General features: G+C 54.4%; 56 protein-coding genes (2 of these 56 only partly in view). 37 read left to right on the forward strand and 19 right to left on the reverse strand.

The annotated features are described in order from the left end of the window. From EQV93_RS01055 to pdeM, 6 genes are all read left to right on the forward strand, one after another. On the forward strand, positions 1-499 hold the 3' portion of the coding sequence (locus EQV93_RS01055; protein ID WP_122784761.1) for an ABC transporter permease. 230 nt of this gene lie to the left of the window's left edge; the window shows 499 of its 729 coding nt (coding positions 231-729); the start codon falls outside the window, past its left edge; its stop codon occupies positions 497-499. Next, on the forward strand, positions 496-1,206 hold the full coding sequence (locus tag EQV93_RS01060; RefSeq protein WP_146384081.1) for an ABC transporter permease: 711 nt from the start codon (positions 496-498) through the stop codon (positions 1,204-1,206). The genes EQV93_RS01055 and EQV93_RS01060 overlap by 4 nt, the downstream gene beginning before the upstream one ends. A 9-nt stretch (positions 1,207-1,215) precedes the next feature. Then, the gene (locus EQV93_RS01065) at positions 1,216-2,337 is read left to right on the forward strand and encodes a succinylglutamate desuccinylase/aspartoacylase family protein (protein ID WP_146384083.1); all 1,122 of its coding nucleotides are present in this window, start codon (positions 1,216-1,218) and stop codon (positions 2,335-2,337) included. 7 nt (positions 2,338-2,344) lie between these two features. Beyond that, positions 2,345-3,109, forward strand: coding sequence for an ABC transporter ATP-binding protein (locus tag EQV93_RS01070; RefSeq protein ID WP_122784764.1), 765 nt, complete (start codon positions 2,345-2,347; stop codon positions 3,107-3,109). 79 nt (positions 3,110-3,188) lie between these two features. After that, entirely contained in the window at positions 3,189-5,684 is a 2,496-nt protein-coding gene (locus tag EQV93_RS01075; protein WP_240890730.1) for a ligase-associated DNA damage response DEXH box helicase, read from the forward strand. Then, entirely contained in the window at positions 5,684-6,352 is a 669-nt protein-coding gene (pdeM, locus tag EQV93_RS01080) for a ligase-associated DNA damage response endonuclease PdeM (protein WP_240890731.1), read from the forward strand. The genes EQV93_RS01075 and pdeM overlap by 1 nt, the downstream gene beginning before the upstream one ends. Here pdeM and EQV93_RS01085 read toward each other — a convergent pair whose 3' ends face one another. Then, on the reverse strand, positions 6,353-6,553 hold the full coding sequence (locus tag EQV93_RS01085; RefSeq protein WP_122784766.1) for a hypothetical protein: 201 nt from the start codon (positions 6,551-6,553) through the stop codon (positions 6,353-6,355). It lies immediately after the preceding gene. A gap of 93 nt (positions 6,554-6,646) precedes the next feature. After that, a complete protein-coding gene (gene dcd / locus EQV93_RS01090; RefSeq protein ID WP_016779707.1) occupies positions 6,647-7,213 on the reverse strand; it encodes a dCTP deaminase in 567 nt (188 codons plus the stop codon). Positions 7,214-7,566: 353 nt separating this feature from the next. Here dcd and EQV93_RS01095 point away from each other — a divergent pair, with 353 nt between their 5' ends. Continuing rightward, entirely contained in the window at positions 7,567-7,776 is a 210-nt protein-coding gene (locus tag EQV93_RS01095) for a cold-shock protein (RefSeq protein WP_002554837.1), read from the forward strand. A 147-nt stretch (positions 7,777-7,923) separates the two neighbouring features. Here EQV93_RS01095 and apbC read toward each other — a convergent pair whose 3' ends face one another. After that, complete coding sequence (gene apbC / locus EQV93_RS01100) at positions 7,924-9,018, reverse strand: iron-sulfur cluster carrier protein ApbC (protein ID WP_122784767.1); 1,095 nt, start codon at positions 9,016-9,018, stop codon at positions 7,924-7,926. Between the two features lie 170 nt (positions 9,019-9,188). Between apbC and metG the strand changes: the two genes are divergently transcribed. The 4 genes from metG (at position 9,189) to EQV93_RS01120 (ending at position 13,436) form a co-directional block, all read left to right on the forward strand. After that, entirely contained in the window at positions 9,189-11,240 is a 2,052-nt protein-coding gene (gene metG / locus EQV93_RS01105; protein WP_240890732.1) for a methionine--tRNA ligase, read from the forward strand. A gap of 209 nt (positions 11,241-11,449) precedes the next feature. After that, positions 11,450-12,445, forward strand: a complete 996-nt coding sequence (rsxB, locus tag EQV93_RS01110; protein WP_146424974.1) for an electron transport complex subunit RsxB — start codon at positions 11,450-11,452, stop codon at positions 12,443-12,445. A 63-nt stretch (positions 12,446-12,508) separates the two neighbouring features. Next, positions 12,509-13,147 carry an endonuclease III gene (gene nth / locus EQV93_RS01115; RefSeq protein ID WP_146424976.1) on the forward strand — a complete coding sequence of 213 codons (639 nt, stop codon included), beginning with the start codon at positions 12,509-12,511 and terminating at the stop codon, positions 13,145-13,147. 106 nt (positions 13,148-13,253) lie between these two features. Then, positions 13,254-13,436 (forward strand): PA3496 family putative envelope integrity protein, encoded by a 183-nt coding sequence (locus tag EQV93_RS01120; RefSeq protein ID WP_122784771.1) that lies wholly within the window; start codon positions 13,254-13,256, stop codon positions 13,434-13,436. Between the two features lie 87 nt (positions 13,437-13,523). Here EQV93_RS01120 and EQV93_RS01125 read toward each other — a convergent pair whose 3' ends face one another. Continuing rightward, the gene (locus EQV93_RS01125) at positions 13,524-14,150 is read right to left on the reverse strand and encodes a response regulator transcription factor (protein WP_122784772.1); all 627 of its coding nucleotides are present in this window, start codon (positions 14,148-14,150) and stop codon (positions 13,524-13,526) included. Between the two features lie 1,061 nt (positions 14,151-15,211). On the opposite strand from EQV93_RS01125, the gene EQV93_RS01130 reads away from it, so the two are divergent. Further along, positions 15,212-15,991 (forward strand): hypothetical protein, encoded by a 780-nt coding sequence (locus tag EQV93_RS01130; RefSeq protein WP_240890733.1) that lies wholly within the window; start codon positions 15,212-15,214, stop codon positions 15,989-15,991. 82 nt (positions 15,992-16,073) lie between these two features. On the opposite strand, the gene EQV93_RS01135 is transcribed toward EQV93_RS01130, so the two are convergent. Both EQV93_RS01135 and EQV93_RS01140 read right to left on the reverse strand, forming a co-directional pair. Next, entirely contained in the window at positions 16,074-17,291 is a 1,218-nt protein-coding gene (locus tag EQV93_RS01135) for an argininosuccinate synthase (RefSeq protein WP_122784775.1), read from the reverse strand. Between the two features lie 126 nt (positions 17,292-17,417). After that, complete coding sequence (locus tag EQV93_RS01140) at positions 17,418-18,323, reverse strand: flagellar protein MotY (protein WP_146384095.1); 906 nt, start codon at positions 18,321-18,323, stop codon at positions 17,418-17,420. 155 nt (positions 18,324-18,478) lie between these two features. Here EQV93_RS01140 and pyrC point away from each other — a divergent pair, with 155 nt between their 5' ends. Continuing rightward, positions 18,479-19,525, forward strand: a complete 1,047-nt coding sequence (gene pyrC, locus EQV93_RS01145; RefSeq protein ID WP_240890734.1) for a dihydroorotase — start codon at positions 18,479-18,481, stop codon at positions 19,523-19,525. Then, on the forward strand, positions 19,522-20,193 hold the full coding sequence (gene rnt, locus EQV93_RS01150) for a ribonuclease T (protein WP_146384099.1): 672 nt from the start codon (positions 19,522-19,524) through the stop codon (positions 20,191-20,193). The genes pyrC and rnt overlap by 4 nt, the downstream gene beginning before the upstream one ends. A 76-nt stretch (positions 20,194-20,269) precedes the next feature. Here the strand turns inward: rnt and EQV93_RS01155 are convergent, their stop codons facing one another. Next, positions 20,270-20,872 carry a peroxiredoxin gene (locus EQV93_RS01155; protein ID WP_019411008.1) on the reverse strand — a complete coding sequence of 201 codons (603 nt, stop codon included), beginning with the start codon at positions 20,870-20,872 and terminating at the stop codon, positions 20,270-20,272. A 279-nt stretch (positions 20,873-21,151) separates the two neighbouring features. On the opposite strand from EQV93_RS01155, the gene EQV93_RS01160 reads away from it, so the two are divergent. Then, positions 21,152-21,370, forward strand: a complete 219-nt coding sequence (locus EQV93_RS01160) for a bacterioferritin-associated ferredoxin (RefSeq protein WP_122784779.1) — start codon at positions 21,152-21,154, stop codon at positions 21,368-21,370. 198 nt (positions 21,371-21,568) lie between these two features. Further along, a complete protein-coding gene (bfr, locus tag EQV93_RS01165) occupies positions 21,569-22,039 on the forward strand; it encodes a bacterioferritin (RefSeq protein ID WP_122784780.1) in 471 nt (156 codons plus the stop codon). Between the two features lie 90 nt (positions 22,040-22,129). Here the strand turns inward: bfr and grxD are convergent, their stop codons facing one another. Next, complete coding sequence (grxD, locus tag EQV93_RS01170; protein WP_122784781.1) at positions 22,130-22,471, reverse strand: Grx4 family monothiol glutaredoxin; 342 nt, start codon at positions 22,469-22,471, stop codon at positions 22,130-22,132. Positions 22,472-22,854: 383 nt separating this feature from the next. On the opposite strand from grxD, the gene argF reads away from it, so the two are divergent. Both argF and EQV93_RS01180 read left to right on the forward strand, forming a co-directional pair. After that, positions 22,855-23,775, forward strand: coding sequence for an ornithine carbamoyltransferase (gene argF, locus EQV93_RS01175; RefSeq protein ID WP_122784782.1), 921 nt, complete (start codon positions 22,855-22,857; stop codon positions 23,773-23,775). After that, positions 23,772-24,881 (forward strand): ABC transporter ATP-binding protein, encoded by a 1,110-nt coding sequence (locus EQV93_RS01180; protein ID WP_240890735.1) that lies wholly within the window; start codon positions 23,772-23,774, stop codon positions 24,879-24,881. The genes argF and EQV93_RS01180 overlap by 4 nt, the downstream gene beginning before the upstream one ends. 11 nt (positions 24,882-24,892) lie before the next feature. On the opposite strand, the gene ybaK is transcribed toward EQV93_RS01180, so the two are convergent. Then, entirely contained in the window at positions 24,893-25,363 is a 471-nt protein-coding gene (gene ybaK / locus EQV93_RS01185; protein WP_146384103.1) for a Cys-tRNA(Pro) deacylase, read from the reverse strand. A 380-nt stretch (positions 25,364-25,743) separates the two neighbouring features. Between ybaK and EQV93_RS01190 the strand changes: the two genes are divergently transcribed. The 11 genes from EQV93_RS01190 (at position 25,744) to EQV93_RS01240 (ending at position 38,131) form a co-directional block, all read left to right on the forward strand. Then, positions 25,744-26,595 (forward strand): MIP/aquaporin family protein, encoded by an 852-nt coding sequence (locus tag EQV93_RS01190; RefSeq protein ID WP_122784785.1) that lies wholly within the window; start codon positions 25,744-25,746, stop codon positions 26,593-26,595. Between the two features lie 88 nt (positions 26,596-26,683). Beyond that, entirely contained in the window at positions 26,684-28,189 is a 1,506-nt protein-coding gene (gene glpK, locus EQV93_RS01195) for a glycerol kinase GlpK (protein ID WP_122784786.1), read from the forward strand. A 136-nt stretch (positions 28,190-28,325) separates the two neighbouring features. Next, positions 28,326-29,081 (forward strand): DeoR family transcriptional regulator, encoded by a 756-nt coding sequence (locus tag EQV93_RS01200; RefSeq protein ID WP_122784787.1) that lies wholly within the window; start codon positions 28,326-28,328, stop codon positions 29,079-29,081. A 262-nt stretch (positions 29,082-29,343) separates the two neighbouring features. Continuing rightward, positions 29,344-30,882, forward strand: coding sequence for a glycerol-3-phosphate dehydrogenase (glpD, locus tag EQV93_RS01205; RefSeq protein WP_122784788.1), 1,539 nt, complete (start codon positions 29,344-29,346; stop codon positions 30,880-30,882). Between the two features lie 311 nt (positions 30,883-31,193). Further along, entirely contained in the window at positions 31,194-32,108 is a 915-nt protein-coding gene (locus EQV93_RS01210; protein ID WP_167654227.1) for a glutamate/aspartate ABC transporter substrate-binding protein, read from the forward strand. 201 nt (positions 32,109-32,309) lie between these two features. Then, positions 32,310-33,056 (forward strand): amino acid ABC transporter permease, encoded by a 747-nt coding sequence (locus tag EQV93_RS01215; RefSeq protein WP_240890736.1) that lies wholly within the window; start codon positions 32,310-32,312, stop codon positions 33,054-33,056. Continuing rightward, the gene (locus EQV93_RS01220; RefSeq protein ID WP_122784791.1) at positions 33,056-33,730 is read left to right on the forward strand and encodes an amino acid ABC transporter permease; all 675 of its coding nucleotides are present in this window, start codon (positions 33,056-33,058) and stop codon (positions 33,728-33,730) included. The genes EQV93_RS01215 and EQV93_RS01220 overlap by 1 nt, the downstream gene beginning before the upstream one ends. Continuing rightward, positions 33,727-34,461: an amino acid ABC transporter ATP-binding protein gene (locus tag EQV93_RS01225; protein WP_240890737.1), complete on the forward strand. Its 735-nt coding sequence runs from the start codon at positions 33,727-33,729 to the stop codon at positions 34,459-34,461. The genes EQV93_RS01220 and EQV93_RS01225 overlap by 4 nt, the downstream gene beginning before the upstream one ends. 96 nt (positions 34,462-34,557) lie before the next feature. Further along, positions 34,558-36,462 carry a sensor histidine kinase gene (locus tag EQV93_RS01230; protein ID WP_240890738.1) on the forward strand — a complete coding sequence of 635 codons (1,905 nt, stop codon included), beginning with the start codon at positions 34,558-34,560 and terminating at the stop codon, positions 36,460-36,462. Then, on the forward strand, positions 36,459-37,784 hold the full coding sequence (locus EQV93_RS01235) for a sigma-54-dependent transcriptional regulator (RefSeq protein WP_122784794.1): 1,326 nt from the start codon (positions 36,459-36,461) through the stop codon (positions 37,782-37,784). The genes EQV93_RS01230 and EQV93_RS01235 overlap by 4 nt, the downstream gene beginning before the upstream one ends. A 20-nt stretch (positions 37,785-37,804) precedes the next feature. After that, on the forward strand, positions 37,805-38,131 hold the full coding sequence (locus EQV93_RS01240; RefSeq protein ID WP_240890891.1) for a GlpM family protein: 327 nt from the start codon (positions 37,805-37,807) through the stop codon (positions 38,129-38,131). Between the two features lie 25 nt (positions 38,132-38,156). Here EQV93_RS01240 and EQV93_RS01245 read toward each other — a convergent pair whose 3' ends face one another. Then, positions 38,157-38,921, reverse strand: a complete 765-nt coding sequence (locus EQV93_RS01245; protein ID WP_240890739.1) for a MipA/OmpV family protein — start codon at positions 38,919-38,921, stop codon at positions 38,157-38,159. 229 nt (positions 38,922-39,150) lie between these two features. Here EQV93_RS01245 and EQV93_RS01250 point away from each other — a divergent pair, with 229 nt between their 5' ends. The 6 genes from EQV93_RS01250 (at position 39,151) to metR (ending at position 46,369) form a co-directional block, all read left to right on the forward strand. Beyond that, on the forward strand, positions 39,151-39,846 hold the full coding sequence (locus EQV93_RS01250) for an HAD-IB family phosphatase (RefSeq protein WP_240890740.1): 696 nt from the start codon (positions 39,151-39,153) through the stop codon (positions 39,844-39,846). Further along, positions 39,839-41,233: an aspartate aminotransferase family protein gene (locus EQV93_RS01255; RefSeq protein ID WP_122784798.1), complete on the forward strand. Its 1,395-nt coding sequence runs from the start codon at positions 39,839-39,841 to the stop codon at positions 41,231-41,233. Before EQV93_RS01250 ends, EQV93_RS01255 begins: the two co-directional genes overlap by 8 nt. Further along, the gene (locus tag EQV93_RS01260) at positions 41,230-42,123 is read left to right on the forward strand and encodes an alpha/beta hydrolase (protein WP_240890741.1); all 894 of its coding nucleotides are present in this window, start codon (positions 41,230-41,232) and stop codon (positions 42,121-42,123) included. Before EQV93_RS01255 ends, EQV93_RS01260 begins: the two co-directional genes overlap by 4 nt. A 78-nt stretch (positions 42,124-42,201) precedes the next feature. Continuing rightward, positions 42,202-43,950: a sensor histidine kinase gene (locus EQV93_RS01265; RefSeq protein ID WP_146384117.1), complete on the forward strand. Its 1,749-nt coding sequence runs from the start codon at positions 42,202-42,204 to the stop codon at positions 43,948-43,950. Beyond that, positions 43,947-45,368: a sigma-54-dependent transcriptional regulator gene (locus tag EQV93_RS01270; protein WP_240890742.1), complete on the forward strand. Its 1,422-nt coding sequence runs from the start codon at positions 43,947-43,949 to the stop codon at positions 45,366-45,368. The genes EQV93_RS01265 and EQV93_RS01270 overlap by 4 nt, the downstream gene beginning before the upstream one ends. A gap of 83 nt (positions 45,369-45,451) precedes the next feature. Beyond that, positions 45,452-46,369: a transcriptional regulator MetR gene (metR, locus tag EQV93_RS01275; RefSeq protein ID WP_122784802.1), complete on the forward strand. Its 918-nt coding sequence runs from the start codon at positions 45,452-45,454 to the stop codon at positions 46,367-46,369. Between the two features lie 25 nt (positions 46,370-46,394). On the opposite strand, the gene EQV93_RS01280 is transcribed toward metR, so the two are convergent. Together EQV93_RS01280 and EQV93_RS01285 are read right to left on the reverse strand one after the other, a co-directional pair. Continuing rightward, a complete protein-coding gene (locus EQV93_RS01280; RefSeq protein WP_240890743.1) occupies positions 46,395-46,922 on the reverse strand; it encodes a GNAT family N-acetyltransferase in 528 nt (175 codons plus the stop codon). A 41-nt stretch (positions 46,923-46,963) separates the two neighbouring features. After that, on the reverse strand, positions 46,964-47,395 hold the full coding sequence (locus tag EQV93_RS01285) for an NUDIX hydrolase (RefSeq protein ID WP_240890744.1): 432 nt from the start codon (positions 47,393-47,395) through the stop codon (positions 46,964-46,966). Positions 47,396-47,735: 340 nt separating this feature from the next. Between EQV93_RS01285 and EQV93_RS01290 the strand changes: the two genes are divergently transcribed. After that, the gene (locus EQV93_RS01290) at positions 47,736-49,355 is read left to right on the forward strand and encodes an FMN-binding glutamate synthase family protein (protein ID WP_122784805.1); all 1,620 of its coding nucleotides are present in this window, start codon (positions 47,736-47,738) and stop codon (positions 49,353-49,355) included. Between the two features lie 184 nt (positions 49,356-49,539). Continuing rightward, positions 49,540-50,661 (forward strand): OpgC family protein, encoded by a 1,122-nt coding sequence (locus EQV93_RS01295; RefSeq protein WP_146384127.1) that lies wholly within the window; start codon positions 49,540-49,542, stop codon positions 50,659-50,661. A 258-nt stretch (positions 50,662-50,919) separates the two neighbouring features. Here EQV93_RS01295 and EQV93_RS01300 read toward each other — a convergent pair whose 3' ends face one another. From EQV93_RS01300 to EQV93_RS01330, 7 genes are all read right to left on the reverse strand, one after another. Further along, a complete protein-coding gene (locus tag EQV93_RS01300) occupies positions 50,920-51,630 on the reverse strand; it encodes a hypothetical protein (protein WP_240890745.1) in 711 nt (236 codons plus the stop codon). Positions 51,631-51,639: 9 nt separating this feature from the next. Beyond that, a complete protein-coding gene (locus EQV93_RS01305) occupies positions 51,640-53,247 on the reverse strand; it encodes a hypothetical protein (RefSeq protein WP_240890746.1) in 1,608 nt (535 codons plus the stop codon). 23 nt (positions 53,248-53,270) lie between these two features. Further along, positions 53,271-54,335 carry a polyprenyl synthetase family protein gene (locus EQV93_RS01310; protein WP_240890747.1) on the reverse strand — a complete coding sequence of 355 codons (1,065 nt, stop codon included), beginning with the start codon at positions 54,333-54,335 and terminating at the stop codon, positions 53,271-53,273. Continuing rightward, positions 54,335-55,270 carry a hypothetical protein gene (locus EQV93_RS01315; protein WP_240890748.1) on the reverse strand — a complete coding sequence of 312 codons (936 nt, stop codon included), beginning with the start codon at positions 55,268-55,270 and terminating at the stop codon, positions 54,335-54,337. The genes EQV93_RS01310 and EQV93_RS01315 overlap by 1 nt, the downstream gene beginning before the upstream one ends. Positions 55,271-55,633: 363 nt before the next feature. Beyond that, positions 55,634-56,008, reverse strand: coding sequence for a hypothetical protein (locus tag EQV93_RS01320; protein WP_240890749.1), 375 nt, complete (start codon positions 56,006-56,008; stop codon positions 55,634-55,636). A gap of 38 nt (positions 56,009-56,046) precedes the next feature. Next, on the reverse strand, positions 56,047-57,018 hold the full coding sequence (locus EQV93_RS01325) for a hypothetical protein (protein ID WP_122784812.1): 972 nt from the start codon (positions 57,016-57,018) through the stop codon (positions 56,047-56,049). 254 nt (positions 57,019-57,272) lie between these two features. After that, a protein-coding gene (locus tag EQV93_RS01330) for an amino acid permease (RefSeq protein ID WP_240890750.1) crosses the window boundary here: on the reverse strand, positions 57,273-57,671 show its 3' portion. Its footprint extends 1,023 nt past the window's final position; 399 of the gene's 1,422 nt are visible here — the last part of the coding sequence; its start codon lies off the right edge, out of view; the stop codon is at positions 57,273-57,275.

Genomic DNA, 57,671 nt, shown 5'->3' on the forward strand with positions numbered 1-57,671 from the left:
GCTGATGCTGCTGATTTTCTATAGCCTGCAAACCTGGTTAACGAGCCTTACGGACGCGATGGAATGGGAGTACATCGAAATCAACCCGTTCAGTGCCGGGGTCATCACCTTGGGGTTTATCTACGGGGCGTACTTCACCGAAACCTTTCGCGGGGCAATCCTCTCTGTGCCCCGTGGTCAGGTTGAGGCCGCAACCGCTTATGGGCTCAAACGCGGGCAACGGTTTCGTTATGTGGTGTTCCCGCAAATGATGCGCTTCGCCCTGCCGGGCATCGGCAACAACTGGATGGTGATGCTCAAGGCCACCGCACTGGTGTCAATCATTGGCCTGGCCGATCTGGTCAAGGCGGCGCAGGATGCAGGCAAAAGCACCTATCAACTGTTTTATTTTCTGGTCATCGCCGCGCTGATCTATCTAGCCATTACCAGTGCCTCCAACTTCGTCATCCGCCGGCTGGAACGCCACTACGGCGCAGGCGTGCGGGAGGCGGTGCGATGATTGAGCTACTGCAAGAATACTGGCGCCCGTTTCTCTACAGCGACGGCTATCATCTGACCGGCCTGGCAATGACGTTGTGGCTATTGAGTGCCGCCCTGGTGATCGGCTTTGTGGTGTCGATCCCGCTATCGATTGCGCGGGTCTCCGCCAACCCCTGGGTACGCTGGCCGGTACAGTTCTACACCTACCTGTTTCGCGGCACGCCCCTGTATATCCAACTGCTGATTTGCTACACAGGGATTTACAGCATCGCAGCCGTTCGCGCCCAACCCCAACTGGATGCGTTCTTTCGCGATGCCATGAATTGCACGATTCTGGCCTTTGCCCTGAACACCTGCGCCTACACCACCGAAATTTTTGCCGGGGCCATTCGCAGCATGGCTCACGGGGAAGTCGAAGCGGCCAAAGCCTACGGCCTGAGCGGCTGGAAACTTTATGCTTATGTGATCATGCCTTCGGCCTTGAGGCGCTCGTTGCCGTTTTACAGCAATGAAGTGATCTTGATGCTGCACTCGACCACCGTGGCCTTTACCGCAACCATCCCCGATGTTTTGAAGGTGGCCCGGGACGCGAACTCAGCGACGTTTCTGACCTTTCAATCATTCGGTATCGCAGCCGTCATTTACCTGAGCATTACCTTTATGTTGGTCGGTTTGTTTCGTTTGGCAGAACGCCGCTGGTTAGCCTTCCTTGGGCCTGCTCACTAGGATTTTCACATGCAGCGACATCAGTCCCATCCCTTGCTGGCACCTGTTCCCGGCACAGAACGGCATATCCACAGCTTCCACTACGGCCCTGCCGCTCCACAGGGCAAGGTCTACATACAAGCCTCCCTGCATGCCGATGAGCTACCTGGCATGTTGGTGGCCTGGCACCTCAAGCAGCGGCTGGCCGAACTGGAAAGCGCCGGCCTGTTACGCAGTGAAATCGTGCTGGTGCCCGTCGCTAACCCGGTGGGCCTTGACCAAGTGCTGATGGACATTCCGTTGGGGCGTTATGAGCTTGAAAGCGGGCAAAACTTCAATCGGAACTTCCTCGACCTCAGCACGCAAATCGGTGACGAGCTAGAAGGCCAGTTAAACCAGGACCCTGCGCATAATCTGCAACTGATTCGCCATCATCTGCGTCAGGCCATGTCGGCGCAAACACCGACGACGCAACTGCACTCACAACGCCTGACCCTGCAAACGCTGGCTTGCGACGCCGATCTGATCGTGGATTTGCACTGCGACTTTGAGGCCGTGGCCCACCTCTACACCACGCCGCAAGCCTGGCCGCAGGTTGAGCCGTTGGCGCGCTATCTGGGCGCTCAAGCCAGCCTGCTGGCAACGGACTCGGGCGGCCAGTCATTTGACGAATGCCTGCCCTTGCTGTGGTGGCAATTGCAACAACGCTTTGAGCATTGCTATGCCATCCCGCAGGGCTGTTTTGCCGTCACCGTTGAGCTGCGCGGCCAGGGCGATGTCAGCCATGCCTACGCCGAGCAAGATTGCCAGGCATTGATTGATTACTTGATCGACTTTGGCGCGATTTCAGGAGCCGCCAACCCCTTGCCGCCGCTGCTTTACCCCGCCACCCCATTGGCCGGGGTAGAGCCTGTTGCAACGCCGGTGGGCGGGTTACTGGTTTTTAGCGCAAAACCTGGCGACTGGATCGAGGTCGGCCAGATGATTGCCGAAATCATTGATCCTGTCAGTGACCGCCTGACACCGGTGCATGCCACCCGCGCCGGCCTGCTCTTCGCCCGCTCGTTAAGGCGGATGGCAACTGCGGGCATGGTGATCGCCCACGTGGCCAGCCGTGACGCTTATCGAAGCGGCTACCTTCTTTCTGCTTGAGGTGTGCATGTACAAACTGACCGTTGAAGGCCTGCATAAACGCTATGGCGACAATGAGGTGCTCAAAGGGGTGTCGCTCAAGGCCAAAACCGGGGATGTCATTTGTCTGATCGGCGCCAGCGGCTCAGGCAAAAGCACCTTTTTGCGCTGCATCAACTTTCTCGAAACACCCAACGACGGCGCAATGACACTGGATGGACAGTTGATTCGCATGGTGACCGACAAAAACGGCATGCGGGTTGCCAGCGACGATGAGCTGCAGCGTTTGCGCACCCACCTGGCCATGGTCTTTCAGCACTTCAACCTGTGGAGCCATATGACTGTGCTGGAGAACATCACCCTGGCACCGCGCCGGGTGCTGGGCGTCAGCAAAAAGGAGGCTGAAGAACGCGCCCGACGCTACCTCGACAAAGTAGGGCTGGCGTCCCGCGTCGCGGATCAATACCCGGCTTTCCTGTCAGGCGGCCAGCAGCAACGCGTAGCGATCGCACGGGCACTGGCGATGGAACCCGAAGTCATGCTGTTCGATGAGCCGACCTCAGCGCTTGACCCAGAACTGGTGGGTGAAGTGTTACGGGTCATTCAAGGGCTGGCCGAAGAAGGCCGCACCATGATCATGGTGACCCACGAAATGAACTTTGCGCGCAAAGTCGCAAGTCAGGTGATGTTCTTGCACCAAGGTCTGGTCGAAGAACAAGGCCCCCCTCAAGAGGTACTCGACCACCCCAAGAGCGAGCGCTTGCGCCAGTTTCTCAGTGGCAATCTGAAATAGCCCAGGATGGTTTTATTCGGCACTAATGCCGGTCGCGTGCGGTCTCTGAAACAAGCCCACTCAGAGTGTCGCACTCGCCATGGCACGTTCATCCCGCTACGCAACCCAGTGGTTCAGCAGCCGCCAGTGGAAGCCTTTCAGCTTTCAACGCCAGGTGTGGGCCGCCATTCAACAGGGGCAATCGGGCTTGCTGCATGCGTCGACAGGCGCGGGCAAGACCTATGCCGTGTGGTTTGGCGCTCTGAATCGCTTTGCAACCTCAACGCCACCCGCCCCAAGCGCACCCCCTCGCGCGCGTAAACCTGCATTCGCGCCCCTCACCGTGCTGTGGATCACCCCGATGCGGGCGCTGGCGGCAGACACGGCCCGCGCCCTTGAGGCGCCGCTGGCAGAGCTGAACATCCCCTGGAGCGTGGGTTTACGCACCGGCGATACCAGCAGCAGCGAACGTGCCCGCCAAGGCCGACGTCTGCCCAGCGCCTTGGTGACCACGCCCGAGAGCCTGACCCTCTTGCTCACCCGAGCCGATGCCCAGACACAAATGAGTCATCTGCGCATGGTTGTGGTGGACGAATGGCACGAATTGATCGGCAACAAGCGCGGCGTGCAATTACAACTGGCCCTCGCTCGCCTGCGGCACTGGAATCCTGCACTGATCGTGTGGGGAGTTTCTGCCACGCTGGGCAATCAGGCACACGCCCAGCAAGTGTTGCTCCCTCAAGGCGACGGGGTGAGCGTGGAGGGCAAAGTCATCAAGGACTTGCACATCGACACCTTGCTGCCACCCACGCTTGAACGCTTCCCCTGGGCCGGGCATATCGGCCTGCGCATGCTGCCTGCGGTGATTGCCGAGGTTGAGAGCAGTTCCAGTTGCCTGATTTTCACCAATACCCGAGCGCAGTCAGAGCTGTGGTATCAAGCCATACTGGAGGCTCGCCCCGACTGGGCCGGGCTCATCGCCTTACATCATGGTTCATTGGCCCGCGAGGTACGCGACTGGGTGGAACGAAGCCTTAAGGAGGGGCGGCTCAAAGCTGTGGTGTGCACCTCCAGCCTGGACCTGGGAGTAGACTTTCTGCCCGTTGAGCGCGTTTTACAGATCGGCTCAGTCAAAGGCATTGCCCGCCTCATGCAGCGCGCAGGCCGCTCGGGGCATGCACCGGGCCGGGCCTCGCGGCTGACCCTGGTGCCCACCCATAGTCTGGAACTCGTTGAGGCGGCGGCCGCCAAAGCGGCCGTGGCCGCACGCATGATCGAACCGCGCGAATCCCCGCGCAACCCGTTGGACGTGCTGGTCCAGCATTTAGTGAGCATGGCACTGGCTGGTGGTTTCAGACCTGACGAACTGCTCACCGAAGTGCGCAGTACGTGGGCCTATCAGGACTTGAGTGACGAACAGTGGCGCTGGGCCTTGGCGTTTGTCCGCCACGGCGGCCACTCTTTGACGGCCTACCCCGACTATCAGCGGGTAGAGCCGGATGCAGAGGGCCGCTGGCAAGTGCCCAATGCCCGGCTGGCACGACGCCATCGCATGAGCATCGGCACTATCGTCAGCGATGCCAGTATTCAGCTCAAATACTGGAGTAAAGGTGGTGGCGGCAAGGCGCTGGGCAGCGTGGAGGAAGGCTTTATCGCCCGCCTCAAACCCGGCGATGGATTTTTGTTTGGCGGACGTTTGCTGGAGCTGGTGCGGGTTGAAAATATGACCGCCTATGTAAAACGCACTACGGGCAAAAAAGCGGCCGTGCCACGCTGGAACGGAGGCCGCATGCCGCTGTCCAGCGAACTGGCAGAGGCTGTTGTGGCCGAACTGGACGCGGCTCGTCACGGGCACTTCGAGGGCCCCGAAATGCAAGCGGTAAGGCCTTTGTTAGAAGTCCAACAGCAATGGTCAGCGCTGCCCGGCAGCCAAACACTTCTGGCCGAAGCCCTTAAGTCTCGTGAAGGCTGGCACGTGTTTATTTACCCGTTCGCCGGGCGTCAGGTGCACCTGGGGCTGGCCAGCCTGCTGGCATGGCGCATCAGCCGACAACAACCGTTGAGCTTTTCAATCGCAGTCAACGACTATGGTTTCGAGCTACTGTGTGCGACCGAAGTGAATTGGTCAGCGCTATTGCGACCCGAATTATTCAGCGAAGAACATCTGTTGGCCGATGTTATGGCCAGTCTCAATGCCGGAGAGCTGGCTTTGCGACGCTTTCGCGAAATTGCACGCATTTCCGGTCTGGTGTTTGGTGGCTACCCCGGCGCGCAAAAAAGCACGCGGCAAGTGCAAGCTTCAAGCGGATTATTCTACGAGGTGTTCAAAAACTACGACCCTGACAACCTCCTGCTCACACAAGCTGAAGAGGAAGTCTTGCGTCAGGAGCTGGATATTACGCGCCTTGAACTCACGCTGAAGGACATTCGTGCGCGTACGCTGGATCTGCAACTCATCAAGCGCGCCACGCCTTTTGCCTTCCCCCTGCTGGTGGAACGCTTTCGTGAAAGTCTGAGCACCGAAAAACTCGCCGACCGCGTGGCCCGAATGGTCAAGGATCTTGAAGCGGCGGTGACAAAAGGCTCGAAAAAATGATGAAACGCGCACTTACCGTCACTCTCGCGGACGAAGACATTTGCTTGCTGGCAGAAAAAGCCCTGTACTGGCCGCGTCACAGGGCACTGCTGATCGCCGACGCACACTTCGGCAAGGCGGCCGCTTATCGACGTTTTGGTCAACCGGTCCCTGTCGGTACCACTCAAACCAACTTAGACGTACTTGATCAGCTTCTGGCCGAGTATGACTGCCAGCAGATCATCTTTTTGGGGGATTTCTTACACGCCAAAGAGTCTCACGCGCCTCGCACACTGGCTTTGCTTGAACAATGGCGAGCACGACACGCTGAATTGAAGTTGACACTGATTCGCGGCAATCACGATTTACGCGCCGGCGATCCACCTGCGCAACTGCGCATAGAAGTCGTGGCAGAACCGTTACTGATGGCGCCTTTTGCCTTGCAACACGAGCCGGTGCCGCACCCGACCCATCACGTGCTGGCCGGGCATGTACACCCTACTTATCGACTGCAGGGCAGAGGCCGGCAAAGTGTGCGCGCCCCCTGCTTCTGCCTGGGTGAGCGCATTAGCTTGTTACCGGCTTTTGGTGCTTTCACAGGCGGGATGAATATCGACGCTGGCGCCAGCAACCATTGTATTTATCTGGTTGCAGACGGGGCCGTATGGCCACTGACCACATTCGTCTGATTACGCCACGGGAGCGGGTGGTGGCTCGTCAGGAATGGTCGGTACGCCGGGCTCAGTGGGCTGCGGGGTGTCCGGATCAGGCTGGCCGGGAATACCACCGGCTTGCAGATGAGGCTGGGCGAGGAGTGACCACGCCAACAGCCCAACCTGATTGGGCTCAAGGCTTGCCAATTGGGCTTGGATACTCGGATCAATCTTCATAGGGCACTCCTGAGCGATAATCCGGCCCGCGGGGTGCGCAACCGGGAATACACTCAATAGAGTGCAAAATCGCTCAAGAATTCCCTAAGGTCATCAGGTACGCGGCAAGGTGACGCCGCGCTGACCCTGATATTTGCCGCCGCGATCCTTGTAAGACACTTCACATTCTTCGTCGGATTCAAAGAACAGCATCTGCGCGACACCTTCATTGGCGTAGATCTTGGCCGGCAGCGTGGTCGTGTTGGAAAACTCCAGTGTTACGTGACCTTCCCATTCAGGCTCAAGCGGCGTGACGTTAACGATGATGCCGCACCGTGCATAGGTGCTTTTACCCAGACAGATGGTGAGCACGTTACGCGGGATGCGGAAGTACTCAACCGTGCGCGCCAGCGCAAAAGAGTTGGGCGGGATGATGCACACATCGCTCGTGACATCCACAAAGCTGCCGGCATCGAAGTTCTTCGGATCAACGGTTGCCGAATTGATGTTGGTGAACACCTTGAATTCATTCGCGCAACGCACATCGTAGCCATAGCTCGATACGCCGTAGGAGATAAGACGGTTCTCACCCTCTTCACGCACCTGCCGCTCGACGAAAGGTTCGATCATGCCGTGCTCTTGCGCCATGCGGCGAATCCACTTGTCTGGTTTGATGCTCATGGCGGGTGTCCTGAATAGCGAGGTAGAAAAATTCTGATCGGCATCTTACCGCCCCATAAGGCCCGGTTCAAAAATCTGGAAGAAAAATATTGAAAATAGCTTAAGAAGCCGTGAATACAGGGTGCAAGGGCAACCGCCAGTCACGTTTTTAGAGAAACCTTCGCAAAGACCCTTTGCACGTTTGGAAAAAAGCGTTAAGGTGGCGCCACTGTGTTGCTTGTGTCACTGAGAATCTCTACACGATATGTTGAATTTCGATCCAACCATCTCCAAGAATTTTTCCTGCTCTTTGCACTCAGTCTCGGCCAGGGCTTTTCCTGCGTCGCAGTTATCTTTGTTCAAGGAGTTACACCATGTCTAATCGCCAAACTGGTACCGTTAAGTGGTTCAACGATGAAAAAGGCTTCGGCTTCATCACTCCACAATCCGGTGACGACCTGTTTGTTCACTTCAAAGCAATCCAATCCGACGGCTTCAAAAGCCTGAAAGAAGGCCAACAGGTTTCTTTCATCGCTACTCGCGGTCAGAAAGGCATGCAAGCTGAGGAAGTTCAAGTTATCTAACTTGTACTGATCCAGTAAAAAACCCCGCCCTCAAAAGCGGGGTTTTTTTATGCCTGCAGAAAATGAAACCGCGGGCTACAGGTGGCATCGGGAGCAAGCCCGCTCCTACAAGGTCCTATTAGAACCCTGTAGGAGCTGACAAACAGATCAGTCGTCGCTGGCGGTAATCGTCGGCATCGCTTGCGAAGTCGCTTCGCTCAGAACGATGCGAGCACCCACGTGGCGAGCCAGTTCCTGATAGATCAGAGCGATCGGGCTCTCCGGATCGGCGATGGCCGTTGGCTTGCCACGGTCGGCCTGTTCGCGAATGTCCATGGACAACGGCAGCGACGCCAGCACTTCAACACCGTACTGAGTCGCCAGCTTCTCGCCACCACCCTCACCAAACAAATGCTCGGCATGACCGCAATTAGAGCAAATATGCACAGCCATATTTTCCACTACGCCCAATACCGGAATGTTCACCTTGCGGAACATCTCGACACCTTTGCGCGCGTCCAGCAACGCCAGATCCTGCGGCGTGGTCACAATGACCGACCCCGTCACCGGAACTTTCTGCGCCAGCGTCAGCTGAATGTCACCCGTGCCGGGGGGCATATCGATAACCAGATAGTCCAGATCATTCCAGGCCGTCTGCGTCACTAATTGCAACAGTGCACCGGACACCATCGGGCCACGCCACACCATCGGGGTGTTGTCGTCGGTCAGAAATGCCATGGACATCACTTCAACACCGTGAGCTTCAATGGGCACAAACCACTTTTGATCACGAATCTGAGGGCGCGTGCCTTCTGGGATACCAAACATCACACCCTGACTCGGCCCGTAGATATCTGCATCCAGTATCCCGACCCGGGCCCCTTCACGCGCCAATGCCAACGCCAGGTTGGCGGCTGTGGTCGATTTTCCTACTCCGCCTTTGCCGGAAGCGACAGCCACAATGTTCTTCACATTGGCCAGGCCGGGAATCTGTGCTTGCGCCTTATGCGCGGCAATCACACAGCTAACCTCGACCTTGGCAGAGGAAACACCGTCAAGATTACTGATGGCCATTTGCAGCATTTGCGCCCAACCGTTCTTGAACAGGCCTGCGGCATAGCCCAGCTCAAGCTGAACACTGACGTGCTCGCCCTGAACCTCGATGTTGCGCACGCAGCCCGCACTGACGGGGTCCTGATTCAAATAAGGGTCGGTGTATTGGCGAAGGACGGCTTCCACCGCCGCGCGATTCACTGCGCTCATGGGCAACTCCCGAAAGACTGAGTAAAAACAGGCCGCTATCGTACCTGTAAAAAAGCACCCTAAACACAATCTAAAACACCGTAATCACCCAGATAGTCGCCCACGGGGTGAAATAAATTGCCCGGCGCTTTATAGTGGCCGACCACCGTCTCATCAAGTAGCCGAGCCCCATGTCCGAGCCACGCAAGATCCTCGTCACCAGCGCCCTGCCCTATGCCAATGGTTCAATCCATCTTGGCCATATGCTTGAGTACATCCAGACCGATATGTGGGTGCGCTTCCAGAAGCATCGCGGTAATCAATGCACCTATGTCTGCGCAGACGACGCCCACGGCTCGGCAATCATGTTGCGAGCCGAGAAAGAAGGCATCACCCCCGAGCAACTGATCGCCAACGTGCAGGCTGAACATAGCGCCGACTTTGCAGAGTTCCTCGTCGACTTCGATAATTTCCATTCGACCCACGCCGAAGAAAACCGTGAGCTGTCGAGTGCGATTTACATCAAATTGCGTGAGGCTGGCCATATCGCCACCCGTTCGATCACCCAGTATTTCGACCCGGAAAAGAAAATGTTCCTGGCCGATCGCTTCATCAAGGGCACTTGCCCCAAATGCGGCGCGGAAGATCAGTACGGCGACAACTGTGAAAAATGTGGTGCCACCTACGCCCCGACTGACCTGAAGAATCCCAAGTCAGCGATTTCGGGTGCCACGCCAGTCCTTAAAGACTCCGAACACTTCTTCTTCAAGCTGCCTGACTTCGACGCCATGCTGAAAAGCTGGACCCGCAGCGGCGCTTTGCAAGATGCCGTGGCCAACAAGATCGCCGAATGGCTGGATGCAGGCTTGCAGCAGTGGGATATTTCCCGCGATGCACCCTACTTCGGCTTCGAGATCCCGGACGCGCCTGGCAAGTATTTCTATGTCTGGCTAGACGCTCCGATCGGCTACATGGCCAGCTTCAAAAACCTCTGCGCCCGCCGTCCGGAGCTGAACTTCGACGCCTACTGGGCCAAGGATTCCACCGCCGAGCTGTACCATTTCATCGGCAAGGACATCGTAAACTTCCACGCGCTGTTCTGGCCCGCCATGCTTGAAGGCGCAGGCTATCGCAAGCCAACTGCAATCAACGTGCACGGCTACCTGACCGTCAACGGTCAGAAGATGTCCAAATCACGCGGCACCTTCATCAAGGCCCGCACGTATCTGGACCACCTGTCGCCGGAATACCTGCGTTACTACTACGCCTCCAAACTGGGTCGTGGCGTCGATGACCTTGACCTGAACCTTGAAGACTTCGTACAGAAGGTCAACTCGGATCTGGTCGGCAAAGTAGTCAACATTGCCAGTCGTTGTGCAGGCTTCATTCAAAAAGGTAACGCCGGCATCCTGATTGAAGGCAATGCAGCTCCTGAGCTGACCGACGCTTTTCTAGAGGCAGCACCGAGCATTGCCGAAGCCTATGAAGCTCGCGATTTTGCCCGCGCCATGCGTGAAATCATGGGCCTGGCCGATCGCGCCAACGCCTGGATTGCTGACAAGGCACCGTGGGCAATGGCCAAGGTGGAAGGCAAGCAGGATGAAGTTCAAGCCGTGTGCGCGCTGGGCATCAACCTGTTCCGCCAACTCATCATCTTCCTCAAGCCGGTCTTGCCAGTGCTTGCCGCCGATGCCGAAGCCTTCCTGAACGTCGAACCGCTGACGTGGGATGATCACCGCGTCTTGCTGACCAACCATCAGTTGAATGCATTCAAACCATTGATGACCCGTATTGACCCGGTAAAAGTACAAGCCATGACCGACGCCTCCAAAGAAGACCTGGCAGCCAGCCAGACGGATACTGGCGCTCAACCACCGCAAGGCAACGGCGAGCTGGTTAAAGAGCCGTTGGCAGCTGAAATCGACTTCGATGCTTTTGCCGCTGTCGACCTGCGTGTCGCCTTGATTGTTAAAGCCGAAGCGGTAGAGGGCGCTGACAAATTGCTGCGCCTGACGCTGGATATCGGTGACGAGCAACGCAACGTATTCTCTGGTATCAAAAGCGCTTACCCGAATCCGGCTGAGCTGGAAGGCCGTCTCACCATGATGATTGCCAACTTGAAGCCGCGTAAAATGCGTTTTGGTATTTCAGAGGGCATGGTGATGGCTGCCGGCCCAGGCGGTGAAGAAATTTACCTGCTAAGCCCGGACAGCGGCGCCAAGCCGGGTCAACGAATCAAGTAAAGCTTCAAAATCCGCTAACAGCTCACCAGCTGTTAGCGGACATTCATCCTTTATCTGCTTATGATCTTCCCGCCTGCTCAGTTCTGCTCGTTCGCCTTTACCGACCATGACAGACCTGACATTGATATTTGATCACCCCACCCTAATTAATCACTGCGCACAATGAGTGCCGCCGAGGTGCGACCCACTGTCGCTGGACTGATCACGCCATGAGTCTGATTCAACAAATTGATGCCTTGCTACCGCAAACCCAATGCGGAAAATGCGGACACCCTGGCTGCAAACCGTATGCAAAGGGTATTGCCCAAGGCGAAGCAATCAACAAATGCCCGCCCGGAGGCACCGAAACAATCGCTGCCTTGGCGAATTTGTTGAGCATTCCCGTGATCGCACTGGACACTGAACGCGGTAACGCCCCCGCACAAGTGGCTTACATTCGCGAAGCAGAATGCATCGGTTGTACCAAATGCATACAAGCTTGCCCGGTCGACGCAATTCTCGGTGCCGCCAAGCTAATGCACACCGTGATTGTGGACGAATGCACAGGATGCGATCTATGTGTCGCCCCCTGCCCGGTGGATTGCATTGAAATGCGGCCACTACCTGCCAATGTCACACCCATTGTCAGCGGCTTTGCTTACGAATCAGAAGACCTGACAGCACGCCTGCAAAAGCGAGCCCACGCACGCATCCGCCATGAACACCGTGAGGAGCGCCTTCAACGCGAAGAACAGCACCGACAGGCAGAACGACTGGCACGCCTCCAGCGCTCGCCTACACCCGCTCAAACCCCTGAACTACTTGCAAGGGAGACAAGTGCCGCTGCGAACCCAAATGAAGCGGCACTGAAAAAGGCCAAGGTGTCGCTCGCTATGGCACGCGCACAACTGAATAAATCACTGAAGGCATTCGGCCACCCCCCAACGGCCTCCCAACAAGCCCAGCTGGTCTCGCTCCAGCAGCAATTTGAATTGGCAGAGCGCGCACTGGCTCGACTGGAAGCAGGAACCGAGATCTCGACACCCGCTCCTGTCGCCAATACTGCAGAACTCAAACGGGCAAAAATACAGCTCGCCATGCGTCGTGCCGATCTCAAAAAGGCCATCGCCCAAGAGCTTTCGAGCCCACAACTGGGGCTGCTGGAGGAAGCAGTAAGGCTGGCAGAATCCACCCTGACTGCTTTGGAGCCAGACAAAATCCAATAGTGCGTTGCACCCTATCAAGCTTTACTCGTTTATCGGACCGCCTCTCCAGGAAACGCTTTATCCATGAATGCCGCCAAGCGCCTTGAAATATTTCGCCGGTTTCACGAAGACAATCCCGAGCCCAAAACTGAGCTGGCCTATTCCTCTCCGTTCGAGCTTTTGATCGCCGTAATTTTGTCTGCTCAAGCCACTGATGTGAGTGTGAACAAGGCAATGGCCAAATTGTTTCCAGTCGCGAATACACCAGAAGCCATCTACGCTCTGGGGGTTGAAGGACTGTCCGAGTACATCAAGACGATTGGCCTGTACAACAGCAAGGCCAAGAACGTGATTGAAACTTGCCGCCTGCTAATTGAAAAGCATGGTGGTCAGGTGCCGCAAACCCGAGAGGAACTGGAAGCACTTCCAGGCGTGGGTCGTAAAACGGCAAACGTCGTGCTCAATACTGCTTTCAGGCAATTAACCATGGCAGTTGACACTCACATCTTCAGAGTGAGCAACCGAACCGGAATCGCACCGGGTAAAAACGTAGTGGAGGTCGAACAGAAATTAATGAAATTTGTTCCCAAGCCCTACCTGATGGACGCACATCACTGGCTGATCTTGCATGGCCGATACGTCTGCCAGGCAAGAAAACCACGCTGTGGCAGCTGCCGCATTGAGGACCTGTGTGATTACAAGGACAAAACCTCTGACGATTGAGTGATAGTCATTTTATGGGTTGATCGATTGAGAAAATCTTTTTTACGCTTGAAGCGATTATCGCTATAAGAGGCGCCATTACACGTCTTAGCCTGGAGTGAACTGAATGAGCACTGGCAAAGAAGAACTGGAAGTAGAAGAAGATTTTCCTGTCGTAGACCAGGATGAGGTTGTGGAACCCCCTGCGGAAGTCGCTAAAACCAACCTAGCAAAGCGCCGCACTATTGATGCGCTTTTGGCTGAAAAGCGTCTTCAGAAAGAGCTGGAAGATTACCCTTACGATCTATGAGCTTAAGAAAAAATCAAAAGCCTCCTGAAGCGGAGGCTTTTTGTGTTCAGCAAGGCAGAAGAATCCAGGCTTCAAGCCTGACTCTAATCAGACCAACCCATTACGCTGTGCAAGCTCAATGAGATCAACCAGCGAACGGGCATTAAGCTTCAATAAAAGGCGCGTTTTGTAGGTGCTGACGGTTTTGTTACTCAGAAACATTCCGTCTGCTATTTCTTTATTACTTTTACCTCTGGCCAACTGTTGTAGAACCATCATCTCCCGCCCTGAGAGGCGATTCACCATATCCGCTTCACTCGCATTGCCTAAACTTGAGCGAACTGAGTGCAACGCTTGATTTGGAAAATAACTATATCCCGATAGCACAGCCTTAATTGCACTCAACAGTTCAGTTAAGTCCTGCTGTTTGCAAACATAGCCAGCGGCCCCTGCTTGCATGCAGCGCATGGAAAAATGACCCGGCGCCTGAGACGTCAACACCAACACCTTAATAGGCACAACTGGTGTTGACAGGCGCGCAATGACTTCAAGCCCGTCAAGTTTCGGAATTCCAATATCCAAAATTACAATATCAGGCGCGTGTTCGCGCGCGAGTTGTAATGCATCTACTCCATTATCCGTCTCTGCAACAACTTCGTAGCCATGTCGTTCCATAAGCATGCGTACAGCAAGACGAATGACAGGATGATCATCCACGATCAGCACTTTATTCATGGGTAATTCCAATTTTTTCGCTGTTCGAATTTTAGAGCCAGCACAATAGCCTAGTCACAACACCCTGGGCATAGCACTCCCCCCCAAGCACCAACAGCCAAAGACATTTCCTACGGACAATCAAGATTTGCCCTACAAAAAAATCACTCATAAATATTAAGCTCTTGCTACATCCTCTCGCAAAATGCTCAGCGTGCGAGCTCCCTATATGCAGGTCCATCTTCATATTTAAAAAGAAAATTCTAATGATGAGCGGTCTCTTCCTTATACCACTAACCGGAAATGCCCTGACTTGATTCCATCTGGTTTTATCCTTTTACAAATCTGCCTTCGTCATTAAAAACCAAATACGATATTCAAACAATAGCTCATCAACGTATCCATTCAACCTTAACCCTCCTTATTTTCTGATTAACACAGGATAAACAACACGACAAAAACAGCACAGGACAATTAAAAATCCGCCTACGAAAAAACCAATGCAGAACACAACCAAGGCGATACTTTACCTTGGTAAAAATATGCTCATGCATCGAACTCCAGCGTTTCCAGCCCCCCTGAAACGTCACCAACAACGTAGACAAAAAATGCTTCGCACGTTGAACATAAATACCTGCCACGCAGCACCTTTAACACTAACTTTCTAAAAACCCTAGCCTATTTTGTTATAAGAAATATTACCAAACCAAACATAAAGATTAGGACTACAAGCAAATCAGAAAACACTTAATAACAAATACCTAGAGCGCACAACCCTATCACCTCGCCTACAAACCGGAAGAAACACCTCTCAAGTTTTACTCAAAGATTTACCCTACTAAAAAAGTCAAAATAACCCACCTATCGAAACACCCATCCAAACCCTGATAAAAAACACCACCCCTACTTAGCACATGATCGATCTGCATGATTTTTCCTTCAGTAAATAATCCACATCCCACTGAAACCCGAGCATCTATTTCCCTGTCTTGGCGCTACCCTTCAAATATTATCACCCACCGCTCATGCCTATTACGCACCTCAATTACTCACCGGCCACACTATTGAATGCAGGTTTTAAAATGATTAAACGACCCATAAAAATAAGCAACCCCCTTACGGTAATCGCCATTTTCTCAATGTTAACTGAGACTTCGGCAGCCGTTTCCCTTCCTTACATTGACAGTGAAAACCAGCATATATATGTCTGGTTTTTGATTATATTCCCCTCCGTCTTGATTACTTTTTTCTTTCTCACCCTGAACTTCAACAGCAAAACACTGTACACGCCCAGGGAACACACTAAAGAAAGCCATCGAGCTGATCGCTGCGCTGAAGTGTGCCTGCACAACACCGATCAAGCTCCGGCACAGCAACAGGCCCCTCATCGGGAGCACTCATCACTCTTACTGTCCAAACCCGATAACAAACCCGGCGCGTTTCACCCTCAGCGCTTCACCTTTTTGCCACAAGGGCACAGGGATTACGACCCTGGCTCAAGCCCTGAAGCTGTTTCAACCAAAACGTCGCTCGTCTCTTCGGCAGACCATCATCTGTTGTTAGAAGGCACTGTGTTCAGCCATTTACACGTGATTGACATGAGTCACTCTGCTTTACAGCTGTCGCCCAAACATACCCTCACTGACATATTGAATACCTACAAGAAGAGAACACGAACACACAGCACCCATATTCAAAAAAATGACATGCTGCTCTTGCTGACCACCCCGCAGTCAGAACCACAACTGCACCTTCAAAAACGCTCTCTGATGGGTTTCAAAACACCCTCTGCATTTGCAGATTCAACGATCATTACTTACAACATTGAAACCCGGCAGTTGAATATTTTGTGCCCTGCCTGATGATGAATACCTGTCCAGAACCGTTTATCAAACAAAAAAAAAGCCCTGGTCATGGACCAGGGCTTTTGCACAACCAAAGAAATCAGAAGAACGAGCGACCTTTGTTGGCAGCAATACGCATGCGCAAAGCATTCAACTTGATAAAGCCGGCTGCGTCTTCCTGATTATAGGCACCGCCATCTTCTTCGAAGGTGGCAATATTGGCATCGAACAGTGAGTCGTCAGACTTGCGACCGGTAACGATGACATTGCCTTTGTACAGCTTGAGGCGAACAACACCGTTAACGTGAGCCTGCGACGCATCAATCATTTGTTGCAACATCAAGCGCTCAGGGCTCCACCAGTAGCCGGTGTAGATCAGGCTGGCGTACTTGGGCATCAACTCATCTTTCAAGTGAGCCACTTCACGGTCCAGCGTTATCGACTCAATGGCACGGTGAGCACGCAGCATGATGGTGCCGCCAGGCGTTTCGTAACAGCCGCGGGATTTCATACCCACATAGCGGTTCTCAACGATGTCTAGACGGCCAATGCCATTCTCGCCACCAATACGGTTCAATGTCGCCAAAACCGTCGCAGGGGTCATTTCAACGCCGTCAAGCGCCACGATATCGCCATTGCGATACGTCAGCTCCAGATAGGTCGGCGTATTAGGCGCGTCCTCTGGCGACTTGGTCCAACGCCACATATCTTCTTCGTGCTCGGTCCAGGTATCTTCCAGCACGCCGCCTTCATAGGAGATGTGAAGCAAGTTTGCGTCCATCGAGTACGGGGACTTCTTCTTGCCGTGACGCTCGATAGGGATGTTGTGCTTTTCAGCGTAATCCATGAGCTTTTCACGAGACAGCAAATCCCACTCGCGCCAAGGAGCAATAACTTTTACGCCCGGCTTAAGTGCGTAAGCACCCAGCTCGAAACGGACTTGGTCGTTACCTTTGCCCGTCGCGCCATGGGAGATGGCATCAGCCCCTGTTTCGTTGGCGATTTCGATCAGACGCTTGGCAATCAGAGGACGCGCGATGGAGGTACCCAGCAGGTACTCACCTTCATAAACGGTGTTGGCGCGGAACATCGGGAACACGAAGTCTCGAACAAACTCTTCACGCAGGTCATCAATGTAGATTTCCTTGACGCCCATGGCGAGCGCCTTGGCGCGTGCAGGTTCAACCTCTTCACCCTGACCCAGGTCAGCGGTAAAGGTTACGACTTCACAGTTATAAGTATCCTGCAGCCACTTGAGGATCACCGAAGTGTCCAGGCCGCCCGAATAAGCCAGAACGACCTTGTTTACGTCCGCCATGCCATCACTCCACGGGTTGTTCGAAAAGCCGAACAGTCTACCGCCCACGTGCGCTAATTTACAGAGGGGCGACACCTTAAGACGACAAAGCGACAGTAAGTTTCAACAAGGCGACGAGAAATGTTCTCAAGTAAGGCTCGCGGGGTTACTGACAGCCGTTTGCGGAACGGCCTTGCCTGACGTGCCCGTACGCTCCAATCGTACGATGACCCGGCGGTTTTTAGCGCGGTTAGCCGCACTGGTGTTAGGCACCAAAGGGTACTGTTCGCCATGAAAACGCAAGCTGATCTGTGATTCGTCGAATCCATGGGCCTTGAAAAAGTCCATGACTGCCAATGCCCGTCGCCGTGACAGTTCACGATTGGTTAAGCGATTGCCACTGTTATCTGAATAGCCGTCAAGGATGATGCGATTGACCGTGGGATCTACCTTTAAATACTCGATGATCACATTAAGGCTTCTCAGCGCCGAGGCATCAAGCTCAATGGCGGCCCCCGGAAAAGCAATTCGACTTTGCTGAACCTGTTCGAAATTCTTGGGCAGCAGCTTTGTGGTGCAAGCCTGGAAATCACCATAGGCCTGGCGAAATCTGACGGGGAGTAATCGAACCTCTGACACACCACTGGTCGCCGAGTAATGCCTCACCACTGGACTGCGCCCCTCCAGCAAGCCACGAAACAAGCGCCCGGCCTGAACCTGAGAGCTGTTGAACAGCACGTGCCCACGCCCAATACGCACTGAGCCGAGGTTAATGTCCCCACGACCCGGCTGCCACGGTGCCGCTGCTGCCAACAAAGTTGCAGAGCCTTCCCCCAGCACTGAGTTAGAGCTGTTAAGCCGAAATACGGCTTGCTCACCTGCCCGACGGACAAAAGCCCCAGAGCCAAAATCGGTGATTGGCTGGATCAGACGACACTCAAACTTGTCCCCTTCTACTTTCCACTCAATACTCTCCAGTCGCGTCTGGAAAGTCATCGCCATGGCAGGCAGGCAGGTGAACAGGGTCAGCAGGAATAAATAACACTGGCGCACGGCAAGCTCCACAGGCTTGAAAAGCAAAAAATCAGGCCATTGGTTTACGGCAGACCTTTTTTATATCGGTTAGCAGCTACAAAACTTGATAGCGAGTGCCTGAAAGTGTCTTTTCCGGTAGCATTCGCTTCAGTTTGACCCGCCTGGAATCCCCAATGTCTGACCGCCTGACCCTGCTGCGTCCCGACGACTGGCATATACATCTTCGCGATGGTGCTGTGTTGCCCCACACTGTCGCGGATGTTGCGCGTACTTTTGGCCGCGCCATCATCATGCCTAACCTGGTACCGCCGGTGCGTAATGCTGCCGAAGCCGATGCCTATCGCCAGCGCATTCTGGCTGCCCGCCCTGCCGGCAGCCGTTTCGAACCGTTGATGGTGCTCTACCTGACTGACCGCACACAGCCAGAAGATATTCGTACGGCCAAGGCCAGCGGTTTCGTCCATGCAGCCAAGCTTTACCCGGCTGGCGCTACGACAAACTCCGACTCTGGCGTGACCAGTATCGATGCGATCTTCCCGGTTCTGGAAGTCATGGCCGAAGTGGGCATGCCTCTGCTGATTCACGGCGAAGTGACTCGCACCGACGTAGACGTCTTCGATCGCGAGAAAATATTCATCGATGAGCATATGCGTCGAGTTGTTGAGCGCTTCCCAACACTCAAGGTAGTGTTTGAGCACATCACAACCGCTGACGCCGTGCAGTTCGTCAATGAGGCTTCGGCCAACGTCGGCGCAACCATCACTGCCCATCACCTGCTTTACAACCGCAATCACATGCTGGTGGGCGGTATTCGCCCGCACTTCTATTGCTTGCCGATTCTCAAGCGCAACACTCATCAGGAAGCGTTGCTGGATGCAGCCACCCGTGGCAGCGAAAAATTCTTCCTGGGCACAGACTCTGCGCCGCATGCTCAACACGCTAAAGAAGCTGCGTGTGGATGTGCCGGTTGCTACACCGCTTACGCGGCAATTGAAATGTATGCCGAGGCCTTTGAACAGCGTAATGCGCTGGACAAACTGGAGGCGTTTGCCAGCCTCAACGGTCCTCGTTTCTACGGACTGCCTGCCAGCACCGAACATATCACTCTGGTTCGCCAGGAGTGGACCGCACCTACAAGCCTGCCATTTGGCGAGCTGAACGTAATTCCGCTGCGCGCCGGTGAAAAACTGCGCTGGCGCCTGCTGGAGGAAACACTGTGAGCGACGACCATTATGATGACGAACACGAAGGCGGCCATGGCGGCCCACGCCACCCGATGGCCGAGCGCTTTCGCGGCTACCTGCCTGTCGTAATCGACGTTGAGACTGGCGGTTTCAATTGCGCCACCGATGCCCTGCTGGAAATCGCAGCCGTGACGATCGGCATGGACGAAAAAGGCTTCGTGTTCCCGGAGCACACTTATTTTCACCGTGTTGAACCGTTTGAAGGCGCCAATATCGAAGCAGCGGCTCTGGAATTCACCGGCATCAAGCTTGATCACCCGCTGCGTATGGCCGTTAGCGAAGAAACTGCGCTGACCGACATCTTCCGTGGCGTGCGCAAAGCGCTGAAAGCCAATGGCTGCAAACGTGCCATTCTGGTGGGTCACAACAGCAGCTTCGATTTGGGCTTCCTGAACGCTGCGGTTGCGCGTCTGGACATGAAACGCAATCCGTTTCACCCATTCTCAAGCTTTGACACCGCAACGCTGGCAGGTCTGGCGTATGGCCAGACGGTATTGGCCAAGGCCTGCCAAACGGCCGACATCGACTTCGATGGCCGCGAGGCGCACTCAGCACGCTACGACACTGAAAAAACCGCTGAGTTGTTCTGTGGCATCGTTAACCGCTGGAAACAAATGGGCGGTTGGAAAGATTTCAACGACTGAGTCTGTTGATCAGGCTGAAATCCAGGCATAAAAAAACCGGACATTAAGTCCGGTTTTTTTTTGCTTCGACGAACGCTTACAGCTTGCCAGCATTCTCAGTCAGGTAAGCCGCTACACCTTCAGTGGAAGCGGTCATGCCCTTGTCACCTTTTTTCCAGTTGGCAGGGCACACTTCGCCGTGCTCTTCGTGGAATTGCAGCGCGTCAACCAGACGCAGCAACTCGTCCATGTTGCGACCCAACGGCAGATCGTTAACGATTTGCGAGCGAACAACGCCCTTGTCATCGATCAAGAAAGCGCCGCGCAATGCAACACCGCCTTCAGTTTCAACGTCATATGCCTTGCAGATAGCGTGGTTGATGTCGGCCGCCATGGTGTATTTCACCTGACCGATACCACCATTGTTCACCGGCGTATTGCGCCATGCGTTGTGAGTGAAATGGGAGTCGATCGACACGGCAACCACTTCAACGTTACGCGCCTGAAACTCAGGAATGCGGTGATCCAGAGCGATCAGCTCGGATGGGCATACAAACGTGAAGTCCAAAGGATAGAAAAACACCAGGCCATATTTGCCTTTGATGGCGGTGGACAACGAGAAGCTGTCTACGATTTCGCCATTGCCGAGTACGGCTGCGACGGTGAAGTCAGGCGCTTGCTTGCCTACGAGTACGCTCATTGGTTATCTCCTGGTGCGACGTGAAAAACGAAACCGAGCAAAAAAAGTTGTGGGAAAACAACAATCTAAAACCAGATCCCGCGTAAAAAAGACCCGGCATCATACACCGCTCGTCGCCCTCCAGCCTTAAGCCTTTTTAAAGCCCATATCGAGACGATTCGAACCGTTCGTCAGCATGTAGGAAATCAACCTCAATCAAGACCCAATGCACTTTGACAATCATTCTCGTTAACATTAAGATCTTCGTCATTGAATCCCAACCAGCGATGGTTCTTATTTATGTACGTATGCATCTGCACTGGCGTCACTGATGGCAAAATCCGCGACGCAATCTATGACGGTTGCTGCAGTTACCGAGAAGTACGCGAAGCGACAGGCGTTGCCAGCCAATGCGGTAAATGTGCGTGCTTAGCCAAGCAAGTCGTACGTGAAACCCTCACCTCGCTGCAAGCCAGTCAGGCAACATTGGGTTTTCCAGCAGAATTTTCAGCGGCCTGAACAACAGATTTTGAAGAACCGGACTTAGTGTCCGGTTTTTTTATGCCCTGAATTCAAGTGCTTACGCCCAAGACGCGGAACACAAACATTCTTATTCCGATTAATTTTCATTTATTATTCAAATACTTAGGTTTGACAGTCTTCTATGTGCGGCTCAAACTCTGCCTTATACACGGTTAATTAAGGCAGGCCCCAGCCATGAAAGGCGATATCTCAGTCATCCAGCATCTCAATAAAATTCTCGGCAATGAGCTGGTTGCGATCAACCAATACTTCCTGCATGCACGCATGTATCAGGATTGGGGCCTGGAAAAGTTGGGTGCACACGAGTACCACGAATCCATCGATGAGATGAAACACGCGGACAAACTCATCAAGCGCATCCTGTTTCTTGAGGGCCTGCCTAACGTACAAGACCTCGGCAAGCTGCACATTGGTGAGCACACCAAGGAAATGCTGGAGTGTGACCTGCGCATCGAAAAGACGGGTCACGCCGACCTCAAAGCCGCGATCGCACACTGTGAAGTTGTGGGTGACTTCGGAAGCCGCGAACTTCTGGAAGATATTCTTGAGTCTGAAGAAGAACATATCGACTGGCTGGAAACACAATTAGGCCTGATCGACAAAATAGGTATCGAGAATTACCTGCAGTCGCAAATGGGCGAGTAACGCGCCCACTAAAAAGCCCCGCTCTGTTTAATCAGAGGCGGGGCTTTTTTATGCGCGGTTACTTAGTCAAACGTAACCGTGCAACTGAAGTCAGGCTTCAGTCTTGGTCGCAGCTGCTTTCTCAACAGCGTCCTTGATCAACGCCTGCAAAGAACCATCTGCTGCCATCTCGGCCATGATATCGCTACCACCGACCAACTCACCACCGACCCACAGCTGTGGGAAAGTTGGCCAGTTTGCGTACTTCGGCAAGTTGGCGCGAATTTCAGGGTTCTGCAAGATGTCCACGTAGGCGAACTTCTCACCACAGGCCATGACCGCTTGAGCTGCTTTAGCCGAAAAGCCGCACTGCGGGGCATTCGGGGAGCCTTTCATGTAGAGCAGAATGGTGTTGTTGGCAATCTGATCTTTAATAGTTTCGATGATATCCATGGAGCACCTCGGCTGAACTTTCCGACTCAGTTGTCGGCACGGTGGCGCATTGTAACGGAAACCCGAGCCTGACGCTCGGTCTCCCCGACAGACAATAGTCTGCCCCCCAGCCCCTAAGAATTGCCAAGCAGTACAGGGCCAGTGTACAAATGTGCAGCTGAGGAGAGGCGAACCACACAACCGTGCTGCAAGCCATGCGCCCGTACAGCTCACGTCTCGCCCCCTCTAAATGTGACCCTTATTGGCAAGACGCGACATTTCCTTATAAGATCGCGCCTTCCCCTATTTCGTCGCCACGTGCGGCTTTCGCCGCAGGTCTCGCCCGTTTTTCCGAAAAACCCGGCTCTGAGCATCTGCGGTCGTTGCAAAAAAGGTAGTTAATGATGAGCGCAAGGCACTTTCTCTCCCTGATGGATTGCACGCCCGAAGAACTACTCAGCGTGATTCGTCGCGGTATCGAGTTGAAGGACCTGCGCCAGCGCGGCGTGCTTTTCGAACCGTTGAAAAATCGCGTGCTGGGTATGATTTTCGAAAAGTCATCAACCCGTACACGACTGTCGTTCGAAGCTGGAATGATCCAGCTCGGTGGCCAGGCCATCTTCCTGTCCCCGCGTGACACCCAACTGGGTCGCGGCGAACCGATTGGCGACTGCGCAATCGTTATGTCGCGCATGCTTGACGCAGTCATGATCCGCACCTTTGCTCACAGCACGCTGACCGAGTTCGCCGCAAATTCCCGCGTGCCGGTCATCAACGGCCTGTCGGACGACTTGCATCCGTGCCAACTGCTGGCTGACATGCAGACCTTTCTGGAGCATCGCGGCTCGATCAAAGGCAAAACCGTTGCCTGGATTGGCGACGGCAACAACATGTGCAACAGCTATATAGAGGCGGCCATCCAGTTTGACTTCAAGCTGCGCGTTGCCTGCCCGCAAGGCTATGAGCCTAATCCTGAGTTCGTTGCCCAAGCCGGCGATCGTGTGACTATCGTGCGTGACCCGCGTGAGGCGGTCATTGGCGCCCATCTGGTGAGCACAGACGTCTGGACGTCTATGGGCCAGGAAGAAGAAACAGCCAAGCGTTTGAAGCTATTTGCGCCCTATCAGGTTAACCGCGCCCTGCTCGACCTGGCAGCTGAAGACGTGCTGTTCATGCATTGCCTGCCAGCCCATCGCGGTGAAGAAATCAGTGTTGACCTGCTGGACGACACACGCTCGGTCGCGTGGGATCAAGCGGAAAACCGTCTGCATGCGCAAAAAGCCCTTCTCGAGTTCTTGGTCCAACCGGCGTACAAACCCGCATGAGCCAGCCGTTATTGCTTAACCTGCGAGATCTGGCGTGCGGGTACCAAGGCCAGAGCGTGGTGCAAAACCTTAACCTGCACCTCAATGCTGGCGACATTGGCTGCCTGCTGGGCTCTTCCGGATGCGGCAAAACTACCACGCTGCGGGCGATCGCCGGGTTTGAGCCGGTTCATCAGGGCGAAATCCAACTCGCCGGAGAGGTCATCTCCAGGGCCGGTTTCACACTGGCGCCCGAGAAACGTCGAATCGGCATGGTGTTTCAGGACTACGCACTCTTCCCGCACCTCAGCGTGGCTGACAACATCGCCTTCGGCATACGCAAGCACCCCGAAAAAGAGCGTATCATCCAAGAGCTGCTGGAACTGGTCAACCTGAAGAACCTTGGCAAGCGCTTCCCCCATGAACTGTCGGGCGGGCAACAACAACGTGTTGCGCTGGCCCGTGCTCTGGCGCCGGAACCGCAATTGCTCTTGCTGGACGAACCGTTCTCCAACCTCGACGGCGAGCTGCGTCGCAAACTTAGTCATGAAGTACGCGATATCCTCAAGGCGCGCGGCACCAGTGCGATTCTGGTGACACACGACCAGGAAGAAGCTTTCGCTGTAAGCGACCACGTCGGCGTCTTCAAGGAGGGTCGCCTTGAGCAATGGGATACGCCCTACAACCTGTATCACGAGCCAAAGACCCCGTTTGTAGCGAGTTTTATCGGCCAGGGCTATTTCATTCGCGGACAGCTGTTGAGCCCCGAATCTGTGCAAACAGAACTGGGCGTGCTGCGCGGTGATCGAGCTTACAACTGGCCTGTGGGTGGCGCGGTCGATGTATTACTGCGCCCGGACGATATCGTCTATGCCCCCGACAGTGAGCTAAAAGCCCGCATAGTCGGCAAAACCTTCCTCGGCGCCTCGACGCTCTACCGCTTGCAATTGCCCACCGGCAGCCAACTTGAATCTATTTTCCCAAGCCATGCCGATCACTTGCCAGGCACAGACGTGGGGATTCGGGTCGCGGCCGAGCACCTGGTCATGTTTCAAACCAGCGGTAGTACGGCAGCACAGATCGCTCACACTGAATCAGGTGTAAGACGTTTCAGTACCGCCAGTTAAGTGTTACAGCTTTAAATACGCCCTATACCCGCAAACTTGGCCTGCGTGTGCTCAGCCAGCACCGCAGGCGCTAGCTCCACTTCAAGTCCACGCCGTCCGGCACTGACAAAAATCGTCTCAAACCCTTGGGCACTTTCATCAATAAACGTGCGCAGGCGCTTTTTTTGACCCAGTGGACTAATCCCGCCTAGCAAATAGCCAGTAGCCCGTTGAGCGGCAGCAGGGTCGGCCATTTCGACTTTTTTGACGCTTGCCGCATGGGCTAGCGCTTTTAAATCAAGCGTTCCGACGACCGGTACTACAGCGACTAACAATTCACCTTTTTCACTGCTAGCCAATAACGTCTTGAAGACCCGGGCCGGTTCAAGATTCAGCTTCTCTGCAGCTTCCAGGCCGTAAGACGCAGCTTTGGGATCATGCTCATAGCTGTGTATCCGATGTTCGGCACGAACTTTTTTCAGCAGGTCCAGTGCAGGTGTCATGGCAGCTCCTGTGTTGTGTTGGATATAAGCATCAGGTAAGCGAATTTTAGGATTTAGATGAGCAAACAGGCGTTAAACAGGCCTTTGAAACTCACTTGAAGTGGTAAATTACAGGCTTTCCCCTACAAAAACGTATTCTTTTCTTACACAAAAATCAGTACCAAACCCCTACCTAAAAGTCAGAATATGAATGCCCGTTCACTTTCGACCTTTGACAGCAGTGTTTCTTGTCTATATTTTTTCGATTCTGAATATGCCATGCCGTTACTTGTTTTCTGTTCCGAACTTATGAAATGCCGAATTTTACCGATACGGCTTCCGTACAGATTCATTGCCACCCTGACTGACAACGTCAAAAAACAAAAAAAACGAGGTTTCAAATGACGACTGCAAAACAGCACCCCACCCTTTCAGGGCAATGCATAGCGGAGTTTTTAGGCACCGCACTATTAATCTTCTTCGGTACTGGTTGCGTGGCAGCTCTCAAAGTCGCAGGCGCCAGCTTCGGCTTGTGGGAAATCAGCATCATTTGGGGTATCGGTGTGAGCCTGGCCATCTACTTGACAGCAGGTGTTTCAGGCGCGCATTTGAATCCTGCCGTGAGTATCGCACTCTGCCTGTTTACTGATTTCGACAAGCGCAAGCTGCCCTTTTATATCCTTGCTCAAGTAGCGGGCGCCTTTTGCGCGGCAGCATTGGTTTACACGCTATACAGCAACCTGTTCTTCGATTACGAACAAGCGCACAACATGATTCGCGGCAGCAAAGAAAGCCTGGAATTGGCCTCGGTCTTTTCCACTTATCCGCACCCTGCGCTTTCGACCCTTCAAGCGTTCTTGGTTGAAATGGTGATTACGGCCATTCTAATGGGCGTGATCATGGCCTTGACTGATGACAAGAATGGACTGCCTCGCGGCCCATTGGCACCGCTGCTGATTGGCCTGCTGATTGCTGTCATTGGTAGCTCAATGGGCCCGCTGACCGGTTTCGCAATGAACCCTGCGCGTGATTTCGGGCCTAAGCTGATGACATTCTTTGCCGGTTGGGGTGAAATTTCATTCACAGGTGCCCGCGACATACCGTATTTCTTGATTCCAATCTTTGCACCGATCGTCGGTGCTTGCCTCGGCGCAGCTATTTATCGCGGGATGATTGCCCGCCATCTGCCTGCTGTCGAGCCTACGGCAATGGAAGCCCAAACCACCACAGAGGTGAAAACCCAAGCTTCCTGACATCGAATTTTGAAACGGGGCGCACGAGATCACTGCCCACTTCATTCTCGCGCCCTGAAACCATTACCTCATTCTGCAAGGCAACCACATGACCGACTCTCAGAATAAGAATTACATTATTGCGCTGGACCAAGGCACCACGAGCTCGCGAGCGATCATCTTTGATCGTGACGCCAATGTGGTGTGCACGGCTCAGCGTGAGTTTCAACAGCACTACCCACAAGCAGGCTGGGTTGAACACGACCCGATGGAAATTTTCGCCACCCAAAGCGCCGTGATGGTTGAAGCCCTGGCTCAAGCCGGGCTTCATCACGACCAAGTGGCCGCAATCGGCATCACAAACCAGCGTGAAACCACCGTGGTGTGGGACAAAATCAGCGGCCGTCCGATCTACAATGCGATTGTTTGGCAATGCCGACGCAGCACCGAAATCTGCGAACAACTAAAACGCGATGGCCACGAGCAATACATCAGCGACACCACAGGCTTGGTCACCGACCCGTACTTCTCCGGCACCAAGCTGAAGTGGATCCTCGATAACGTCGAAGGCAGCCGCGAACGTGCACGCAACGGCGAACTTCTGTTTGGCACCATCGACAGCTGGCTGATCTGGAAATTTACTGGCGGCAAGACTCACGTTACCGACTACACCAACGCCTCACGCACCATGCTGTTCAACATTCACACGCTGGAATGGGACTCCAAGATGCTGGAGGTGCTGGATATCCCGCGTGAGATGCTGCCAGAGGTCAAATCTTCGTCCGAAATCTACGGGCGCACCAAAAGTGGCATCGCCATTGGCGGTATTGCCGGCGACCAGCAGGCCGCTTTGTTCGGCCAAATGTGCGTTGAACCGGGTCAGGCAAAAAACACGTACGGCACGGGCTGCTTCCTGCTGATGAACACCGGCACCAATGCCGTCAAGTCAACACACGGCATGTTGACCACCATCGCCTGCGGACCGCGCGGCGAAGTGGCCTACGCATTGGAAGGCGCGGTGTTTAACGGCGGCTCCACCGTCCAGTGGCTGCGCGATGAACTGAAGATCATCAATGATGCTCACGACACTGAATACTTTGCCAGCAAAGTCAAAGACAGCAATGGCGTGTATCTGGTGCCCGCATTCACGGGTCTCGGCGCCCCCTACTGGGATCCGTATGCACGCGGCGCACTGTTCGGCCTGACCCGCGGTGTACGTGTGGATCACATCATTCGTGCCGCCCTGGAGTCGATTGCCTACCAGACCCGTGACGTGCTGGATGCTATGCAGCAAGACTCGGGGGAACGTCTCAAAGCGCTGCGCGTAGATGGCGGTGCAGTGGCTAACAACTTCTTGATGCAGTTTCAGGCCGACATCCTCGGCACAATGGTAGAGCGCCCGCAAATGCGCGAAACCACTGCACTGGGTGCCGCTTACCTGGCGGGTCTGGCGTGCGGTTTCTGGGGCAGCCTGGATGAATTGCGCGGCAAGGCCGTAATTGAACGCGAGTTCGAGCCTGCTCTGGAAGAAGCCTGCAAAGAGAAGCTGTACGCAGGCTGGAAAAAGGCTGTAGGCCGTACGCGTGATTGGGAACCCCACGAAGAAAGCCACTAAGCACTAACGCTGTAATCAGCAACGGACACTTCGGTGTCCGTTGTTGCATAAGCGTTTCAGCGTTGCCATGAGTAGCAGACAGCTGTTTCCTGCGGCATGATGGGCGAATTTTGCTTCGCCGCCTAAAGGAAACTCCATGAATCTGCCTCCCCGCCAGCAGCAGATCCTCGAACTGGTTCGCGAACGCGGCTACGTCAGCATCGAGGAAATGGCGCAGTTGTTCGTCGTAACGCCGCAGACCATCCGTCGAGACATCAATCAATTGGCCGAGGCCGATTTATTACGTCGTTACCACGGGGGCGCCGCCTATGACTCCAGCGTTGAAAACACCGCCTACGCCATGCGCGCCGACCAAATGCGCGATGAAAAACGCCGAATTGGTGAAGCCATCGCCGCACAGATTCCTGACCACGCCTCCATTTTCATTAATATCGGTACCACTACCGAGTCAATTGCCCGGGCGTTGCTCAACCACAATCATCTGAAAATCATCACCAACAACCTTCATGTCGCGTCAATCCTGAGCGCCAAAGACGACTTCGAAGTATTGATTGCAGGCGGCAAAGTCCGTCGCGATGGCGGAATCGTCGGTCAAGCCAGTGTCGACTTCATTAACCAGTTCAAGTTCGATTTCGCGCTCGTGGGTATCAGCGGCATTGATTCCGACGGCAGCCTGCTGGACTTTGACTACCAGGAGGTGCGCGTATCCCAAGCCATTATTGCCAACGCACGACAAGTCATTCTGGCAGCGGATTCCAGCAAGTTCGGGCGCAACGCTATGGTTCGTCTTGGCCCGATCACCTTGATTGACTGCCTTGTCACAGACCAGCCACCTGTACCGGAGCTTGCTCAGTTACTGGCGCAGAACAAAATCCGTCTGGAAGTCGTCTGACAGCAGGATCAAATGCGGGAGGGGGCAATTGACTGCACGGCAGGCAAGACCAAGCATGAGCCCCTTCCCCCTATAGCCTTCACGATCTTGTTCAGACAGCTTCACTCCCTCGTAATGTTCGTAATTCTTCTTTTAAGGCCTGCTCGATGAGTTTTTTCAATCGAACTTGGCTGGCTGTGGGCGTATTTATCCGCTACTATTTTCGCAAATGAACATAAATGTTCGAATTAAAAAATATGCGTCAAGAACGCGAGGCCCAATCATGCCCCTGACCACCTTGCCTGCCACCCCCCTCGCAGAGGTTTACGACGTTGCCGTTATCGGCGGCGGGATTAATGGCGTCGGTATTGCGGCAGATGCAGCCGGTCGCGGCTTGTCTGTGTTTCTTTGCGAAAAAGATGATCTGGCCAGCCATACCTCGTCAGCCAGCAGCAAGCTGATTCATGGCGGCCTGCGCTACCTGGAACACTATGAGTTTCGCCTGGTGCGCGAAGCATTGGCTGAGCGCGAAGTGTTGCTGGCAAAAGCCCCGCACATCGTAAAGCCAATGCGTTTTGTATTGCCTCACCGCCCTCACCTGCGCCCTGCATGGATGATTCGGGCAGGGTTGTTTCTGTATGACCATTTGGGCAAGCGCGAAAAACTCGCGGGCTCCAAAAGCATCAAATTTGGTGCTGATAGCCCGCTGAAGACAGAAATCAATAAAGGCTTCGAATACTCAGACTGCTGGGTAGATGACGCGCGCCTGGTGGTACTCAATGCCATGGCTGCGCGCGAAAAAGGCGCGCATGTTCACACCCAGACCCGCTGCGTCGGGGCTCGTCGAAACAAAGGCCTGTGGGAATTGAATCTTGAGCGTGCCGACGGCAGTCTGTTCTCGATTCGCAGCAAAGCACTGGTCAACGCTGCTGGCCCGTGGGTTGCCAAATTCATCAAGGACGACCTGAAGCTGGACTCGCCTTATGGCATCCGCCTGATTCAAGGCAGCCATCTGATCGTGCCCAAACTGTACGACGCACCTAACGCCTTCATTTTGCAGAATGAAGACCAGCGAATTGTGTTCACCATTCCGTACATGGATCAATTCACCATCATCGGCACAACCGACCGTGAATACACCGGCGATCCGGCCAAGGTCGTCATCACCGAAGAAGAAACCGACTACCTGCTGAACGTGGTCAATGCTCACTTTAAACAACACGTCAGCCGTGCCGATATTCTGCGCACCTATTCCGGCGTGCGTCCGTTGTGCAATGACGAGTCGGACAACCCTTCAGCCGTCACACGTGACTACACCCTGGCCTTGTCCGGCGCACAGGGCGAAGCCCCACTGCTGTCTGTGTTTGGTGGCAAACTCACTACCTATCGCAAGCTGGCCGAATCGGCCATGGCACAGTTAGCCCCGTTCTTCACCCAGATCAAACCGAGCTGGACAGCCAGTGCCACGCTGCCGGGTGGTGAAGACATGACCACCCCTGCTGCGCTGAGTGCCGCGCTGACACAAAAACACGGATGGCTGGATGCAGCCATCGCCAAACGCTGGGCAATCACCTATGGCAACCGCTCATGGCGCCTGCTGGACGGTGTAAATGCATTGAGCGATATGGGAGAGCACATCGGCAGCGGCCTTTATAGCCGGGAAGTCGATTACTTGTGCAGCCAGGAATGGGCGCTGGACGCTCAGGACATCCTGTGGCGTCGGACCAAATTGGGCCTGTTCACCACCGCTCAAGAACAAGAACATCTGGCGCTTTACTTGGACAGTTTGAACCTCAAGCATCGCAAAGTTAAAGCCGCTTAAATTCCTGCCTGCCACTTCACCTGCCGGGGCGTCGATTGAGCGCCCCAGCAGGCCTGCCCCATTCGGTTTTCCGAACGCCTCGCACCACATTGATTCGGCTTTCCGGGTATCCCCTGTCACCAAGCCGCTAATCAAAAAACAATATATCTATATATATCAGCGACTTAGGTGTAAAAACCGTATTTGGCATGAGTCATGCTCTACACTCTAGGCCGAATGCAATACAGCGCATTCAGCGGTTGAGTTGTACGCAGTTCCTATAAGGGCCTATCAACGGGCTCAATAAAAAAAACAATGTCGAGGAAATACCGATGCGCATCGTTCCGCAACTTTTGAGCGCCGCTATTGCTGTCGCGCTGATGAGCACTCCAGTTTTTGCAGCCGAATTGACCGGCACACTGAAGAAAATCAAAGAATCCGGCACCGTGACCCTTGGGCATCGCGACTCCTCCATTCCTTTCTCCTACATCGCGGACGCTTCCGGCAAGCCGGTTGGCTACTCCCACGATATCCAGTTGGCCATTGTTGAAGGGCTGAAAAAGCAACTCGACATGCCAGACCTCAAGGTCAAGTACAACCTGGTCACCTCCCAGACCCGCATTCCACTCGTACAAAATGGCACCGTTGACATTGAGTGTGGTTCCACCACCAACAACGCAGAACGTGCCCAGCAAGTCGATTTTTCGGTCGGCATCTTCGAAATCGGTACTCGCCTGCTGTCCAAAAAGGACTCGGCTTACAAAGATTTTGCCGACCTTAAAGGCAAAAACGTTGTGACCACTGCTGGCACCACGTCTGAACGCATCCTCAAGTCGATGAATGCCGACAAACAAATGGGCATGAACGTGATCTCCGCAAAAGACCACGGCGAATCCTTCCAGATGCTTGAGTCGGGCCGCGCTGTAGCGTTCATGATGGATGATGCCTTGCTGGCCGGTGAAATGGCTAAAGCCAAAAAGCCAACCGACTGGGCTGTGACCGGCACACCGCAATCGTTTGAGGTGTACGGCTGCATGGTGCGCAAAGGCGACCCGGACTTCAAAAAAGCGGTTGATGACGCCATTGTGGGTATCTACAAATCGGGCAAAATCAATAAAATCTATGAGACGTGGTTCACTCAGCCAATTCCACCAAAAGGCTTGAACCTCATGTTCCCGATGAGCGACAAAGTCAAAGAGCTGATCGCTAATCCAAACGACAAACCAGCGCCTGAAGTGAAAATCTAATTATTCACTACTGACTCCCGAGCGTGGCTGATCGCGCTCGGGATCATTGTTCACAGGCCATACAAGCCTTTTAAATTGCTGAGAGAACACTCGAACCGCTGGTTGTCGAGCGGCAAGCGTGTACCCGACGAGACTGTCGGGAGAGAACGGACTCCCTGAAGCAAGTGCTTGTTAATAGACCCATCTGAGGGGAGACCCTGCATGAATTACAACTGGGACTGGAGCGTATTCTTCAAGTCCACCGGCGTAGGCAGCGAGACGTATCTCGACTGGTTTATTTCGGGGCTTGGCTGGACTATCGCGATTGCTGTTGTCGCCTGGATTGTTGCCCTGATCCTGGGTTCGCTGCTGGGCGTTATGCGCACCCTGCCGAACCGTTTCCTGGCCGGCATCGCCACGATTTACGTGGAAATTTTCCGTAACGTTCCGCTGCTGGTGCAGCTGTTTATCTGGTACTTCCTGGTACCTGATCTACTGCCACCCGGTTTGCAAGAGTGGTACAAGCAAGACCTCAACCCGACCACTTCGGCTTACCTGAGTGTGGTGGTGTGCCTGGGCCTGTTTACGGCGGCACGGGTGTGCGAGCAAGTACGTACCGGCATTGAGGCCCTGCCTCGCGGCCAAGAGTCAGCGGCCCGCGCCATGGGCTTCAGCATGGCTCAGATCTACTGGAACGTGCTGCTGCCGCAGGCTTACCGCATCATCATTCCTCCACTCACCTCCGAATTCCTCAACGTGTTCAAAAACTCGTCTGTGGCTTCGTTGATCGGTTTGATGGAGCTGCTGGCGCAAACCAAACAGACCGCCGAGTTTTCCGCCAACCTGTTTGAAGCCTTCACACTCGCCACGCTGATCTACTTCACGCTGAACATGAGCCTGATGCTGTTGATGCGCCTGATCGAGAAGAAAGTAGCAGTGCCCGGGCTGATGTCTTTGGGGGGTAAATAATGGACTTCTTCGATTTCAGCGGGATAGTCCCCGCACTCCCAGGCCTGTGGAACGGCATGATCATGACCTTGAAACTCATGGTCCTGGGCGTGATCGGTGGCGTTGCACTGGGTACCGTGCTGGCCTTGATGCGCTTGTCTTCCAGCAAATGGCTGGCCAATCTGGCCGGCGCCTATGTGAACTACTTCCGTTCCATTCCCTTGCTGCTGGTCATTACCTGGTTCTATCTGGCCGTGCCGTTTGTGCTGCGCTGGATCACGGGTAAAGACACGCCGATCGGTGCGTTTGAGTCGTGCATGGTCGCCTTCGTCATGTTCGAAGCCGCCTACTTCTGTGAAATTGTCCGGGCAGGCGTGCAAGCCATTCCCAAAGGGCAAATGGGGGCTGCCAAAGCCCTGGGCATGAGTTACGGCCAGGCCATGCGCCTGATCATCCTGCCGCAGGCTTTCCGCAAAATGACGCCGTTACTGCTGCAACAAAGCATCATTTTGTTCCAGGACACGTCACTGGTTTACACCGTAGGCCTGGTCGACTTCCTCAATGCGTCACGCTCCAGTGGCGACATCATCGGCCGCTCCAATGAGTTCCTGATCTTCGCCGGTCTGGTGTATTTCATCATCAGCTTTTCCGCCTCGCTGCTGGTCAAGCGTCTGCAAAAAAGGTTTGCCGTATGATCTCGATCAAGAACATCAACAAGTGGTACGGGGACTTTCAGGTACTGACCGATTGCAGTACCGAAGTCAAAAAAGGCGAAGTGGTGGTGGTCTGCGGACCGTCCGGCTCAGGAAAATCGACGTTGATCAAGTGCGTGAACGCCCTTGAACCCTTTCAGAAGGGCGACATCATTGTTGATGGCACCTCGATTGCCAACCCTAAAACCAACCTGCCCAAGTTGCGCTCGCGCGTGGGCATGGTGTTCCAGCATTTCGAACTGTTCCCGCACATGACCATCACCGAAAACCTGACCATTGCGCAGGTCAAGGTGTTGGGACGGAGCAAAGCCGAAGCCACCAAAAAAGGCCTGGAGCTGCTTGAGCGTGTCGGCTTGTCGGCACACGCTCATAAGCACCCTGGCCAACTTTCGGGGGGTCAGCAACAGCGTGTGGCCATTGCCCGCGCGCTGGCCATGGACCCAATCGTGATGCTCTTTGACGAACCCACTTCGGCACTCGACCCGGAGATGGTTAACGAAGTGCTCGACGTGATGGTGCAATTGGCTCACGAAGGCATGACCATGATGTGCGTAACCCACGAAATGGGGTTCGCCCGCAAAGTGGCTAACCGGGTGATCTTTATGGATCAAGGCAAAATTGTCGAAGACTGTGAGAAAGAAGAGTTCTTCGGCGACGTGTCTGCCCGCTCCGAGCGTGCACAAAACTTCCTTTCCAAGATCCTGCAACACTAAGCGCCGGAATCCTGGCTACCGCGGGCGCTGCTTGCGCCAGCGGTAGCAGGTTTTGTATAGCTTCTACCGCGCAGTGGTCGACCCAAGGCATCTGTGATGAAATGCGACCCCACACTTTATCGCGGTGCCCCGCCTTCACTTGCCGTGAAACCTCGCCTGCTCCGACATTTACTGTTGCCGCCGCTCATCCTCCTGCTGACCATAGGGCTGGGCTATGCGGGCTATCGCATCAGCGAACACTTTGGTATTCGCAGCCTCAGCGAAAACGGCGAGCGCCAGCTTGAATTACATGCCCGCACCGTCGAAAGCGAGCTCGGCAAATACACCTATCTGCCCAGCCTGCTTGAGCTGGAGTCCAGTGTTTCAAGCTTGCTGGCGGAACCGTCCGCGCAAAACCGCGACAGCGTCAATCAATACCTAGAAGGCCTTAACCGACGCAGCCGCAGCCGCGCCATCTATGTGCTCGACACCAACGGGCGCGTCGTTGCCACCAGTAACTGGCGCGATACCGACAGTTATCTCGGTGAGGATTTGTCTTTCCGAGCCTACTTCCAGGACGCGGTACGCGGACAACCGGGGCGTTTCTATGGAATAGGCAGCACCTCAGGTGAGCCTGGCTACTACCTGGCCCACGGCCTGGAACAGCAAGGCAAAATCATCGGCGTCGCCGTGATCAAAGTCAGGCTCGAAGCCCTTGAAGAACGCTGGCAGCGTGCTCGTCTCGAAGCTTATGTGAGCGATGAAAACGGCATCATTATTCTGTCCAGCGACCCAAACTTACGCCTTAAATCAGTACGCCCACTGACCTCGCAGACAAAGGAACGCTTGGCGCGCAGCCTTCAGTATTACTGGTGGCCGCTCAATGAGCTTGAGCCCCTTGAACGCGAACAGTTAGCCGAAGGCGTCGAAACCGTCACGTTTGCCACCCACAGCGACGTGGCCAGCGATGACAAAGAAGTCAGTTATCTGGCCCAGACCCGCAACCTGAATGACACACCGTGGGACATCACCTTACTGACCCCTCTGCAAGACTTGCGCCGAGAGGCAGCCAATCAAGGCATGCTAGTGGCCGTGTTTTTCGCTTTATTGGCCTTTCTGCTGATTGCGTGGAATGAACGACGCAAAGTGATTGCTACCCGACTGGCGGCCCGCGAGGCCCTGCAAGAAGCCAATAATCAACTGGAACGAAAAATCACTGATCGCACCACCCACCTGCGCGCCAGCAACGAACGGCTCAAAGCTCAGATTCGTGAACGTCGCCACGCAGAAGACACCCTTCGTCGCGCACAGGACGAACTGGTGCAAGCCGGCAAGCTTGCTGCAATCGGGCAAATGTCCACCAGCATTGCCCATGAGTTGAACCAGCCATTGGCCGCCTTGCGCACTCTGTCCGGCAATGCCGTCAGGTTTCTTCAACGAGGTGACCTGAAGGTCGCTGCGGACAACTTGACGACCATTAACGACTTGGTTGATCGCATGGGCCGTATCACCGCTAACCTGCGATCGTTTGCTCGTCGCGGTGACGATCAGGGCCAGGCCAGCCTGAATAAAGCAGTTGAGGCAACCCTGCAACTTCTCGCTGCTCGCCTTGAAACGTCCGGTGTTGAGTTGCATCGCGATTTCAGCGATGCCCAGCTAACCATCGACCAGACCCGGTTGGAACAAATACTCGTGAACCTGATAGGCAATGCGCTGGACGCCATGCACGCCCAGACCACCTCCCCGCAATTGTGGCTTGAGGGTGAGTTCAGCGAAGGCAAATATCACCTGAGGGTGCGCGATAACGGCCCCGGCATTGACCCGCAAAGCCGTAAGCACCTGTTTGAACCGTTCTTCACCACCAAACCGGGCGAGCAGGGTCTGGGCCTTGGCCTGACACTGTCCGCCAGCCTGGCAGCCGCCGCTGGCGGTAGCCTCAATGTTGAGTTTCCGGATGCCGGTGGTGTTGCGTTTGTCCTACTTTTACCGCTGGTGCAAACTGCTAAGGCCGAGCCAATATGAACCACGATCTGACCGTTCTGATTGTTGAAGACGACCCTCATGTCTTGCTCGGATGCCAACAGGCGCTGGCGCTTGAAGACATCCGCAGCGAAGGTGTAAGCACTGCAGAACAGGCGCTGGCAATGGTCGGTGATAACTTCCCAGGGATTGTCATCAGTGATATCCGCTTGCCGGGGATCGATGGCCTGGAATTGCTTAAACGGCTCAAGGCACGGGATCGCAGCTTGCCCGTGGTTCTGATTACCGGGCATGGCGATATTTCCATGGCGGTAGGTGCCATGCGCGACGGCGCCTATGACTTTATGGAAAAGCCGTTTTCCCCTGAGCGACTTGTGGATGCTGCTCGACGGGCGCTGGAACAACGCAGCCTGGCCCGTGAAGTGTGGTCGTTGCGTCGCCAACTGGCTGAGCGCGACTCTCTTGAAGGCCGCATTATCGGCCGCTCGCCAGCCATGCAGCAATTACGGGAGTTGATTGCCAACGTCGCCGATACGTCGGCCAACGTGTTGATAGAAGGTGAAACGGGCACTGGCAAAGAGTTAGTTGCACGCTGCCTGCACGATTTCAGCCGACGTCAACCGCAGCAATTTGTAGCGCTGAACTGTGGGGGATTGCCGGAAAACCTGTTTGAAAGCGAGATTTTCGGCCACGAAGCCAACGCGTTCACCGGTGCAGGAAAACGTCGGGTCGGCAAGATTGAACACGCGGATGGGGGCACATTGTTTCTCGACGAGGTCGAAAGCATGCCGCTCAACCTTCAAATAAAATTGCTTCGGGTGCTGCAAGAACGCACATTGGAACGCTTGGGTTCCAACCAGAGCATTGATGTGGATTGTCGGGTGATTGCAGCCACCAAGTCCGACCTTGATCAACTGAGCAAAGCCAGTCAGTTTCGCAGCGACCTGTACTACCGTTTAAACGTCGTTACGCTCGAACTGCCCCCGTTGCGCGAGCGGCGCGAAGACATTCTGCAGCTGTTCGAACACTTCTTGCAGCAATCCTCCTTGCGCTTTGATCGCGCCGTACCGGAACTGGACAATCAGACGCTTTCCAGCCTTATGAGCCATGACTGGCCGGGAAATGTGCGTGAATTGCGCAACGTGGCCGAGCGCTTCGCTTTAGGCCTGCCGGCGTTCAAAAAAACCGGCAGCATTACCTCACAAGGCCTGGGCTTTTCCGAGGCCGTCGAGGCGTTTGAACGCAACCTGCTCAGCGACGCACTGCAACGCAGCGGCGGCAACTTGACCCAAGCCAGTCAGGAATTGGGCATGGCCAAGACTACGTTGTTCGACAAAGTCAAAAAATACGGCTTGGCACATTAAGCGAGAATGCTGTGGATCTGATTTTAAAAGCTGCATTGGGCGCCGCCGTGGTGATTATTCTGGCGATGCTGGCAAAAACCAAAAATTACTACATCGCCGGTTTGGTTCCGCTGTTTCCGACGTTCGCACTCATTGCCCACTACATCGTTGGCAAAGGGCGCTCGATAGATGACCTGAAGACCACCATCGTCTTCGGTATGTGGTCAATCATTCCCTATTTCGTCTACCTCGCGGCGCTGTATGTGCTGGTCGACCGCATGCGCCTTGAGGCTTCTCTGGCGCTGGCTGCTGTGGCCTGGTTGATGGCGGCAACCGTGCTGGTGAGCGTGTGGGTGCGTCTGCATTGAGCGACTTCCGGCACTGCGTTGGCGTTTAGAACTTATAACTCATTGCCGTCTGCACACTGGTCTGGTTAACCTCACCGACCTCTTTCACGATGCTGCTTTGTGCCGCCGAACCCAGCAAATGAGCCCAGTTGGCACTGGCGACCAACGACCACCGCGGGGCCAACGGAAATTCAACACTCTGGGTCAACGTGACATTCTGAAATCCGCCGCTGGCCTTGTAGCCCGGTATACCTGAATCCAGCGCGCTACTCTCACTTACCCCAAAGAACGTAGACATCTCACGGCCATCCGCGAAATGCGCCATCAATTGGTTGCTACCGATGATGCCCATTGCCAACGGGTAGCCCAGCTCCCCACCGACCTTTCCCGCCCAGCCCCCTTGCCCGCCAGCACCGCCGACCGTCTGGCCAAGCTGTGCATACAGTCGCCAAAATTCGGCCGGGCTGTATTGGACAAAACCGCCCACCAGCGCCCTGTCAGGCACATCGCGTAATCCACGCAACGAGCCATTGGCATTACGACCCGGCACATAGTTGATAGAGGGCCCGGCACTCCAGCCATCAGCCTTCAACGCACTCCAGGTCAAGCCATCGTCGGTATCAAGGCTTACGTCACCCCAGTCCAGATCGAAATAAGGCAATGGCACCGTCTGATGCCGACTGCCAGCCGGATCGTACGGCTGGTAACCAACCCCAACGCCCACTTCGCCGGTTGGGCCGCTTACTGCATACGCGGCGGCACTCAATCCCAACCCGATCAGCAACCACCCAACATAAGCAAACGTCTTCATTGCCCACGATCCAAAGAGATTCATGCGCGCATCAACCTCTTTTTCCTGCAGGCGGCGCAAGCACTGATGTTGTTTGTAGCGAGCTACAAAAATTGTAGCTTCAAGCTCTTCATTGACCGCCTAAAAACTCAGAAAAGCCCGGCCCTGTTGGGCATGAAGCTTTTGGCACACTCAATGCAATCTCCTTTGGCAAGCGCAAAAAGCGCGTCTTCTCAACAGGACAATGCAGATGATGCAATGGCATATCGTGTGTGATTTCGACGGGACCATCACCCGAACTGACGTCATCGACACCATTCTTCAACGCTTCGCCGACCCGAGCTGGGAAGCGATAGAAGATCAATGGCTAAATGGCGAAATAGGTTCGCGTGAATGCCTCAGCCGCCAACTCTCGCTGGTTAGGGCCTTGCCGGCTGAGCTGCTGGCTTATTTCGACACGGTTGAAATTGACCCGGACTTTCCCGACTTTGTTGACCTGGTGATTGGGCTCGGTGCCTCCATTGAAGTGGTCAGTGACGGTATCGAGCAGGGCATTGCGCGGATTCTGGCACGCCACTACGTCACCTTGTTGCCGATACTCGCTAACCGCCTGCGTCAGGTCGACCATCACAGCTGGCGCATTGACTTCCCTTACGCGAGCGACGCCTGCCGCGCAGCCTCCGGCAACTGCAAATGCAAATCCGCCCCCCGCGGCAAACGCGTACTGGTCATTGGTGATGGCCGCTCCGATATGTGCGTGGCCGCCAGCGCCGACTTCGTATTCGCCAAGGACAGCCTGGCCGAACACTGCGAGCGCAACGGCATTCCCTATGCCCGCTTCGACTCTTTTGCAGATCTACCGGCCTTGCTTAATCAGCTACCGACACATGTCGCCAACGCCCCTTCCTATTCTCGTGACCAGCAGGAACTCTTCACTCATGTCTGACATCCGAATCGCCACCGCTGAAGACCAGATTCTTCTGGAAAAAGAAGCCAAATACTGCTCGTACGGCGACACCGTTCACTATATCGAGCCGCCGCGTATCTTCAGTCGTTGCGAAGGTTCTTACGTTTGGGACACTGAAGACCAAGCCTACCTGGACCTGCAAATGTGGTACTCGGCGGTTAACTTCGGTTATTCCAATCCACGCCTGAACAACGCACTCAAACAACAGATCGACACCCTGCCCCAGATTGCCAGCCAATACCTGCACAAAGGCAAGATCGAACTGTCGGAACGTATCGCCGTCGACGCAAAAAACAAGTTCGGCCTGGACGGTCGCGTGCACTTCAACGTCGGCGGTTCGCAGTCCATCGAAGACTCTTTGAAAGTGGTGCGTAACGCCAGCAACGGCAAAAGCCTGATGTTTGCCTTCGAGGGTGGTTATCACGGCCGCACCCTGGGTGCCTCGTCGATCACCTCCAGCTACCGCTATCGCCGTCGCTATGGCCACTTCGGCGAGCGCGCCAACTTTATCCCGTTCCCGTATCACTTCCGTGGGCCTAAAGGCATGACCAAGGAAGAGTATGGCAGCCATTGTGTGCAGCAATTCGCCCGCCTGTTCGAGACTGAATACAACGGCGTATGGGACCCGAAAGTTGGCCAGAGCGAGTACGCCGCATTTTACGTCGAGCCTATTCAGGGCACCGGCGGCTACGTTATTCCGCCGATGAATTTTTACAGTGAACTCAAGCACGTGCTGGACCAACACGGCATTTTAATGGTGGTGGATGAAATCCAGATGGGCTTCTGGCGCACTGGCAAGTTGTGGTCGATTGAGCATTTTGACGTCAAACCCGACGTAATCGTATTCGGCAAAGCCTTGACCAACGGCCTCAATCCGTTGGGCGGCATCTGGGCCAGAGAAGAGCTGATCAACCCGAAAATCTTCCCGCCGGGCTCCACCCATTCCACCTTCGCTTCCAACCCGCTGGGGACCGCTGTGGGGCTGGAAATGTTCAAGATGACCAGTGAAATTGACTATGGCGCGATGGTCATGGCCAAGGGCAAATATTTCCTGGCCGGTTTGCAAGAGCTGCAAAAACGCTACCCGATCATTGGCGACGTCGACGGTCTGGGCTTGGCCCTGCGCTGCGAGATTTGCGGCCCGGACGGTTTCACGCCGGACAAGGCAACCCTGGACTACATGGTTGAAGAAGGCATGAAAGGCGATATAGAAATCGACGGCAAGCGTCTGGGGCTGATTCTGGATGTCGGCGGTTACTACAAAAACGTCATCACCCTGGCCCCGTCGCTGGAAATCAGCTACGCCGAAATTGACCTCGGAATTGCCCTGCTCGACCGCCTGCTGCATCGGGCCATGAAACGGTGAACAGTGCAGAGATCGATCTGGGCGAAGGCAGCGCCGGTTTCGTTCTCGGCACGGGCGAGGTCGGGGTTCTGTTGATCCACGGCCTCACCGGCACCCCGGCAGAATTGCGTCGGGTGGCTCAGGGGCTGGCCAAAGACGGAACCCGTACGGTGTACGTGCCCACCCTGGCCGGGCACTGCGGCGACAACAGCGACCTGCAAGCCACGGGCTGGCAAGACTGGTACGAAGGCGTGCGTAAAACCTTCGTTGCCATTGGCCAGCGCCATCGGCAGGTGTTCGTCGGCGGCCTGTCGATGGGAGCGGTTATGTCCATGTACGTGGCGGCCGAACACCCGGGGCAAGTGGCCGGTTTGATGTTGTATTCAACCACCCTCCGATATGACGGATGGAGCATCAACAAGCTGGCCTTTATGACCCCATTGCTGATGGCCATACCCTTTGGCGTTCACCTGTGCAGCTTTGAGGAGAAGCCACCTTACGGCATCAAGAACGAACGTTTGCGGGCCATCGTGGAGCGCCAGATGAAAGCTGGGGAAAGTACCAATGCCGGCCTGCTGACGATGGAAGGAGTGACTGTGCGTGAACTGCACCGGATGAACGCCGTGGTGAAAAAGCGCATGCCTTCGATTACGACACCCGCGCTTGTGGTGCACTCTATCGAGGACGATATTACCAGCCGCTGGAACGCTGATTACGTAGAGCGCCATTTAGGTGGGCCTGTGACGAAAGTGCTGCTCAATAACTGCTATCACATGATCACCGTTGACCTGCAATATCGACGGGTCATTGAACTCAGCGACGGGTTTATCAACACTCACCGCAGCCTCGCAGAACGCTCTATCGAGCATTCTGCTGATCATCGGAACCGGGACATTGCGCATTCGATATAGGCTCGAAAGCCGCTGCAAATGAGCACACACTGTCCATCTGCCATCTACGTGTCCTGCGCCAGCACTAAGAGAGTATTGATGCCTTTATCGCAAAAGCCGGAATCTTTCAAAGTCTCGCGCTGGACCGTACAGCGCAAGCTGGTATTAGCCTTCTGGCTGGTGAGCGTAATTCCGACCATGATTGCCGCCGAACTGGCGGCGACCACCTTGTCGCAGATTTTCGACAGCAACGTGCGGGTCTGGCTGCTGGAGTCGACCAAAATCCTTGAGGACGAAATCAGTGAAATCCTTACGGACAATGCCCGTGTTGCCAAATTGTTCTTGCAATACACCCACCCGCCCGCGACCCGAGAAGCCCTGCGCGACGACCGACTGAGTGCCGATATTGCCCAAGCGATGGGTATCGATGTGGTGGCATTGATTCGCAGCAGTGACCACAAGGTTATATTCAGCACCGCCAGCGATAGCATCGTCAGCCAACTCAACCTGGCGCCCGATGCTGTGCTGCAAACCATCAACGTCGGTGAAGTACCCACCGGTGCTGTGGTCTCCACATTCCCTACCAGTGAGGACGGCGTTGACTATCAATTGCTGGTAGCGACGTATATGGACAGCAGCTTCCTGACCAGTGTTGCCGAAGTGCATTCCCTTGACCTGCGCCTGTACTTGCACAACCCCGGCGGATTTTCCGAAATATTTTCCAGCCAGCGCTTTGAAGACCGCCAGCCCACCGTGCCCCTGAGCATCGAAAAAACTTTGCGCGAAACCCGTCAGCCCATTGAACAGTTCACCAACCGTTACAGCGGTTTGTACTGGCCAATCTTCAATGGTAGTGGCGAGTTGCAAGGGGTGATTTATAGCGGCCTGCTGCGCCATAACAGTCTGGTGGGCCTGGTAAACCAGACCAATTTATTTGTGCTTATTTTCCTGCTTGGCTCAGTGCTTTCACTGACTGTGGGCTGGCTGGTTTCCGAGCGCCTGACTCGCCCGTTACGCGATTTGTCCGAGGGCGTGCGTGCGGTCACTGCGGGGGACTATAACCAGCGTGTGGCCGTGACCGGGCACGATGAACTGGCAGAGTTGAGCAGCACTTTCAACCATATGACTGCGCGCTTGAGCGAGCTGCAAGACCTCGAAGCACAATTGCGTCGTCGCGATCGGCTGCACGCATTGGGCGAAGTGGCGATGGGGCTGGCCCATGAAATCCGTAACCCGTTGGGCATTATCAAAACGGCGACCCAACTATTGCATCGCCGTGCAGCACTGGGCGAAACCGATAAGCGCCATCTGGAATATGTCGTCAGTGAAGTAACACGCATCAATGACTTGCTGACTGAATTCCTCGACTTCGCCAAGCCAAGCACCCCAGTTCGGTCACTGCAAGCTGCCCGCCCATTGGTCGAAGATATTCTGGGGTTTTGCGCCCCCGAGCTGCAAAGCCATCAGATTGACGTTTACCTGGACGATCAGGCACCGGGCGCGACCCTGTTTGGCGACGCGCCACAGTTGAAGCAAGCGTGTCTAAACCTGGTAATCAACGCCATCGACGCCATGCCCAACGGCGGGAAGCTCACACTGGGCATTCATCAGGAAAACGGCTACACCGTGATCAGTATTACGGACACAGGAGAAGGGATTGCCCCCGATATGATCGAACGCATTTTCACTCCCTTCGTGACCACCAAAGCCTCAGGCACAGGCTTGGGCCTGGCCAAGGTCTTTTCCATCATGGACAGCCATGATGGACGTATCGAATGCATCAGCGAGAAAGAGGCCGGTGCCACCTTCAATGTGTACATTCCAACCCACGGAGGGGACGAATCATGAGTCATAAGGTGTTGGTGGTCGACGATGAGCCCAAGCTGTGCGATCTGCTCAGCTCGGTATTGAGCCAGAACGCAATAGAGGTTTTCACCGCAGGCAATGGCCTGCAAGCCCTGACCTTACTGGAGCAGGAGAGTATTGATCTGGTCATCAGCGACTGGCGCATGCCCGGAATGGATGGCCCACAGTTATTGGCAGAAATAAAACTTCGCTACCCCCACATACCGGTCATTGTCATGACCGCCTATAGCACCGTGAAAAACGCCGTACAGTCGATGCGTAACGGCGCCTACGATTACATCGCCAAACCGTTCGACATTGACGAACTGGACATCACCGTTAGCAAGGCCCTGCAATTTCGCGACATCCTGCGTGATAACGCTCGCCTGCGTGCCGAGCTGGATGAACACCAGCACATCGACAGCTTGATCGGCGACAGCCCGAGCTTTCGCCGGGTGCTACAGGCCATCGACTCTGTGCGTGACAGTAACGCCACGATCTTGCTGACCGGCGAGAGCGGCACCGGCAAAGAGATGGTAGCCCGCGCCATCCATAAACATGGCAGCCGTGCTGACCAGCCTTTTGTAGCGGTCAACTGCGCGGCAATTCCTGAAGGGCTGCTGGAAAGCGAGATGTTCGGCCATCGCAAAGGCGCGTTTACCGGCGCAGTGGCTGACCGGATCGGACGGTTTTTACAGGCGGACAAAGGGACTTTGTTTCTTGATGAGATCGGCGATATGCCGCTGACCTTGCAAGCAAAGATTCTTCGCGCGCTGCAAGAGCGGGTGATCGAGCCGGTAGGCGAAACTCGAGAGCGCAAAGTGGACGTGCGCGTGATAGCCGCGACCCACAAAAACCTTCTGGAAGCGGTGGCAAAAAAAGAGTTTCGCGAAGATTTGTATTACCGCCTTAACGTGTTTCCGATTCAATTGCCCGCTTTGCGCGAGCGCGTGGAAGACATTACCCCGTTAGCGCGACACTTTGCCCACAGCTTGGGGGCGACCGCAGGTAAGCGGATCACGGACTTCAGCCCCACTGCCTTGCAGGCCATGATGCATTACCACTGGCCGGGCAATATTCGTGAATTACAGAACTGCGTGGAGCGTGCCACGATTGTGGCGACCAGCAGCACGATTGAAGACAGCGACCTGCCGCCTTATCTGTTTAGCGAGCAAATGGATCAAGCCGATAAACCGTTTACTCGGTTGGGTGACGTGCCGCCTGATCTGGAAGCAGCATTGGCTGAGGTTGAAAGAGCCTACATCCTTGCAGCCCTGCAACAGACCCAAGGGGTTCAAGCTGCCGCCGCACAGCTGATCGGAATTTCAGAGCGCAGTTTATGGTATCGCCTGAAAAAGCTGAATATTCATGTCGACAAGATCGCGCGCATGGGCCCGAACAACATTCCTTCGTATGAGTAATGGCACTGTTATCGACACCCACGACAACATGAGACAAACTCAACGCTTTAGTGTTGATCACAAAATTTACTCATGGAGTCCACGTGCTGGAAATTCGTCACCTCAAAACCCTGCACGCTTTGCGCGAGTCCGACAGCCTGGTCGAAGCCGCTGAACGTTTACACCTGACCCAGTCCGCGTTATCACACCAGTTCAAAGAGCTGGAAGAGCGCATGGGCATGCCCTTGTTTGTACGAAAAACCAAGCCAGTACGCTTCACCAGCGGCGGCTTGCGCCTGCTGCAACTGGCCGACGCCATGCTGCCTTTGCTGCGTGGGGCCGAACGCGATATCGCCCGGTTGGTCGGTGGGACCGCAGGGCGGCTGCATATGGCGATTGAATGCCACAGCTGCTTTCAGTGGCTGATGCCCACCATTGACCAATTTCGCGATGCGTGGCCGGAGGTCGAACTGGATCTGGCCTCGGGCTTTGCATTTGCTCCCCTGCCTGCCTTGGCACGGGGCGATCTGGATCTGGTCGTGACCTCTGATCCACAAGAGATCGCGGGTCTGACCTACGTTCCGCTGTTTACCTACGAGGCAATGCTCGCTGTCGCCAATCAGCATGCATTGGCCCACAAGCCTTTTATCGTGCCCGAGGATTTGAGTACGGAAATCATGATTACTTATCCGGTGGAGCGCGACCGCCTCGACATCTTTACCCGTTTTCTGGAACCTGCCGATATTGAGCCGGCACAGGTGCGCACGTCCGAGCTGACGGTGATGATGATGCAACTGGTCGCCAGCGGTCGTGGGGTATGCGGTATGCCGCACTGGGCGCTGCATGAATACAGCTCGCGGGGCTATGTAAAAGCCAAGCGTCTGGGTGAAAAGGGGTTGTTTGCCACCCTATATGCAGCCGTGCGCACAGACATGCTGGATGCGCCCTATATGCGCGACTTTTTGCTGACGGCCAAAGACACCTCTTTCTCGACGCTCGATGGCGTCAGCGCGGTTAAATAGCCGGTGAATCAGCACCCTCACCTTGTTAGCAACGGTGAGGGTCCGGCGAGCCCTGGTTGACCAGGCGGCGCATATGCACCCGGTCGTAGTACGCCTCCCCCACCCGAATCGCACAGTCTTCAAGACCCGATTGCTGAAAACCGCAGCGTTTGTACAGCGCGAGGGCAGCGGCACTATTGGCACTCACTGTCAGTTCTATCACTTTGAGTGGGGGCTCTTCTTCGGCCAGTGACAGCACGGCCTGTACCAACCCTTCGCCCAGCCCTTGGCCGCGAAACGCCTCTGACACATACAGGCCAAACAAAGTGGCCTTATGTTGTTCGTCCTCCCAAGGCTCAAACGCCAGACCGACAATGCCTGCCAGCCGGTCACCGACAAAAGCGCCCAGCGTGGCGCTTAACTCATCGTCCAGTTGCCCTTGCCACCAACTCAACGGCAACCTCTCACGGTTTGTGAGGGTGGACACAAACGCTTCAGGATGCAGTGCGTATGCATCAAGCATCAATTGGCGATAGGCCTTGGCGTGGGAGGGATCAAGCAGTTCTATAGCCATAACATGTCCAGGTCATACAGTTTTACGGTGTTCCAGCAGCATCAAGCAGGTGCCCGCACGCTATTGCGGTAGAAGGGCAAGATCACGTCACGAGTCAAAGGGGCCAACACCAATCCGCCATCACCGGCAGGATCAATCCACTGCACTTCTTCAATCTCGGCAGCGGGCGTAATGACTTGCTCGGTCAATATCAGAAACAGCTCAGCCAGCACTTCATAGCCCGGCTCATTGGCCGCCGGGGCATTAAAGTGCCCCAGATAGGTAGCACTGGCCGGGTCGATTTTCAATGAAAGCTCTTCTTCCAGTTCACGTACCAGCGCGTTGATCGGTTGCTCATGAGCCTCAATCTTGCCCCCCGGCTGCATGAAAGCTTGCGTGCCACGCTTGCGTACGAGCAAGGTTCGGCCTTGCGGGTCCATCAGTACAGCAGCGGCAATATGGATCTTAGGCGTTGTAGAGCTTTCGGAGGGCATCGCAAAAATCAGCCTGCAGTGGAGTAAGGGCACAAAGGATCACATGCCTTCACGCAGCTGAAAAGACACAGATGAAAGGGATTGCCGCAACAACCCTATGAAGTTTCAGCCACCTTTACATCAGGCGGCTAAACTGCCCACGACCTTGGTCGGGATGTTGTTCTTCACGAAACCCCGTTCAATGGCAGGTATGCTTTACAACAGGTGGCCTGACACTGAGCAACCACCTTGGCGCAACAAACCTCCACGCTAGAGAGGCCCGCTGTATTACCGGTGTCAACCGTCCCGATCTTGCTGTTCACTCGACCGACGAACAGAAAAGCCTGAAACAGGAAACCGTATGAGCCTGTCACTGTTAAGCCGTTATGCGTTTTTTGCGTTATGCGTGATATTCACCCTCGCCAGCCTTCCCTTCATGCACCACGAGTGGTTGTGGCCTTTTACCGCCCTGACACTGGCCTTGAGCTTGCTCGGCATTTTTGACCTGATGCAAAGCCCCCACGCAGTCCGTCGCAATTACCCGATCCTGGGCAATATTCGTTATCTGGTGGAAGCCATTCGCCCAGAAATACGCCAATACCTGCTGGAGTCGGACAGCGACGCGCTGCCCTTCTCACGCGCTCAACGTTCGCTGGTTTACTCTCGCGCTAAAAATGAGAGTGCCGACAAGCCGTTTGGCACCTTGCTGGATGTGTATCAGTCCGGATTTGAATTTATCGGCCACTCCATGCGCCCCGCGCCCTTGAGCGACCCCGCAAGTTTTCGGGTCATTGTGGGCGGTCCGCAATGCACCCACCCGTACTCGGCCTCCGTGTTTAACATTTCAGCCATGAGTTTTGGTTCGCTGAGCGCCAACGCGATTCGCGCACTGAACCAGGGCGCCAAACTCGGTAATTTTGCCCACGACACTGGCGAAGGCAGCATCAGCGCCTATCACCGTGAGAACGGTGGCGACCTGACGTGGGAATTGGGCAGTGGCTATTTCGGTTGCCGCACAGCCGATGGTCGCTTCGACCCCGAACGTTTTGCCGTACAAGCACAAAACCCACAAGTGCGCATGATTGAAATCAAGCTGAGCCAAGGCGCCAAGCCTGGCCACGGCGGCATTTTGCCCAAAGACAAAGTCACCCAGGAAATCGCTGAAACCCGCGGCATCATGATGGGCGAAGACTGCATTTCGCCGTCGCGCCACAGTGCCTTTTCGACCCCGCTGGAATTAATGCACTTTATCGCCCAATTGCGTGAACTGTCGGGCGGCAAACCCGTGGGCTTCAAATTCTGTCTGGGCCACCCTTGGGAGTTTATGGGGATTGCCAAGGCCATGCTCGAAACCGGCATCCTGCCAGACTTTATCGTGATTGACGGCAAGGAAGGCGGAACCGGCGCAGCCCCTGTGGAATTCACCGACCATATGGGCGCGCCGATGCGCGAAGGCTTGCTGTTTGTCCATAACACCCTGGTGGGCCTGAACCTGCGCAGCAAGATCAAACTGGGCGCCAGCGGCAAGATTGTCAGTGCCTTCGACATCGCCAGTGTGCTGGCCATCGGCGCTGACTGGGCCAACTCCGCGCGCGGTTTTATGTTCGCTATCGGCTGCATCCAGTCGCAGTCGTGCCACACCAACAAATGCCCTACCGGCGTCGCGACTCAGGATGCCTTGCGTCAGCGTGCGCTTGTGGTGCCGGACAAAGCACAACGGGTATTTCACTTCCATCGCAATACCCTTAAAGGGCTGGCTGAAATGCTCGCCGCTGCGGGCCTTGAGCACCCCTCTCAACTGCAAGCAAAACACTTGGTGCGCCGTGTGTCCGCCACCGAGATCAAACTGTTCTCGCAGCTGCATGTGTTTCTCAAGCCGGGGGAATTGTTGACGGGCGAAGTGAACGGGGAGTTCTATTCGCGCATGTGGCAAATGGCCCGGGCGGACAGTTTTGAAGCCAATGTCATAAACGCTGCTTGAAGTCTGAGCCGTTGCAGCGGCCCTTCATGGGCCGCTCACGGGCGGTACTAAACCGAAAAACTCAGCGACCCAACCTTTGCATTTAGCCGCCAATACCCTCACCCTGCGCGCCGTCAATAAACGCGGCGTGCAATCTTGGCTGCACCCGCTGGTCTTTAATTGAACAATTGAATGAGCACTCGCCGTGACGCTGAACGGACGTGACCACCGCATCGATTTCTTTCGCGGGTTGGCACTGATTTTTATATTTTGGGATCACATCCCGCATAACCCGCTGGCCGAGTTGACCGTGCGCAACTTTGGTTTCAGTGATGCGGCCGAGATTTTTGTATTTCTGGCCGGATACGCGGCCGTTCTGGCTTACGGAAAAATAGCTCAACGCGACGGTTTCATCATCGCCACGGTTAAAATACTGCGCCGCGCGTGGGTACTTTACGTCGTGCATATTTTCTTGCTTGCCGTGTTGATGGGGATTGTTTTTTTTGCAAACAACCACGTAGAAACGCGCGACTTGGTGCAAGAAATGGGGTTGCAGTACTTTTTGAGCAATCCGCAGCAGGCGTTGACCGATGAGTTGTTGTTGCGCTTCAAACCCAACCTGATGGACCCCTTACCGCTCTATATCGTGCTGTTGTTGGGGTTGCCACTGGTGCTGCCTATGCTGCTACGCAAGGCTGAATACGTCGTTGCTGTTTCATTGATCGTGTATCTAACCGCCCCGCAATGGAATTTCTCGGCACAGGAAGGCGGCGTCTGGTTTTTTAATCCATTGGCCTGGCAGTTTCTGTTTATTTTGGGCGGGGCTGCCGCAATGATTGGCCAACGACAAACAACTCAAAAAACCCGACCGCTTTCCCGTCAGCCGCTGTTTATAAGTGCCATTATTTATCTGCTGGTTACAGGCCTGATTGCCGTTTCCTGGCGATGGCCGCAAGTTCATGATGCATTGATGCCGATGTGGCTGGGCGAGGCGATATATCCCATAAGCAAAACCAATCTTTCGCCCGTGCGATTACTGCATTTTCTAGCCTTGGCTTATGTTGTTGCCAAATCCGTGCCCCACACGGAGTGGCTTAACGTATGGCTGGCCCGTCAAATATGCCGCATGGGCCGATATTCTCTTGAAGTCTTTTGTTTAGGTGTGATCCTTGCGCCCTTGGCAGACATGCTCAATGCATTGGGAGGCGACACCACGACCATTAAGCTGTTCAGCGCCTTAATGGGCGTGGGCGTGATGGCCGTATTCGCCGCTTGGCTAGAATGGAATAAACGGCTGAATACTCCAGGTTTGAAGCCGGTTAAATGATCGGTTTTTTATGATCAAACGGCGCTAAGCGCCGTTTGAATAAGCGTTGAGCTTTACCCGTGGCGTAAACCCAACTGAAGAGTGCGCCGAAGCTGCGTCCAACCCAATACTATCGAGATGAACGTCCAGGGTACGGCCTTTAAATCAAATACACCTGCCCATGTGCATCCACCGGCGTATAGGTTTTACCCCTTTCATCGGGAACACGCTCTATATCAAGCCGACTTCACACCTGAGGTTAATTGCGGACGGGAAGCTTTAAAAATCAGCCAAAGCCAACCTGGCTTGTTCCGTCGCCTTCTGCGAAAAGTTGTCCAAGGTCTGAGCACTTGCCAAATAGGTATTCATTTCATTCAGCAAAGTCTGTTTTGAACTTTCACGGTTAAGAAACTGGTTAATCTGCTCCAGAAATAATGTTTCCAGGTCCGCCTCAACTTCAATGATGTCACCGCTAACCGACGGATGAAGTGAAAAAGCCGAGAAAGTAATTTTGGCACTGTCCAATTGGCCTTCAATTTCCTCCTCCGCCGTAAACACCCCCATGATCTGATCAGTGGCTTTGATGGTGATGCTCAGGGAACCCACTGGCATTGGACTGCCGTCGCCAGTGATATGCAATTCGCCCAACGCTTCCACTTGAGCAGGCACATCTGAAGGTCGTTCGTACCCTTCCTGCGTATTGGGTTGTTTGGCGGTAAATGACACCTTATTACCGACCACTACAATTTCAGGATTACCTTGTTGATTGAATTTTACCTGAGTATTACTCAGCCCCTTGACGTGTAAGTTCTTAACGACTATTTCAAAGAGAGTATTTAACACATAAAAAGAACCCAAATATATTTCTGCGATGCTGCACGGATCAAGAGAATCCTGTTCAGGACTGTGCAGCAACTTGGACACGTAAAAATCCGACGCGGGGGTGAGCAGCATATTTTGTAGAATATCGACCAGCTGATTATTGGACATAAAAGTCTCTTAACTAAGTTGATTAATTAATGTGGCCCGCACTAAACGCGTGAAGTTTGCCGACAGTTCAGATCGTTGCGCGGTCAAGGCATTGGCCAGTTGAGCTTTAAGAGGGTCTTGAATCTCAGGTTTGAGCAGCATCTTCTGGAGCATGCTTTCCAACACACTGTTACGTGGCTCCAGCGCTACGTTGAACTCAACAGGCTCGCTTCCCCACACAAAATTCAACGCGTTGATTGTGACGTCGAGATCGCTGACGTCTTCACCGCTTACACTCACGTTAATGTTCAGATGACAATCGTGTAGCGAAGCGTGAACATCCCCTTTCAGGTCCACTGAGACGTTACCCTGCTGGGTCAGTGATAGCCGAGTGGTGATCGTGACAGGCGGAGCGGGTGGCAATCCTGAGTGCAGCGCTTGCCGTGAAACCGTATTACCTTCAGGCAAGACGCCAAACAGCACTTCCATGGTCATCACGGGCGATGCCAATAAGCATTTTTCAAGGGGCATAAAGGCATTGGATAACCCGGCAACATATAAGTTGTTGAGTTCAATGTTGGTGTATTCGAGGCCTGCAATGGTTTGATCGGGGATCACTACTTGGGCGTGGTGATAGGGCTCAAGTACAGGGTCAGTGCTATCACTGAGCAGCAGGGGTAAATACCACTCGCTGTCGGATTGATTTAATGCCACACGCAAGCGATCAAACAGGTACACATCCAGCACAGTTGCGCCCTGCTGGTTATGGCTATCGGTGGGTAAACCTTGCTCTGGCACACGGCTGAATAACTCATCCAGGCTGTTGATCAAATAGGTAGACAATGCCGAACTCATTGAATCCAGGTTGTCGGGCCCGTTGAGCATGTCCGCTACGGTGCTGAGCATACTCAGCTTGCCATCCGGAGCATTCAACGCCTGTTGGATAAACTGGATCAGTACCTCGCTTTGTTCCAGATCGCCTTCAAGGGTTAACTTCTCGAACAGGAGTGTGGGCTGCTCCCCCTCGATCGCGTTCATGTTCAAGCTTGACAGCGTCACTGTCGGCACTCGTTGCTCTGCACTGCCCGCAGTTTCAAGCGCCAGAAGAGCGTTAAGTGAACAATCACTGAATGATGCACTAAACGACCCGATACCCGTGATGGACGTTCTATAAGCGTCTTCTACCCACAGTGATTGCTCAATCTGATACCGCCCAGAGAGGGTCAGCGATGGCATTTCCAGACCCTGGGTCGGGTTGGGATAATGATTGGGCAGCAAGACGACGCTAGCGTCATAGCCAGCTGGCTTGGGAAGCGAACTGACCTGCTGTACAAGCATATTTTGCAAACCGCCCAGCGTGACTTCTGTCAGCTTCATCATAGGCAAAGGCTGCAGTGGGTCGGCCACTGCATCTTTCTGGTTCATGATGCTCCACACTTGCACGAAGCGATCAGCCACATAACCGCCGTGCTCGCCTTGCAGAAAGCCCAGATCCTGAACATCAGAACGGATCGGCAGTACAGGTTCATCGTTTTCGGTCATCCCGACCAACAGCCGAGGCAACCAGAGCCGGGCATTAGCAGGGTCATTAAGTCGCGGTTGCACGGAATTATGGATAAAACTCATCAAGGTGCTCATGGAGAAGCGCCTCCTTAAAATGATCAAAGTTGTCCGTTCAGAGGGCGATCAATTACATACAGCGCCAAGTCCTGCAGCGCCGTGCGGTAGGCCGACGGGGTAAACCCTTTGAGATAAAACAGCGCTTGGTGGGCCTCGCGCCGTGCATGGGAATACGCCATATCGATGGCCCCGCAATCGCGTAAGTCATCAATCGATCGTTGCAGCGCATCACCGCTCAGGTGCAGTTCGCCCTTGAGGGCTCGGCCAATTTCATGCTCGGGCCCCAGTCGTTGCAGCGCATAGAGCAACGGCAATGACAAGCGACCCTGAGCCAGGTCGATGCCCGCTTCTTTACCCGCCGAACCCTCGTACTCAACAATATCCAGAACGTCATCCATGATCTGGAAGGCTCGCCCCAAGGAACGCCCGAAGTAACCGGCTCGCCTTGCGTCGCGCAAGCGTCCGCCCGCCAACTCGACGCCCGCATGACACGCCAGGCGAAACAGCTCAGCCGTTTTGCGGTCAATAGTCTGGTAATAGCGAGTAAGTGCCGAATCCATATCTGTGGGCAAAGTACGATCCAACTCGTCCAGCTCGCCCCGGCAAATGTCAAAAGCCGTGTCGAGCACCATGCGCACAAGGCTCATATCCCTTTCGGTCTCGACAGCCTGAGCGAAGCCGCGCAGCGCTTGAACGAACTGTAAATCGCCCACCAGCAAGGCGGTTTTAATGCCCCGTGCGGCCGATACAGAGGGCACGCCTCGACGCAATGGCGCGTCATCGACAATGTCGTCATGGATCAAGGTAGCAACGTGCAGCATTTCAAGTGACGCTGCGCCTTTATGGATCTTCGGGTCTAGAGGAGCTGGCCCCGCAACCATGCGGGCAGCCAGCATCATCACCACCGGCCGGATTTTTTTCCCGCCGTGAAACATTTGGCGCTCAATGTCCGTCAGGTAAGAGTCTTGCGCCTGCAACGCTAGATTGATCTCGTGTCGAAACTGCGGGAGATCTTCGCCCAGCAGTCCTTCACAGATAAGCGTTAGGGGCGACTCAGCAAAATCTGGGGAGTGCTGCTCTTCAGGATCACAGGCAAGTAGGCTCATCAGCTTTCCTGCCTGGCCATTTCGCGCAAACAACGGGTCAACCCAGAGGCAATGCGATCAACCAGCAAGCCTCGGATAAAGCGTGTGCTGACTGGCTCTCCCACCTCTGGCCCCAAGGGAATCTGCGGGATACGCAACGTGGTAGCCAACAGTTTTAGAGTCAATGCGCCATCGGGTTGTGCGGTCAGCAGGTAGTTGAACTCACTTTGAGGCAGAGCAATCTCGAAACACTCACTGCTCAGTGCCACTCGCTGCATTGGGTCTTGCGCACGCAATGAGGCTTGATAAATCTCTTGCAGCCTCTGCTGCGTTTCAAGATCCATCACGTAACCTTGTCCATGGCAGACCTGTATATCGCTGTCTGTTGCTACTTTATTGACCACGATATTGCACAGAGCCGTATGCAGAGCCTGCACCTTGGCACTCGACTCAGCAGGGTTGACTGCGCGGCCTCCAGCATAAACAGATGCATGCACCTGCTCACCCGTGAGTGGCACAGTCACCGTTTGGGTGTTGCCCGTGAAATCCACTGAGTCAGAAAATTTCAACGCCGCTTCGGCTGCTTCTTTGTGATTAATAAAGCATGCGGCCCACAAGTTAAGTTGTTGCGCAAAAGCATTGGAGTTGTAACTCACACCCTTGGCACCAAACTGGCCATCAGGCGGATTGATGACAGCACCGCTCTTGAGTGCCTCAGAGGTGTGCTCGCCCATCTCATCACTAGCGCCGTCTTGATGCCAAAACTTGCGCAACTGCTCGTTTTCGGTAAACACCTGATGATAGACATCATTGTGCTCGTTATATTCATTAACCAGCACACGGCCATTGGCCGATTGATTCAGTTGGGCACGTTCTTTTTCGAGTTGCACTAAACGCCAATACTTTTCCTCGGTCATCTCGCCTGTTTCTTCGCCTTCAGCAGGCAATGGGGCCATAAAGCCGCCTGTGTCCAGCGTGACTTGCGCGCACTCGTTGTAGTACAGCTGATACTTTCCCCGGAGCGACGCAGGTTCAAGCGTGACGCTGAAATGACGCTTATCACTACCGGACTGCACTGCCCCCAATGTCACAGGCGCCACTGACAGACTGTCAAAAGAGAGCAACAGCTCCCCGCCCAATGTGTGTCCGTCGGGTTTGATGTGCTGCTTTAACGGGAAAGGACCCGCGTCAGCTATGGTAAAAACAGGCGGTAAAAAAGGATGCTCTGCCGGTGAGTCGCTCAGAGAAGCGAGGCGGGATAAAAAACCATCAATTGTCATGTCGAAGACCTTGTATGAGTGACGACCTAATTAAACTGTTCAACGCGAGCCCACTGAGAGTGTCGGTACCAACATCAAGTGATGCTCCGAACCCACCGAGTGACTACTCACTTCAAGTTCATCGACCGAAATAGAAATACCGCCCACCGAAAAACTCTCGACAGAAATAATGTTTATTTCGCGACCCGACAACATGCTACTCAATCGGCCTTTATTATCTTCTACCATCTTGGCTGCCAGCGGCTCTAACACGTCTGACACCACTTGCTCAAGTCCACCGCCTCGTGGATTCAACGACAATTGCAGCTCGGGCACCTGCCCAATAACAATATTTAAATCGCCCTGAACAAGTTCCACTTCTATAGGAACGTCGAGTGGCGCATTGTCAATAACCACGTCATAGTAAAGTTTCATTAATTATCGACCTTAAGTTTGAGAATACAATCCATTCATTATTCATTTCTTCCTACACGCCTACGACCCCAGCCCCCCCACATCATCATGGCGCACTTGGAGGGATTCAACATTTCAAGAAACTGTTCAGATAAGGTAACTTCCACGTCCAGCAACAAATCAGCCGTTCCAGAAAACGTCAACGGGCTCAATGTACCCAATGTAAAGCTAGGCGTTCCTCTGGCGTATGAAGTCCAATTTGCCAAAATACCTATTTTGCCGGAATCACTGGCTTCAAGATCACCCAAAGACTCGACTGCAGTGACCAAGGCCCTGTTAATGCACGCATTATTCACTATTAAAAAAACAGCTTCTTCGGGCAAAGTCAGATCAGTTATGTCCAGGGGGTGCGGGTTGTCTGTCAAGGTCGTAGCCCCTAGCAGACAACGCTCTACCAAACTAATTTGCAGGGGTTTGAATAACAGGTCATCGCCCAATTTCAATTCTGGCAAATGAATCACAGACAGCATTTTGCGTGCCTGTGCAAAAATCATCGGCAGTACCAGCAAATTGAACAATTGTTTGTCGAACTCTTCAAACTCGCTTTGGTCGATCGTCAGAGCAACAACTGCCATTGCAATAGTCGCCTCTCTGAAGTCCAGCGTCACGTGCGCAAGTACATTACGGGATGTGCCCTGTTCAAGCTCCGCGTCTTTTAATCCCCACTTCAGATCCAGCAAGGGAAACACAAGTTGTAGCATGGGTAGTTTAGGCCGCGGCCTATGGGCTTCAAGATTAGTTAGGCCGTCTTCGCCTTGGGCGGCCTTCCATACGCTGCACTCCGGTGTATCCAATACTACATTCGGCGCTACCGGCACTTCCCACTCAATGACCCCGAGCTGATCCAACACATCAACTTCTTCACGCCCTTTAAAGGGATTGTCATCGACCGGCGCACTGGCATGATAACCGGCTAAAAGACGACTGACCTCTGACTGCGAGAGGCCAACTACCAAATCAAAATTACTCATCTATTGCCCCACTGCCCTATTGCCACATGAGAACACCACCCTTCACTTCCGATATTCACATCAGTCATGAATGAAATTTACGCTTTAAGCGCTGTTCTAAAGCTACGCAGAACCCGGGGATAAAAGAACTATCAAAACTAACGGCACACCCACACCTGGTGTAATGAGCGTATTTAATTCATGCATAAAAAAACCCGACGGGCAAACATCACCGTCGGGGTTTTAGCGAAGTACTGCTAGCGGTTATAGGGTGTTCAGCCCGCCGTGGTTATTGGGGAAGTCACCTTATCAGCGGGGTACAACTTGAAGACATAAAACAGCACTGTCAGCAGCACTAGAAACGCCGGTCCAACGATCAGCGCGATGCGCGTTTCTTCAAACCATGCCATCAGGCCGACCACCATAAGCAAGAAACCCAAGGCGGCAAAAGAGCTATAGGGATACAGCCACATCCGGTATTTCAAGGCAGCGGCCTGTTCAGCACTCAGGCTTCGGCGGAAACGCAGTTGCGCCAGCAAAATCATCAACCAAGTCCAGATAGCACCAAAGGTGGCAATGGCTGTTACCCAGACAAAGACCTTCTCAGGCGCCATATAGTTAAGCACCACCCCTAGAAGGAGCACCGCGATCGATAACAACAGCGCCTGACGCGG

The sequence above is a fragment of the Pseudomonas sp. TMW22091 genome (genome assembly GCF_022496705.1).
GTDB lineage: Bacteria > Pseudomonadota > Gammaproteobacteria > Pseudomonadales > Pseudomonadaceae > Aquipseudomonas > Aquipseudomonas saxonica.

Bases quoted from the DNA above. Each gene is read 5' to 3' on its own strand.
- dcd (WP_016779707.1), bottom strand. From the start codon at position 7,213: ATGAGCATCAAACCAGACAAGTGGATTCGCCGCATGGCGCAAGAGCAC.
- EQV93_RS01280 (WP_240890743.1), bottom strand. From the start codon at position 46,922: ATGGCTATAGAACTGCTTGATCCCTCCCACGCCAAGGCCTATCGCCAA.
- EQV93_RS01065 (WP_146384083.1), top strand. From the start codon at position 1,216: ATGCAGCGACATCAGTCCCATCCCTTGCTGGCACCTGTTCCCGGCACA.
- EQV93_RS01130 (WP_240890733.1), top strand. From the start codon at position 15,212: ATGATTAAACGACCCATAAAAATAAGCAACCCCCTTACGGTAATCGCC.
- grxD (WP_122784781.1), bottom strand. From the start codon at position 22,471: ATGGATATCATCGAAACTATTAAAGATCAGATTGCCAACAACACCATT.
- EQV93_RS01135 (WP_122784775.1), bottom strand. From the start codon at position 17,291: ATGGCGGACGTAAACAAGGTCGTTCTGGCTTATTCGGGCGGCCTGGAC.
- EQV93_RS01245 (WP_240890739.1), bottom strand. From the start codon at position 38,921: ATGAAGACGTTTGCTTATGTTGGGTGGTTGCTGATCGGGTTGGGATTG.
- EQV93_RS01270 (WP_240890742.1), top strand. From the start codon at position 43,947: ATGAGTCATAAGGTGTTGGTGGTCGACGATGAGCCCAAGCTGTGCGAT.
- EQV93_RS01085 (WP_122784766.1), bottom strand. From the start codon at position 6,553: ATGAAGATTGATCCGAGTATCCAAGCCCAATTGGCAAGCCTTGAGCCC.
- EQV93_RS01075 (WP_240890730.1), top strand. From the start codon at position 3,189: ATGGCACGTTCATCCCGCTACGCAACCCAGTGGTTCAGCAGCCGCCAG.
- EQV93_RS01265 (WP_146384117.1), top strand. From the start codon at position 42,202: ATGCCTTTATCGCAAAAGCCGGAATCTTTCAAAGTCTCGCGCTGGACC.
- EQV93_RS01315 (WP_240890748.1), bottom strand. From the start codon at position 55,270: ATGGCCCCATTGCCTGCTGAAGGCGAAGAAACAGGCGAGATGACCGAG.
- pdeM (WP_240890731.1), top strand. From the start codon at position 5,684: ATGAAACGCGCACTTACCGTCACTCTCGCGGACGAAGACATTTGCTTG.
- EQV93_RS01120 (WP_122784771.1), top strand. From the start codon at position 13,254: ATGAGCACTGGCAAAGAAGAACTGGAAGTAGAAGAAGATTTTCCTGTC.
- EQV93_RS01215 (WP_240890736.1), top strand. From the start codon at position 32,310: ATGAATTACAACTGGGACTGGAGCGTATTCTTCAAGTCCACCGGCGTA.
- EQV93_RS01160 (WP_122784779.1), top strand. From the start codon at position 21,152: ATGTACGTATGCATCTGCACTGGCGTCACTGATGGCAAAATCCGCGAC.
- EQV93_RS01285 (WP_240890744.1), bottom strand. From the start codon at position 47,395: ATGCCCTCCGAAAGCTCTACAACGCCTAAGATCCATATTGCCGCTGCT.
- EQV93_RS01310 (WP_240890747.1), bottom strand. From the start codon at position 54,335: ATGAGCCTACTTGCCTGTGATCCTGAAGAGCAGCACTCCCCAGATTTT.
- ybaK (WP_146384103.1), bottom strand. From the start codon at position 25,363: ATGACACCTGCACTGGACCTGCTGAAAAAAGTTCGTGCCGAACATCGG.
- EQV93_RS01070 (WP_122784764.1), top strand. From the start codon at position 2,345: ATGTACAAACTGACCGTTGAAGGCCTGCATAAACGCTATGGCGACAAT.
- EQV93_RS01220 (WP_122784791.1), top strand. From the start codon at position 33,056: ATGGACTTCTTCGATTTCAGCGGGATAGTCCCCGCACTCCCAGGCCTG.
- EQV93_RS01230 (WP_240890738.1), top strand. From the start codon at position 34,558: ATGAAATGCGACCCCACACTTTATCGCGGTGCCCCGCCTTCACTTGCC.
- nth (WP_146424976.1), top strand. From the start codon at position 12,509: ATGAATGCCGCCAAGCGCCTTGAAATATTTCGCCGGTTTCACGAAGAC.
- EQV93_RS01255 (WP_122784798.1), top strand. From the start codon at position 39,839: ATGTCTGACATCCGAATCGCCACCGCTGAAGACCAGATTCTTCTGGAA.
- EQV93_RS01300 (WP_240890745.1), bottom strand. From the start codon at position 51,630: ATGTCCAATAATCAGCTGGTCGATATTCTACAAAATATGCTGCTCACC.
- apbC (WP_122784767.1), bottom strand. From the start codon at position 9,018: ATGAGCGCAGTGAATCGCGCGGCGGTGGAAGCCGTCCTTCGCCAATAC.
- glpD (WP_122784788.1), top strand. From the start codon at position 29,344: ATGCCCCTGACCACCTTGCCTGCCACCCCCCTCGCAGAGGTTTACGAC.
- EQV93_RS01225 (WP_240890737.1), top strand. From the start codon at position 33,727: ATGATCTCGATCAAGAACATCAACAAGTGGTACGGGGACTTTCAGGTA.
- pyrC (WP_240890734.1), top strand. From the start codon at position 18,479: ATGTCTGACCGCCTGACCCTGCTGCGTCCCGACGACTGGCATATACAT.
- rsxB (WP_146424974.1), top strand. From the start codon at position 11,450: ATGAGTCTGATTCAACAAATTGATGCCTTGCTACCGCAAACCCAATGC.
- bfr (WP_122784780.1), top strand. From the start codon at position 21,569: ATGAAAGGCGATATCTCAGTCATCCAGCATCTCAATAAAATTCTCGGC.
- EQV93_RS01060 (WP_146384081.1), top strand. From the start codon at position 496: ATGATTGAGCTACTGCAAGAATACTGGCGCCCGTTTCTCTACAGCGAC.
- glpK (WP_122784786.1), top strand. From the start codon at position 26,684: ATGACCGACTCTCAGAATAAGAATTACATTATTGCGCTGGACCAAGGC.
- EQV93_RS01190 (WP_122784785.1), top strand. From the start codon at position 25,744: ATGACGACTGCAAAACAGCACCCCACCCTTTCAGGGCAATGCATAGCG.
- EQV93_RS01095 (WP_002554837.1), top strand. From the start codon at position 7,567: ATGTCTAATCGCCAAACTGGTACCGTTAAGTGGTTCAACGATGAAAAA.
- EQV93_RS01125 (WP_122784772.1), bottom strand. From the start codon at position 14,150: ATGAATAAAGTGCTGATCGTGGATGATCATCCTGTCATTCGTCTTGCT.
- metG (WP_240890732.1), top strand. From the start codon at position 9,189: ATGTCCGAGCCACGCAAGATCCTCGTCACCAGCGCCCTGCCCTATGCC.
- EQV93_RS01235 (WP_122784794.1), top strand. From the start codon at position 36,459: ATGAACCACGATCTGACCGTTCTGATTGTTGAAGACGACCCTCATGTC.
- EQV93_RS01180 (WP_240890735.1), top strand. From the start codon at position 23,772: ATGAGCCAGCCGTTATTGCTTAACCTGCGAGATCTGGCGTGCGGGTAC.
- EQV93_RS01250 (WP_240890740.1), top strand. From the start codon at position 39,151: ATGATGCAATGGCATATCGTGTGTGATTTCGACGGGACCATCACCCGA.
- EQV93_RS01325 (WP_122784812.1), bottom strand. From the start codon at position 57,018: ATGAGTAATTTTGATTTGGTAGTTGGCCTCTCGCAGTCAGAGGTCAGT.
- EQV93_RS01320 (WP_240890749.1), bottom strand. From the start codon at position 56,008: ATGAAACTTTACTATGACGTGGTTATTGACAATGCGCCACTCGACGTT.
- EQV93_RS01155 (WP_019411008.1), bottom strand. From the start codon at position 20,872: ATGAGCGTACTCGTAGGCAAGCAAGCGCCTGACTTCACCGTCGCAGCC.
- EQV93_RS01200 (WP_122784787.1), top strand. From the start codon at position 28,326: ATGAATCTGCCTCCCCGCCAGCAGCAGATCCTCGAACTGGTTCGCGAA.
- EQV93_RS01210 (WP_167654227.1), top strand. From the start codon at position 31,194: ATGCGCATCGTTCCGCAACTTTTGAGCGCCGCTATTGCTGTCGCGCTG.
- EQV93_RS01305 (WP_240890746.1), bottom strand. From the start codon at position 53,247: ATGAGCACCTTGATGAGTTTTATCCATAATTCCGTGCAACCGCGACTT.
- EQV93_RS01290 (WP_122784805.1), top strand. From the start codon at position 47,736: ATGAGCCTGTCACTGTTAAGCCGTTATGCGTTTTTTGCGTTATGCGTG.
- argF (WP_122784782.1), top strand. From the start codon at position 22,855: ATGAGCGCAAGGCACTTTCTCTCCCTGATGGATTGCACGCCCGAAGAA.